Origin of the sequence: Ruegeria spongiae, from assembly GCF_023502395.1 — a bacterium.
Taxonomy (GTDB): Bacteria; Pseudomonadota; Alphaproteobacteria; order Rhodobacterales; family Rhodobacteraceae; genus Ruegeria_C; species Ruegeria_C spongiae.
In genome coordinates this window covers 57,672-114,124 of record NZ_JAMFMB010000013.1, presented here as the reverse complement: position 1 = coordinate 114,124, position 56,453 = coordinate 57,672, and the positions used below count along the sequence as shown (strand labels likewise).

The 56,453-nt window shown below is 58.6% G+C and carries 58 protein-coding genes (2 of these 58 cut by a window edge); 18 read left to right on the top strand and 40 right to left on the bottom strand.

The window, feature by feature from the left end; translation table 11 throughout:
• The 4 genes from M3P21_RS11935 to M3P21_RS11920 all read right to left on the bottom strand — a co-directional run.
• Positions 1–124: the beginning of a hypothetical protein gene (locus M3P21_RS11935; protein ID WP_249710235.1), read on the bottom strand. Its footprint begins 1,274 nt before the window's first position; the window shows 124 of its 1,398 coding nt (coding positions 1–124); the start codon lies at positions 122–124; the stop codon falls past the left edge of the window.
• The gene (locus tag M3P21_RS11930; RefSeq protein WP_249710233.1) at positions 121–837 is read right to left on the bottom strand and encodes a hypothetical protein; all 717 of its coding nucleotides are present in this window, start codon (positions 835–837) and stop codon (positions 121–123) included. Before M3P21_RS11930 ends, M3P21_RS11935 begins: the two co-directional genes overlap by 4 nt.
• A gap of 3 nt (positions 838–840) precedes the next feature.
• Positions 841–1,866, bottom strand: a complete 1,026-nt coding sequence (locus M3P21_RS11925; protein ID WP_249710231.1) for a catalase — start codon at positions 1,864–1,866, stop codon at positions 841–843.
• 274 nt (positions 1,867–2,140) lie between these two features.
• A complete protein-coding gene (locus M3P21_RS11920; RefSeq protein ID WP_249710230.1) occupies positions 2,141–3,190 on the bottom strand; it encodes a patatin-like phospholipase family protein in 1,050 nt (349 codons plus the stop codon).
• 263 nt (positions 3,191–3,453) lie between these two features.
• Here M3P21_RS11920 and M3P21_RS11915 point away from each other — a divergent pair, with 263 nt between their 5' ends.
• From M3P21_RS11915 to M3P21_RS11865, 11 genes are all read left to right on the top strand, one after another.
• Positions 3,454–4,809: a selenium-binding family protein gene (locus tag M3P21_RS11915; protein WP_249710228.1), complete on the top strand. Its 1,356-nt coding sequence runs from the start codon at positions 3,454–3,456 to the stop codon at positions 4,807–4,809.
• A complete protein-coding gene (locus tag M3P21_RS11910; protein WP_249710227.1) occupies positions 4,806–5,171 on the top strand; it encodes a 2Fe-2S iron-sulfur cluster-binding protein in 366 nt (121 codons plus the stop codon). The genes M3P21_RS11915 and M3P21_RS11910 overlap by 4 nt, the downstream gene beginning before the upstream one ends.
• A 3-nt stretch (positions 5,172–5,174) precedes the next feature.
• Entirely contained in the window at positions 5,175–5,639 is a 465-nt protein-coding gene (locus tag M3P21_RS11905; RefSeq protein WP_249710226.1) for a CoA-binding protein, read from the top strand.
• Between the two features lie 56 nt (positions 5,640–5,695).
• Positions 5,696–5,839, top strand: a complete 144-nt coding sequence (locus tag M3P21_RS11900; protein ID WP_249710225.1) for a hypothetical protein — start codon at positions 5,696–5,698, stop codon at positions 5,837–5,839.
• A gap of 45 nt (positions 5,840–5,884) precedes the next feature.
• Positions 5,885–6,112 (top strand): rhodanese-like domain-containing protein, encoded by a 228-nt coding sequence (locus M3P21_RS11895; RefSeq protein ID WP_249710224.1) that lies wholly within the window; start codon positions 5,885–5,887, stop codon positions 6,110–6,112.
• Positions 6,109–6,612, top strand: coding sequence for a molybdopterin dinucleotide binding domain-containing protein (locus tag M3P21_RS11890; RefSeq protein ID WP_249710223.1), 504 nt, complete (start codon positions 6,109–6,111; stop codon positions 6,610–6,612). The genes M3P21_RS11895 and M3P21_RS11890 overlap by 4 nt, the downstream gene beginning before the upstream one ends.
• A gap of 289 nt (positions 6,613–6,901) precedes the next feature.
• A complete protein-coding gene (locus M3P21_RS11885; protein WP_249710222.1) occupies positions 6,902–7,333 on the top strand; it encodes a hypothetical protein in 432 nt (143 codons plus the stop codon).
• Positions 7,330–7,995 carry a MotA/TolQ/ExbB proton channel family protein gene (locus M3P21_RS11880; RefSeq protein ID WP_249710221.1) on the top strand — a complete coding sequence of 222 codons (666 nt, stop codon included), beginning with the start codon at positions 7,330–7,332 and terminating at the stop codon, positions 7,993–7,995. The genes M3P21_RS11885 and M3P21_RS11880 overlap by 4 nt, the downstream gene beginning before the upstream one ends.
• A complete protein-coding gene (locus M3P21_RS11875) occupies positions 7,988–8,353 on the top strand; it encodes an ExbD/TolR family protein (RefSeq protein ID WP_249710219.1) in 366 nt (121 codons plus the stop codon). The genes M3P21_RS11880 and M3P21_RS11875 overlap by 8 nt, the downstream gene beginning before the upstream one ends.
• Before the next feature lie 4 nt (positions 8,354–8,357).
• Positions 8,358–8,735 (top strand): ExbD/TolR family protein, encoded by a 378-nt coding sequence (locus tag M3P21_RS11870; RefSeq protein ID WP_249710217.1) that lies wholly within the window; start codon positions 8,358–8,360, stop codon positions 8,733–8,735.
• Complete coding sequence (locus M3P21_RS11865) at positions 8,732–9,886, top strand: energy transducer TonB (protein WP_249710216.1); 1,155 nt, start codon at positions 8,732–8,734, stop codon at positions 9,884–9,886. The genes M3P21_RS11870 and M3P21_RS11865 overlap by 4 nt, the downstream gene beginning before the upstream one ends.
• Before the next feature lie 119 nt (positions 9,887–10,005).
• On the opposite strand, the gene M3P21_RS11860 is transcribed toward M3P21_RS11865, so the two are convergent.
• From M3P21_RS11860 to nhaC, 5 genes are all read right to left on the bottom strand, one after another.
• Complete coding sequence (locus M3P21_RS11860; RefSeq protein ID WP_249710215.1) at positions 10,006–11,748, bottom strand: Mur ligase family protein; 1,743 nt, start codon at positions 11,746–11,748, stop codon at positions 10,006–10,008.
• A gap of 14 nt (positions 11,749–11,762) precedes the next feature.
• A complete protein-coding gene (cphA, locus tag M3P21_RS11855) occupies positions 11,763–14,564 on the bottom strand; it encodes a cyanophycin synthetase (RefSeq protein ID WP_249710214.1) in 2,802 nt (933 codons plus the stop codon).
• A gap of 35 nt (positions 14,565–14,599) precedes the next feature.
• Positions 14,600–15,475 (bottom strand): cyanophycinase, encoded by an 876-nt coding sequence (locus M3P21_RS11850; RefSeq protein ID WP_249710213.1) that lies wholly within the window; start codon positions 15,473–15,475, stop codon positions 14,600–14,602.
• A 41-nt stretch (positions 15,476–15,516) separates the two neighbouring features.
• On the bottom strand, positions 15,517–15,930 hold the full coding sequence (locus M3P21_RS11845) for an amidohydrolase family protein (RefSeq protein WP_249710212.1): 414 nt from the start codon (positions 15,928–15,930) through the stop codon (positions 15,517–15,519).
• Positions 15,931–16,150: 220 nt separating this feature from the next.
• Positions 16,151–17,590 carry a Na+/H+ antiporter NhaC gene (nhaC, locus tag M3P21_RS11840; RefSeq protein WP_249710211.1) on the bottom strand — a complete coding sequence of 480 codons (1,440 nt, stop codon included), beginning with the start codon at positions 17,588–17,590 and terminating at the stop codon, positions 16,151–16,153.
• 411 nt (positions 17,591–18,001) lie between these two features.
• Between nhaC and M3P21_RS11835 the strand changes: the two genes are divergently transcribed.
• From M3P21_RS11835 to M3P21_RS11825, 3 genes are read left to right on the top strand one after another with little or no spacing between them, the layout of a single operon-like run.
• Entirely contained in the window at positions 18,002–18,421 is a 420-nt protein-coding gene (locus tag M3P21_RS11835) for a hypothetical protein (RefSeq protein WP_249710210.1), read from the top strand.
• 38 nt (positions 18,422–18,459) lie between these two features.
• Positions 18,460–18,948 (top strand): cupredoxin domain-containing protein, encoded by a 489-nt coding sequence (locus tag M3P21_RS11830; RefSeq protein WP_249710209.1) that lies wholly within the window; start codon positions 18,460–18,462, stop codon positions 18,946–18,948.
• Positions 18,945–19,646, top strand: a complete 702-nt coding sequence (locus M3P21_RS11825; protein ID WP_249710208.1) for an RNA polymerase sigma factor — start codon at positions 18,945–18,947, stop codon at positions 19,644–19,646. Before M3P21_RS11830 ends, M3P21_RS11825 begins: the two co-directional genes overlap by 4 nt.
• Before the next feature lie 210 nt (positions 19,647–19,856).
• Here the strand turns inward: M3P21_RS11825 and M3P21_RS11820 are convergent, their stop codons facing one another.
• From M3P21_RS11820 to M3P21_RS11810, 3 genes are read right to left on the bottom strand one after another with little or no spacing between them, the layout of a single operon-like run.
• Positions 19,857–20,669, bottom strand: coding sequence for an iron chelate uptake ABC transporter family permease subunit (locus tag M3P21_RS11820; RefSeq protein WP_249710207.1), 813 nt, complete (start codon positions 20,667–20,669; stop codon positions 19,857–19,859).
• Positions 20,669–21,409 (bottom strand): metal ABC transporter ATP-binding protein, encoded by a 741-nt coding sequence (locus tag M3P21_RS11815; RefSeq protein ID WP_249710206.1) that lies wholly within the window; start codon positions 21,407–21,409, stop codon positions 20,669–20,671. The genes M3P21_RS11820 and M3P21_RS11815 overlap by 1 nt, the downstream gene beginning before the upstream one ends.
• 2 nt (positions 21,410–21,411) lie before the next feature.
• Positions 21,412–21,924, bottom strand: coding sequence for a Fur family transcriptional regulator (locus M3P21_RS11810; RefSeq protein ID WP_249710205.1), 513 nt, complete (start codon positions 21,922–21,924; stop codon positions 21,412–21,414).
• Positions 21,925–21,980: 56 nt separating this feature from the next.
• On the opposite strand from M3P21_RS11810, the gene M3P21_RS11805 reads away from it, so the two are divergent.
• A complete protein-coding gene (locus M3P21_RS11805) occupies positions 21,981–22,925 on the top strand; it encodes a zinc ABC transporter substrate-binding protein (RefSeq protein WP_249710204.1) in 945 nt (314 codons plus the stop codon).
• A 136-nt stretch (positions 22,926–23,061) separates the two neighbouring features.
• Here the strand turns inward: M3P21_RS11805 and M3P21_RS11800 are convergent, their stop codons facing one another.
• The 20 genes from M3P21_RS11800 to M3P21_RS11705 all read right to left on the bottom strand — a co-directional run bounded on the left by M3P21_RS11800 (position 23,062) and on the right by M3P21_RS11705 (position 43,624).
• A complete protein-coding gene (locus M3P21_RS11800; RefSeq protein WP_249710203.1) occupies positions 23,062–23,814 on the bottom strand; it encodes an SDR family NAD(P)-dependent oxidoreductase in 753 nt (250 codons plus the stop codon).
• Positions 23,811–24,728 carry a LysR substrate-binding domain-containing protein gene (locus tag M3P21_RS11795; protein WP_249710202.1) on the bottom strand — a complete coding sequence of 306 codons (918 nt, stop codon included), beginning with the start codon at positions 24,726–24,728 and terminating at the stop codon, positions 23,811–23,813. The genes M3P21_RS11800 and M3P21_RS11795 overlap by 4 nt, the downstream gene beginning before the upstream one ends.
• Before the next feature lie 13 nt (positions 24,729–24,741).
• Positions 24,742–25,944, bottom strand: coding sequence for an NAD(P)/FAD-dependent oxidoreductase (locus tag M3P21_RS11790; RefSeq protein ID WP_249710200.1), 1,203 nt, complete (start codon positions 25,942–25,944; stop codon positions 24,742–24,744).
• Complete coding sequence (locus M3P21_RS11785) at positions 25,944–26,756, bottom strand: NAD-dependent epimerase/dehydratase family protein (protein WP_249710199.1); 813 nt, start codon at positions 26,754–26,756, stop codon at positions 25,944–25,946. The genes M3P21_RS11790 and M3P21_RS11785 overlap by 1 nt, the downstream gene beginning before the upstream one ends.
• Before the next feature lie 10 nt (positions 26,757–26,766).
• Positions 26,767–27,969 (bottom strand): pyridoxal phosphate-dependent aminotransferase, encoded by a 1,203-nt coding sequence (locus tag M3P21_RS11780; protein ID WP_249710198.1) that lies wholly within the window; start codon positions 27,967–27,969, stop codon positions 26,767–26,769.
• Entirely contained in the window at positions 27,966–29,582 is a 1,617-nt protein-coding gene (locus M3P21_RS11775) for a hydantoinase B/oxoprolinase family protein (RefSeq protein WP_249710197.1), read from the bottom strand. Before M3P21_RS11775 ends, M3P21_RS11780 begins: the two co-directional genes overlap by 4 nt.
• Positions 29,583–29,585: 3 nt before the next feature.
• Entirely contained in the window at positions 29,586–31,700 is a 2,115-nt protein-coding gene (locus M3P21_RS11770; protein ID WP_249710196.1) for a hydantoinase/oxoprolinase family protein, read from the bottom strand.
• Positions 31,697–33,367, bottom strand: a complete 1,671-nt coding sequence (locus M3P21_RS11765) for a thiamine pyrophosphate-binding protein (protein WP_249710195.1) — start codon at positions 33,365–33,367, stop codon at positions 31,697–31,699. The genes M3P21_RS11770 and M3P21_RS11765 overlap by 4 nt, the downstream gene beginning before the upstream one ends.
• A gap of 109 nt (positions 33,368–33,476) precedes the next feature.
• Positions 33,477–34,208, bottom strand: coding sequence for an aspartate/glutamate racemase family protein (locus M3P21_RS11760; protein WP_249710194.1), 732 nt, complete (start codon positions 34,206–34,208; stop codon positions 33,477–33,479).
• A 10-nt stretch (positions 34,209–34,218) separates the two neighbouring features.
• A complete protein-coding gene (locus M3P21_RS11755; protein WP_249710192.1) occupies positions 34,219–34,968 on the bottom strand; it encodes an SDR family NAD(P)-dependent oxidoreductase in 750 nt (249 codons plus the stop codon).
• Position 34,969: 1 nt separating this feature from the next.
• Positions 34,970–35,707, bottom strand: coding sequence for an SDR family oxidoreductase (locus tag M3P21_RS11750; protein ID WP_249710191.1), 738 nt, complete (start codon positions 35,705–35,707; stop codon positions 34,970–34,972).
• A complete protein-coding gene (locus M3P21_RS11745) occupies positions 35,704–36,369 on the bottom strand; it encodes an amino acid ABC transporter permease (RefSeq protein WP_249710190.1) in 666 nt (221 codons plus the stop codon). Before M3P21_RS11745 ends, M3P21_RS11750 begins: the two co-directional genes overlap by 4 nt.
• 10 nt (positions 36,370–36,379) lie before the next feature.
• Entirely contained in the window at positions 36,380–37,051 is a 672-nt protein-coding gene (locus M3P21_RS11740; RefSeq protein WP_249710189.1) for an amino acid ABC transporter permease, read from the bottom strand.
• A 4-nt stretch (positions 37,052–37,055) separates the two neighbouring features.
• A complete protein-coding gene (locus tag M3P21_RS11735; RefSeq protein ID WP_249710188.1) occupies positions 37,056–37,811 on the bottom strand; it encodes an amino acid ABC transporter ATP-binding protein in 756 nt (251 codons plus the stop codon).
• Between the two features lie 73 nt (positions 37,812–37,884).
• Entirely contained in the window at positions 37,885–38,706 is an 822-nt protein-coding gene (locus tag M3P21_RS11730; protein ID WP_249710187.1) for a transporter substrate-binding domain-containing protein, read from the bottom strand.
• A 117-nt stretch (positions 38,707–38,823) separates the two neighbouring features.
• Positions 38,824–40,233, bottom strand: coding sequence for an FAD-binding oxidoreductase (locus M3P21_RS11725; protein WP_249710186.1), 1,410 nt, complete (start codon positions 40,231–40,233; stop codon positions 38,824–38,826).
• 3 nt (positions 40,234–40,236) lie between these two features.
• Positions 40,237–41,664 (bottom strand): aldehyde dehydrogenase family protein, encoded by a 1,428-nt coding sequence (locus tag M3P21_RS11720; RefSeq protein WP_249710185.1) that lies wholly within the window; start codon positions 41,662–41,664, stop codon positions 40,237–40,239.
• Between the two features lie 115 nt (positions 41,665–41,779).
• Positions 41,780–41,998 (bottom strand): hypothetical protein, encoded by a 219-nt coding sequence (locus tag M3P21_RS11715; RefSeq protein WP_249710184.1) that lies wholly within the window; start codon positions 41,996–41,998, stop codon positions 41,780–41,782.
• A gap of 536 nt (positions 41,999–42,534) precedes the next feature.
• Positions 42,535–43,374 (bottom strand): SDR family NAD(P)-dependent oxidoreductase, encoded by an 840-nt coding sequence (locus M3P21_RS11710; protein ID WP_249710183.1) that lies wholly within the window; start codon positions 43,372–43,374, stop codon positions 42,535–42,537.
• Between the two features lie 82 nt (positions 43,375–43,456).
• Positions 43,457–43,624 carry a hypothetical protein gene (locus M3P21_RS11705; protein WP_249710181.1) on the bottom strand — a complete coding sequence of 56 codons (168 nt, stop codon included), beginning with the start codon at positions 43,622–43,624 and terminating at the stop codon, positions 43,457–43,459.
• A gap of 192 nt (positions 43,625–43,816) precedes the next feature.
• Between M3P21_RS11705 and M3P21_RS22735 the strand changes: the two genes are divergently transcribed.
• Positions 43,817–44,140: a thiamine pyrophosphate-dependent enzyme gene (locus M3P21_RS22735; RefSeq protein ID WP_373319999.1), complete on the top strand. Its 324-nt coding sequence runs from the start codon at positions 43,817–43,819 to the stop codon at positions 44,138–44,140.
• Here M3P21_RS22735 and M3P21_RS11700 read toward each other — a convergent pair.
• Complete coding sequence (locus M3P21_RS11700) at positions 44,112–44,981, bottom strand: LysR family transcriptional regulator (RefSeq protein ID WP_249710180.1); 870 nt, start codon at positions 44,979–44,981, stop codon at positions 44,112–44,114. The genes M3P21_RS22735 and M3P21_RS11700 overlap by 29 nt on opposite strands.
• A gap of 130 nt (positions 44,982–45,111) precedes the next feature.
• Here M3P21_RS11700 and M3P21_RS11695 point away from each other — a divergent pair, with 130 nt between their 5' ends.
• Positions 45,112–45,972, top strand: a complete 861-nt coding sequence (locus tag M3P21_RS11695; protein WP_249710178.1) for a HalD/BesD family halogenase — start codon at positions 45,112–45,114, stop codon at positions 45,970–45,972.
• Between the two features lie 12 nt (positions 45,973–45,984).
• Positions 45,985–46,533: an isochorismatase family protein gene (locus M3P21_RS11690; RefSeq protein ID WP_249710176.1), complete on the top strand. Its 549-nt coding sequence runs from the start codon at positions 45,985–45,987 to the stop codon at positions 46,531–46,533.
• A gap of 39 nt (positions 46,534–46,572) precedes the next feature.
• Here M3P21_RS11690 and M3P21_RS11685 read toward each other — a convergent pair whose 3' ends face one another.
• From M3P21_RS11685 to M3P21_RS11655, 7 genes are all read right to left on the bottom strand, one after another.
• Positions 46,573–46,779, bottom strand: coding sequence for a hypothetical protein (locus M3P21_RS11685; protein ID WP_249710174.1), 207 nt, complete (start codon positions 46,777–46,779; stop codon positions 46,573–46,575).
• Positions 46,780–47,008: 229 nt separating this feature from the next.
• On the bottom strand, positions 47,009–47,980 hold the full coding sequence (locus M3P21_RS11680; protein WP_249710172.1) for an aminotransferase class IV: 972 nt from the start codon (positions 47,978–47,980) through the stop codon (positions 47,009–47,011).
• A gap of 110 nt (positions 47,981–48,090) precedes the next feature.
• Positions 48,091–49,398 (bottom strand): aminotransferase class III-fold pyridoxal phosphate-dependent enzyme, encoded by a 1,308-nt coding sequence (locus M3P21_RS11675; protein WP_249710171.1) that lies wholly within the window; start codon positions 49,396–49,398, stop codon positions 48,091–48,093.
• Between the two features lie 154 nt (positions 49,399–49,552).
• Positions 49,553–51,151 (bottom strand): ABC transporter substrate-binding protein, encoded by a 1,599-nt coding sequence (locus M3P21_RS11670; protein ID WP_249710170.1) that lies wholly within the window; start codon positions 51,149–51,151, stop codon positions 49,553–49,555.
• Positions 51,152–51,180: 29 nt separating this feature from the next.
• Complete coding sequence (locus tag M3P21_RS11665; protein ID WP_249710169.1) at positions 51,181–53,391, bottom strand: alpha-ketoacid dehydrogenase subunit alpha/beta; 2,211 nt, start codon at positions 53,389–53,391, stop codon at positions 51,181–51,183.
• A gap of 429 nt (positions 53,392–53,820) precedes the next feature.
• Positions 53,821–55,257, bottom strand: coding sequence for an NAD-dependent succinate-semialdehyde dehydrogenase (locus tag M3P21_RS11660; protein WP_249710168.1), 1,437 nt, complete (start codon positions 55,255–55,257; stop codon positions 53,821–53,823).
• Positions 55,258–55,454: 197 nt separating this feature from the next.
• On the bottom strand, positions 55,455–56,453 hold the 3' portion of the coding sequence (locus M3P21_RS11655; protein ID WP_249710167.1) for a CaiB/BaiF CoA transferase family protein. It continues 231 nt past the right edge of the window; 999 of the gene's 1,230 nt are visible here — the last part of the coding sequence; the start codon falls outside the window, past its right edge; its stop codon occupies positions 55,455–55,457.

The window sequence follows — 56,453 nt, the reverse complement described above, 5'->3', positions numbered from 1 at the left end:
CCGCCAGAAACTGCCGTGCCTTTGCCCGGTCAGAGACTTCGAGAACAATGTAGCGCACCAGATTGTTGCGATAACCACGCAGGATGTTGCCCTGCAGTTCTTCGGGATCAAATGCAGCACTCACCAGCCCACTCCCAACTTGTCGCGCACCTGCGCGGCCGAAAACCCGGGATAGCCGCGATAACCGCCGCCCAGTGAAATATTGCGATTGCTATGGAGCTGCAGGATCAATTCGCGCGGCAGCGACATGAGTTCATGAGGGGGCGCGTCAGCTGGTCGATCCGCTTGTGCATCCTGCACATGAAACAAATTGATCGCGTAATCGGGGGCCTGAAACAGATCATGCGCCTTGACCCAGTCGATGAATTCCTCGACGTGATCTTCGCAGGGGTAAAGCGCCTCTCCCCCCTCTACCAGATGCATGAGATCGTCAAAAACACTGCCGATGGTCGCGATGAAATCACGGATGTAATTGCTGAAATCCCCATCATAGACCGAGATCATGCAGACATAGTCTTCGACCAGCAGAAACCGCGCCGAATGGACCGTCCCGACATTGTCGAGACCCGAGAAAATCTCATCCACGTTTTGCGCAAGCGCCATAACCGCCTTGGCGCGACCTATGGGCGATGTATCTTTGAGGGGCATCAAGAGGTTCATCATGCGCTGCACATTGTCACTGGGCTGCGACGACGGCCGCGGCCCCCCCGGCAATTTCGGTTTGGGATCACGCCAGACCCAGTAGGGAACCACCACATATTTGGACAGAAACTGGAACCAGCCCCGTTCGGGCAGGCTGTTTATGTATCTGTTGAGCCATCCGCCATCATCACTCATGCTCTAGCCCTCCGTCCGGCTGAACGGGCAAGGAATGCCCCCTCGCCGGTTGCTTGAAAATTCATAGACTTGCTTGCGGATCTTCAGCACGGGATCTTCGGACGCTCTTATGCCATCGGTCAGGAGCCACGGGTTGAAGCTCAGATCCTCGCAATGTGTCTGCTGATCCTCAGGCACCTCCTTGAGCGTCAGAAGGCCCATCATCACCCGCTTGCGATGCGGCGGCCATTGTTTCGTCGGATCGTCGAAGTCATCGCCTGTTTCACCAATGGTCATCATAAGCGAAAACCGCTCGATGCCGGCTGCAAGCCGTTTCTCAAGATCTTCCTTCAGGTAGATGTCCACTGGTGGTTCCAGCGGGTTTGTGTTGAGGACGCCGGCTATTGGCTGCCAGTTGAACCGAACCCAGCGGTCGGTGCCATCCGGTGCGGTCACGATAAAAGTGTGAACAGCGTGGTAGGACGCCCGAACATAGCTCACCGGCGCCCCGATAATCGATGCCTGGAGGACCGCTGGCTGGGCATAGGCATGTTTGTCGGCAAATTCTGTGGCCCCTTCGTTGGGGCGCGTTTCCTGTCCCGGATAAGGGTCGGGCATCGGCAATTGCAGCTTGAGGAAATCGCAAATCTTTTGCCAAGGGGTTTCGCGATGGCATTCCTTTGGGCGCGCCGCGAGCGCAAACTGCAAAAAAGTATCGGGTGTCGGTGCAAAAAACACCGGCAGCGTCATTGAAATGAGATCGGTGGCCCTGTCATCGCTCAGCTTGAACCGCACTGCCATGCCGCGAACATCCGACCAGCCATCATGCTCTTCAACCAGACCCATGCCGTTGGAAAACCGAACAGCCACATCCAGCGGCTTTTTGGATGGCTGAAAATGCGCGGCGGTACAGTAATTCTTCGCAACCGGCGACGCCTCAAAAACACCAGTGGCACCAACACCAATTGTGTGGACCGGTCGTCGCTCGGTACTGCCGCCTTCGATATCAAGCGCATGAACAATGTCTTCAACAAGTTTAGGATCGTCCATCAATATCCCCAGCGTGCCAGAAAAAGATTAGAAAAAACAGATACTTTGCAAAACGCATGTCGCGCGACCATGTCCGCGAGAATGCAAACCCCTCGCCAACAGACTGCGACCCGCCGCCAAACTGTGTCAAGAATATATTAACAAGAACCTGTCCGGCTCAACGCGCGTTGTCTGGTGAAATCCGTTGGCACTCCGAGTGAAAACACCCGTTCGAAAAGATCTGGATTTGTCCCGGCGACCTCGTTTCGCTCGCCATTGCAACGTTCAGCGAACGTTACCAATTCTTAAGCATGGTCACCGTATGCGCCCATTGCGCACTCTCTTTGCAAGTTTGAAATGCCTCCTCCATCAGGGTGAAACTCTCTGGCTCAACAGTCGCCAGACCAACGACCTTTGAGAGTGGCGGGTTCAGGCGCGCGAGCCGCTCTTTCAGAACCAGATGCGCGATCCAGTACTGGTTTTCGGCTGATGTTGTCAGACCCAGATCAAGCAGCGCACCGGTTGGCATGTCGGAGGTAACGCCAAACCATTTGAGCATCCCCCAATCTTCGGGCCTTTTGAAAGTGGACTCTGAGACCTCGATTGGTTGTTGCCCCGTTCCTATTGATACGGCTTCGATGTCCTCCAGACTTTCTGCCCGTTTCGCAGCAATCGCCACATTGATTCCGTTCAAGACCGGATTGTTTGCAAACATGCCTCCGTCCGCGAAATACCCATAATCAACACCCCCTGCCGTGATGCGATGCGGTGGGAAATAGGTTGGTGCCGCAGAGGTCGCCATGGCGATATCGACCAGCTTGACCGTATGCATGTCCAGCCAGGGCCCGGTGCCGGTGTTATGATTTGTCAGGGTAAAGGGGGCCCAGCCGACCCGCTCGCTCAGATGCAAACAGACAGTCGTCACCGCCAACACAAGATCCTTGGATATAGACCCGATGGTTCGGTCGCCAACAAGCCGTTCTCCGGTCTCCAAAAGACCATCCGCCGAAAATTGCGCCGCCGTGATGCCGGGTCCGCCGCTCCATCCGCATCTTTTCAGAATTTGATCGAACACCTTGCCAGCCAGCGTGCGGTCGTTCTCGCGGAATATCATCTCTGCGTCGTCGCGATATACCGTAAGCAGGTCATCAAGCAGGCTGGACATGTCCTTGCCCTGAGACCTTCCGTCCGCCAACGACACCGCAATCAACCCACCGGTCGAGGTGCCGGCAAAGCCGTCTGCCCGATCCAGAAAACGGGTTTCTTCCTGAAGGCTCTGAAGGATCAAACACGTCAGATATCCCCTGATCCCCCCTCCGTCGCAGGAAACCAGCTTGAATGCCATCTGAGACCCCCGGTTAACCTCATATTACTCAGGGTACGGCTGATCGGGCAGAAATCAAAGATCGGTTTGGAGCGGCTGCGCGCGCCCGGCGAGGTGACGATGCTGGATCAACTCCTGAGCGAGGCTGGCCATGCCACCCGGCTGAATGTCAAAATCGTTGACCCGTAGGGCAACGCATAGGAAATTGGATGGGCAGACAAACAAATTGGATTGGTCATTGCCGAGCTCACAGATGACCTTGTGACCCAAAGAAGGAGATGGCCATGACATCGGACTGCTGCGGACCGGGATATGCGTCGCCGGCAGAAGCGATCAGAGCGCCGCGAGAAAAGCTGCTCTACACGATCGCGATCTACACCGGGACAGGCATTCAAAAGCCGGATTACCTGGCGACCGTGGATGTGGACCCGGAAAGCCCGACATACAGCCAGGTGATCCATCGGCTCGAGATGCCGGGCATCGGCGACGAGTTGCATCATATGGGGTGGAACGCCTGTTCGTCCTGTTTCGATGACGGGTCCATGTCCCGCAAATACCTGATCCTGCCGGGTGTGCGGTCAAACAACCTGCATATCGTGGATACCGCCTCCGACCCACGTGCCCCGCGCCTGCACAAGGTAATCGACGGGGCAGAGATCAGGGCCAAGGCCGATCTCAGCGGCCCGCATACGGTGCATTGCCTGGGATCCGAAATCATCATCTCGTTTCTCGGCGACGCCAAAGGCGAGGCACCGGGCGGCTATCTTCATCTGAACAAGGATTTCGAGATCGTCGGGCGTTGGGAAAACTCGATGGGTGCGATCAAATTCGGTTATGACTTCTGGTACCAGCCGCGCCACAACGTCATGGTCAGTTCCGAATGGGCGGCCCCCAACACCTTCATGCCGGGGTTTGATCTGGAAGAGGTTGGCCATCTGAAATACGGGCGCGAATTGCATTTCTGGGATTTCGAGAAACGCGAACCGATTGAAAGCATGTATCTGGGCGAGGATGGCCTCATCCCACTTGAGGTCAAGTTTCATCATGACCCCGACAGCACGCATGGGTTCTGCGGCGCGGCGCTCAGTTCCAACGTCATTCATTGGTGGAAGGACGGTGCGGACAAATGGCAGTGGGAGAAGATTATCGACGTGGAAAACGAGCCGCATCCCGATTGGCCGATCCCTGTCCCTGGCGTGATGTCGGCGATCCTGGTGTCGATGGATGACAAATACCTCTATCTCAATAACTGGCTTCATGGCGACATGCGCCAGTATGACATCAGTGATCCGCACAATCCGGTTCTGACAGGACAGGTCTGGATGGGCGGGCTTCTGGGACGTGCTCCGGTGGTCAATGGCGTGACCATCGCCGGTGGGCCACAGATGTTCCAGCTTTCGCTCGACGGCCGGCGGCTCTATGTCACAACCTCGCTGTTTTCCACCTGGGACAACCAGTTCTATCCTGAAATTCGCGAACGCGGCGGGGTCATGGTGATGATCGACTGCGATCCCGAGAACGGCGGCATGACGCTCAATCCCGATTTCATCGTCGATTTTGGCAAGGAACCGAACGGGCCAAGCCGCTGCCACGAGGCGCGCTATCCCGGTGGAGACTGCACAAGCGATATCTGGCTATGACCACCCGTGTTGTAACTTTGGCCAACCGCAACAACGCCAGCTATGAGGTTGATGCCCGCCGCCCCCTGCTGGAGGCGCTGCGCGACCACGGCATCGATCTGCCTTATGGCTGCAAATACGGCGGCTGCATCACCTGTGCGGCGAAGCTGACCGCAGGACAGGTGGATCAGCGGCGGCAGGTGGCGCTCAACAACCGTCAGGTCAATGACGGCTATGTCATTCTGTGCGTTGCGCGGCCCGTCACCGACATCACGCTTGAGATCGGCGTCGAATGCCACGACAAGCTGTATCGCAACCCTTTCCTCGATCCCCTGAAGCCGCACGAGCTGAAAGCGGATATTGCCACACCGGAGGAACATTGAACCATGCCCGCCACCGCATTGGACGATCTCTATGACTATGACCCGGCCTATCTGGCCGACATCCTGAAATCGGTCAAAACCATCGCCATGGTGGGCGCCAGCGCCGACAAGACCAAATTCAGCTATGGCGTGCTGCGGGTGTTGCACGAAACCGGATACGACATGATCCCGGTCAATCCGAACCCGAAACTCACCGATATTCGCGGCATCAAGGTCTATCATGCGCTCGAGGACATCGACCGACCCGTCGACATGGTCGAGGTTTTTCGCCCGAAAGAGGAGTTTTACGGGTTCGCGGAACAGGCCATCGCCATAGGCGCCAAAGTGCTTTGGGGCCAGATCGGCGTTTATGACGACCGCGCCGCAGCAATGGCCGAAGAGGCCGGGCTGAAAGTCGTCATGAACCGCTGTCCCAAGATCGAATTGTTCAGACCGTTCTGGAAGCCAAGGCTCGATCTCCAGATTTGACATGACGGCTGATTGCCGCCTGTTGTGTCACCGCGCTGCGCCAACAAGAAACTCCAATGGCCCTGCCGATCACCCGCTCTTCAAAGGACATCGTCAAGGCCGCGCTGGCTGCGGCCCCCGCCATCAGTGTCGAAGACGCACTTGCCCTTGTGATCAGCGGTGCACATGTCTTTGTCGATCTGTGCGACGGTACTGATTAGGCCAATTCCGGTACCATTCCGGGCACTGCAACCTCCGCTCGCGGCATGATGGAATTCCACATCAATCCTGAAAGCCCGGCTCACATGCCGGCGTTCAATAAGGACAAGACCTACATCTTCTACTGCGCCTCCGGTGGCCGCTCGGCATTGGCCGCGCTGGTGGCAACAGCGATAGGCCTTGCCCCGGTCGCAATCCTTGCAGGCTGTATCGCTGCCTGGATAAAAGCAGGCTGGTCCTTGGCTGTCGAGCTTTCCGAGCGGGACCAACCATGAAACACCATGATCGCAACCTTCTTGCAAGCGCCCATTGGAGAACTTATCGGCTAGAGGCCCAACACGGTCGGGTCGTGGGTCTTCGCGCCTTCGAGGAAGGCCCCGGCCCCGCCCCCTTTGGCCACTACATTGCCGATGTGCTTGGCGACCTTGCTTCGAACCCGCTGGATACGCCGCCCGGAAAGATCGAAATCTACTCCGAGACCATCGCGTTTTTTGACTATGAAGAGTGTCCCGATCATCCCGCGTGGATGGAGCCGGTCGAGTGGCTGGGCCGCGCCGGGCCAGTTCAGTTGCACATGATCTTCAACCAGCCGCATAACAAGCTGCACAGCCAGCTTGACCACGGACCAGTCAGCCGCGCGGATCGTCCCAATGGAAGCGAGCCGGTGACGATGCATCCCGAAGATGCCGCCGCCCGCAACCAGTGCGACGGACAGAACGTGCGCCTTCACAACGCGCGTGGTGCCTGTCTTGCCGAAAGGCTGTATTACTCTTAGTCGAAGGCGTTCCTCGAAGTTGGGAAGAGTCGGCGGGCGGGCGACACCGCCCCAACGGCTTCTCCCAAAGGATGGAGGGAAGTCGGGTCTCAGGTCAGCTGCGCAAGAGGAGGCACCGAAAACACCGCGACGAGACGGTCCAGGCAACAAGGTCCAACTTTGGGCTCTGCCCAAATCACAAAAGCTTCAACGACCCTTTGATGTGATTACTGTGTCAGGTAAGAGAAGGGTACAGCCCGAAAAACACCGCGGGCGGTCTGATTCAGCGCAAGAAATAGGGTACCGGTCAATGTTATTTCTTCGCATCGCTCTCGTTCTGTCGGCAAGCGTGTTTCCTCTAGCAGTGCTTGCACAATCTGCCGACGGTCCTGCCTCAAGACTTTCAGTGGAATTGAACGCTGTGCAGGACGTTGGGGAGGCGTGCCGGTTATCGTTCTTGGTAGAAAACCTCACCGGAACGACCATTGATGAAGCGGTACTTGAGACCGTGATTTTCGACACGGCAGGCGGTGTTGTAACCCTTTCGCTTTTTGATTTTCGTGACCTGCCGGTGGGCCGTCCGCGTGTACGCCAGTTTGACCTTCCCGGGATGGCTTGCAACGCTGTTGGCCGCGCGCTGATCAATGGCTCAAGTTCTTGCATTGTGAACGGAGCCGAGAGTGGTGTCTGCCAGGAGGCTCTGTCGCTAAGTAGTCGAGTAGATGTGGAGTTGCTTGGATGAACGTGCTGAATTCGCTTCGTGAAATTCTTGCCCTGGGTGGGCCTGTTGTCGCTGTCCTGATCTTCATGTCCGTGCTGACCGTGGCGGTTACACTCTACAAGCTGTGGCAGTTTGCAGCCTGTGGTGTGGGGCGGCACCGGGTGTTGTCGCAGGCCCTTCAGGATTGGGATACCGGAGATCGAAGCTCGGCTCGTGAGCGCCTCTCAAAGAGCAGCAGCTATTTGGCTCCGATCGTCGCAGCGGCGATGGACGCGCCGGACACGCCAAATTTGGACAACCGTTTGGATGCTGAAGCTGGACTGGCGCTCGCCGGGCTTGAGCGTGGTTTCCGTCTTTTGGATACGGTCGCGCAGCTCGCACCACTCCTTGGTTTGTTCGGGACGGTTTTGGGGATGATTGACGCATTCCAAAGCCTTCAGACCGCAGGCGCCTCGGTCGATCCGTCACTGCTCGCGGGCGGGATCTGGGTCGCATTGGTGACGACTGCCGTGGGCCTCGCCGTCGCAATGCCAACCTCGATGGTTTTGTCCTGGTTCGAAAGCCGCACTGCGCGAGAGAGGGTTTTTGCCGACAAGGCGCTGCGGACCGTTTTGGTGCCGGGCCAGCCCATTCACGAAACGGTGGGTGTCAATCAGCCGATGGCTGCGCATGGGCATGCGTAACACAGCCCCCTTTGTCCGACGCCCGATGTCGATGACGCCGCTTATAGACGTCATTTTTCTTCTTTTGCTCTTCTTCATGCTGTCCTCGACCTTTTCGAGGTTTGCAGAGATCGAGCTGAGCAGTGCAACTGCGAGCGCATCAGCACCGGACAAGCCATCTGAGAGGATATTTGTTCAGATTGGTTCCGATCGACTAACGCTAAACGGAGTTCCGGCAACGTTGGACGAGCTGTCTGCGCAAATCGAAACGGGGCAGGTTCTGGTGAATCTGGATTCGGATACGTCGGCACAGCGGCTTGTCGATCTGTTGGTCCGGTTGCGGGGACGCGAAGGCTTGACCGTGACGGTGCTGGAGTAAGGTCATGATCCGCGCCACCCACCCAAGCCGCAAACGCGACTCGACAATTCCCTTGATCAACGTCGTTTTCCTGATGCTGATCTTTTTTCTGATCGCCGGGACCGTCGCGCCGCCAATCGACCCTGATCTGGAGCTCGTGGATACCTCTGAACTGGAAGGACGTGAACCACCCGACGCGCTTGTACTCAATCGGGAAGGCGCGTTGAGCTTTCGCGGCGTTCCGACCGACCCAGAGACTTACATGGCGAGCCATGACACCGGCCCCGTAAGGATCGTGCCGGACCGCGATGCTTCCGGCCCCCGGTTGATGGAAGTCACCGGAGCACTCCGCAGGCTGGGTGCGCCCTCGGTATTCCTTGTGACAGAACAGGCTCTCGAATGATCCGGAGGTCTGCAGTCGTCGCCTTAGTGGCCGTCCTTTTGTCGATTGTAATGCACCTTTGTTTTCTCAGCCTTACCGCGGCTGATCTGGAAGAACCGCTGACAGGGGACAGCCCGGTCGATGTGGTTGAGCTGGGGAATGCTTTTGAAGAATTTGCGGATGCCGCACCAGAGCCGGTTCAACCGGAACCCGCAGAGGTTCCCGAGCCTCCGGTTGAAGACACGGTGGAAGTAGACCGGGCCGAAGTTCCTGTCAGCGAGGCGCTTGTGGCCTCTGCCGATCCGCAGAGAGCTACCTCGCCCGACATCGGGTCATCTGCGGCACCGCAACCAGATCCGCCCGAAGCAGAAGTGACGGAGCCTGTGGATCCTTCGAATGCTGACGCTGGTTCGAGTGTGGATACCGCCGTTGCACCGGTTGAACCCGATACAACAATTGAAACGCCGCAGGAAGCCCCTGCAGCGAGGAATGAAGTTGCCGAAACACCCGACGCAGAAGCTTCCGCGACCCCGGAGCCGCGTCTGTTGGCCGCCGTACCAGCACCCGACTCTGCTGTGGTCCCGGTCGTTCCGCCAGAGCGTGAGGTGCTTAGACCAGAAACCCCGGAAACCATTGTCCAACCTTCGGCGGATGGTTCGGAAACCGCGACCGTAGAAAGTGAAACAGAAGAGTCCGCGCTGGCCGTGGCCGTTTCGAAACGCCCGCGTCTTCCGGAGCGCAAACTTGCTGACCAACCACGGGGCGCATTCGACGGGTTCAGTAATTTTGATAACCTGCGCAATCCCGAACAAATTATGGACTCACCGCTGACCCTTTATCGAAGAGAAGCTATTGACCCCTTCGCCAGAAGCGGTAACCAGAACAGGTCCGGCGGACGCGGACCGGGAAATTCCAACGTCACCAACTATGCAGGCCAGGTTCTGGTCCATTTGAACCGCGCCCCGGTTGTCTATGTTCCGGTACGTGGGTTTGCGCAGGTGTTTTTTGAGATCAATCCAGATGGTTCCTTGGCATGGGTGGATATCGTGGATAGCTCAGGCTCACCCGAAATCGAACGCGCTGCCAAAGAACAAGTTCGAAAAGCTGTTCCATTCCCTCCCCCGCCAGGAGGCTCAAGTCGCAAGTTTTCGTTTTATTATCAGAACAGCTGATCCGGGAAGGTTACTTGGTCAGAGTAAACGACCAACAATCATGTGAGTTGCCCAAAGAAGTCGCCTCGAAGCCCTACGATCCGGAGGACCGCTGGACACCTCTGTCACGCGCAACAATATCAGTTTTGACTTTCCAAGAGTTCAAAAACCGCATCACGTTCGGACAGCACCAACAGCAACGCTAAGTCGTCGGGCTGTAATTGATCCAGGATCATACGCGCCGCTTCTGTGGGCGAGCCAGCGTAGAGCACACTATCCGCAGCCAGACCAGCATCCATCGCTGCACGCCTGATAAGGGCCGGGATTTCCCCCGCTTTGCGTCCGCGCAGATAGCTCTCCATTTCAACAGCAACCACCACGTCCGGATTGAACTCAAGCGCAGTCAAGGTGACGTCATGTATATCCTGGTCAGATCGGTCGCCCGCATGGCTGAGCATGATGAACCGCCGTTTGGCCGGTATCGCGGACATCGCATCGCAGACGGCGGCAATCGAATGCGGGTTATGGGCAAAATCCACAAAAACGCGTGCGCCGTTATACGCGAATTCGTTGCAGCGACCCGGGTTGTCCTTGGCGTCTGGTTTGAAACCGGCCAGACCCGCGCGGATGACGTCATCGTTCAGGTCCATTGCCTTGCCGACACAGAGGGCAGCCAATGCGTTTGAAACGTTGTATCTGGCAGCCCCGTTCATGGTGATCGGTACATCGCGCACGGATGTTACCGGATGCTCTGCCGTGCCGTCGAAAAATACCATCGTACCCTCGCGCAGATAGGCGCAGGGTGCGCCCTGCGCCCGGGCAACGGTGATTTCTGCGGCGCCCGGGTCCAGCGAGAACCACCAGATCGTCGCGTCGGCACGCTCACCTTCGGCGACAACAAAGGGGTCATCTGCGTTCAGAACCAGCACGCCTTCTTCGGACAAGGTTCTGCGAACCGCGAATTTGGCCTGAGCCAGATCGGGAACGGTGTTCACACCGTATTGCCCCAGATGATCGTTGGCGACATTGGTCACCACGGCAACCCTTGCCCGACGCGTTGGCAGGCCGCGCCGCAGAATGCCTCCGCGTGCCACTTCCAGAACGGCAATCTCCAGCCGGGGGTCGCGCAGCAGCATCCTGGCCCCGCCCGGACCCGAGTAGTCGCCGCGGTCGAGAATGTCGTCTCCGACCCGAACAAAATCGGTCGAGGTCAGCCCCGCCGTCTTTCCCGCCGCTCTGGCGATTGCCGCGCAGAGCCGGGTTGTGGTGGTCTTGCCGTTGGTTCCGGTGACAAAGGCGATGGGCACGTCATGGAGCACCTTCCAATCCACCTGCTCCGGGGATGGCAAGGCATCGACCGGCCAAACCCGGCTGCCCGTGCCATGGCCGATCGAGATCTCATCATCATCACACAGGATATCAACGCCGTGGCCATGCGCGGCAGCGATCAAAGCGATCAGAGCCGGGTTCGCCTCTTTCGCCATCACCGTTTTGACGTCCGCGATCATGGTGTCGAAATCGCCCGGGGTTTGCCCGAGCAACTCTGCGGCGCAAAAATGCCACGCGGTCTGCGCGGCAAATATCGAGGAATAAAGCTGGTCCATCGGAGCCGAGATGGCGAGGTTCACGCCGCCTTGAAACTGGCGAAAGATGCAGCCCTCGGATTGCCAGCCCAACGCATCCAGAACCTTTCTTGCGTGATGCATCCACAATTGTGCAATCAGATCGGGCTCTACCACCTCAAAAAACACGTCGATCACCGCGCCCGGACGGTCCCATAACAACCCCGGTCCCGTCAGGCGGCGGGCGTCATCGACACGAATGTGGTCCGCGCTTGCACTGACAATCGTCAGCGCTGTCTCAAGCTCTTCGATACGATCCATCGGCGATCCTCCGATCAATCGGCGTCTTCGTCTATCTCGCGCGCAAGGCGCACACCGCGCTCATCCCGGATGAGCGATTGGTCGGAATCGAACATCTCTTCGAAGTCCGGCGCGGCCGCAGGTCTTGGGCTTTGTGCCTCGGCCTCGGCCTCGTTTTCGCCCGCGTTGTGATAGACGATCTGTTTCCAACAACGCGCGCTGTCATCGCCAAAGATCACCAGCAGGTCGCCTGCGGCGGCCATCTCCAGCCCGGCGTTCACCGCTTCGACCTCGTTGGGGATGACGGTGATGGCGCTGTCCTCGACGCCGTTGCGCGTCAGTTCCGCCCTGATCATCTGCGGCACTTCGTCATGGCCGCGCCCGCGGCGTCGATCGTCTGCCTTGCAGATGTAATGATCGAAATGCCCGGCAAGGATACCCGCGCTTTCCAGAATATCCTCATCCCGCCGGTCACCAGGCATCGCGGCCACGGCAATCCGGCGCCGTTTTACGTCCAGCCGGTCGACAAGGTCGGTCACCACGCCGATGGCGGCGGGGTTATGCGCGTAATCAAGGATCACTTTGAACGGGTGTTCGTCATAGACATTCATCCGGCCCGGAGCCTGGAAATAGCTGGTGTCGAAGGTCCGCAGCCCATGGCGGATATTGTCCAGATCGACGCCGAAACTATAGGCCATGGCAGCTGCAAACATTGCGTTCTGGACGTTGAAGATCGCCTTGCCTTCCAACCCCGCCGGGATCAGATGCGACCAGAGCACAGGCATATGCAGGCCATTGTCGTAAATGGTCAGCATGTCGCCATTCATGCCGCTTTCCAGCACGATGGCCTTGCCGCCTGCCTTGATGTGCTCTTTCACCAGACTGTGCCCGGGATTGGTGGTGACGTAGAAGATCGCATTGACGTCGGCGTAATCCGCCATCTTGAGACAGTTGATGTCGTCCGCGTTCAAAACCGCCGTCTCTGTCGCGCTTTCCACCACCACACGTTTGACGACGGCCAGTTCCTCGACCGTGTTGATCCCGCGCAACCCAAGATGATCGGCAGAGACATTCAGACAGGCCGCCACATTCGATCTCTGGTAGCCGAGGCCGGACCGAACCAGCCCGCCCCGCGCCGTTTCCATGACGGCGAAGTCCACCATCGGATCGCGCAGAACGATCTGTGCGGATTTCGGGCCGGTCATGTCGCCCTTGACACTCAGCTTGCCATCCACATAAACGCCGTCGGTCGACGTCATGCCGACGGTTTTGCCGCTGCCTTTCATGATATGGCCCAGCATCCGGGAGGTCGTGGTTTTGCCATTGGTGCCGGTGATTGCCGCGATTGGAATGCGCGCCTCTTCCCCGACCGGGAACAGCATGTCCATCACCTTGCCCGAAACGTCGCGCGACTGGCCCTCTGATGGGGCCACATGCATACGGAAGCCGGGCGCGGCGTTCACCTCGACAATAGCGCCGCCGATGTCCTTGTAGGATTTGGTGATGTCATCGATCAGGAAATCGACCCCGCCCACGTCCAGCCCAACGGCCATGATCGCGCGCTCTGCCATGTCGCGGTTGTCGGGATGGACCACATCGGTCATGTCGATCGATGTGCCGCCCGTCGACAGGTTGGCGGTCGAACGCAGGTAAAAGATCTCGCCCTCGGTCAGGACGGTTTCGGCGTCATACCCGGCCTCGGAAAGCAAGCGGTTTGCCTGATTGTCCAGCTCCAGCCGGGTCAGCACCTTTTCGTGACCAATCCCGCGGCGCGGGTCGAGGTTCACGATATCGACCAATTCGGTGATGGTGCTTTTGCCGTCGCCGACCACATGCCCGGGCACCCGTTTTGCCACGGCCTCGAGTTTGTTGTTGATCACCAGCATCCGGTGATCGAACCCGGTGACAAAGCTTTCCACCAGAATGGCACGGCTTTTTGAATGTTCCTTGGCCTCGTGAAAGCCTGCCTCGACCTCTTCGTCGGTATTGAGGTTGATCGACACACCGCGCCCGTGGTTGGCATCCAGCGGCTTAACCACAACCGGATGACCGATGCGACGGGCGGCGCGGATGGCCTCGCGACCACTATAAACCATGTTTTGCTGGGGTACCGGCAGCCCGAGATCATTCAGCAGATTATGGGTATCTTCCTTGTCGCAGGAAATCTCGACCGCGATATGTTTGGTTTCAGAGGTGATCGTCGCCTGAATCCGCTTTTGGTAATTGCCATGCCCAAACTGGACCAGCGAGTATTCATTGAGCCTGATCCAGGGGATATCCCGTTCTTCGGCGGCCTTGACCAAAGACCCGGTCGAGGGGCCAAATTCCTTGCGCTGCGCGCGCAGCACAAAGCTGCGCAGTTCTTCTTCCCAGTTGAAGTCCGGGTCGAACTCATAGTCCGAGTGGTTTTTCAGGTCCTGCGGCAGCAGATGCATCAGCAACCGCAATGCCAGTTTACCTGCATCCAGACCAACGTCGCGCTGCCGGTACTGGTAGACCATGTTGTATTGCCCTGGCTCACCGGTGGACCGGGTTCGCCCGAAGGTCACATCAGTGCCCGCAACGCCCTGAATTTCCAGCGCGCAATGTTCCATCACATGGCCCAGCCAGGTGCCTTCGTCTTCGCGCAGGCGGCGGATGAACCCGCCGGGTTCGCGATAGGAACAACCGTGTTCTGACAGGCCGGGCAATGCCGCGATCAAGCCGTCGATGAATTCGTTCCCGATTTTTGCCGAGGGCCAGTCTTCCAGAAATCCCAAATCAATGACATGTCGTATGACCGGAAAGCTCGCCCAGACGTTCGGGCCGACATAGACATTGGTTGAGACGATTTTCATAGGCTTCCCCGTTCAAGAATTATTATACTCCCCGATCACCCGATGTTGCCGCCGCTTGGAACTGGCAGGGTGCAGAACGCCGCATGCTCATCGGGTGGATAGGCTTGACGTGCCGTCAGGTCATAACGGCATCCTTCACCCAAAACGTCAAGGCGCAGGCCCAGCAGGCTGATCGCCTCGCCGCGGCTTGCATCCCACATGGACGAATGAGTCAGGTGACTGGCATCGACTACGGTGACCGTGCCGCTGCCCACAACCTCGACAACATTGTCGGGGCCAATGAAGGCGGCGGTGTCTTCGTCGATCCCCAGACCGATCAGAAAAGGGTTGAACGAAGAAGCGGTTAGCAACCGCCCCAGCCGGTTACGCTGAGTGAAATGCTGGTCGATAATCACCGCATTGGTCAGGCCCATTCCGGGCGCCAAAGTGATGTTTCCTTCTGCGGGGGCGGCATTGCTGCTGCCCCCGGCGACCATGTGTTCGGACATGATCGAGGCCCCCGCAGACGTACCGGCAACGGGGATGCCAGCCGCGTTCCGGCGGCGAATCTTTTGCGCAACAAGGGTCCCGCCAAGAATGGCCGAGAGGCGGAGCTGATTGCCACCCGTCATGAATATCCCGGTGGCACGGTCCAGCATGTCGGCAAATTCGGGGTTGTCGCAATCGGCGCGGCGCGAGATGGGCAGGAACTCGACCGTACCGGCCCCCAGATCAGAGAAGATGCGGTGATAGTCGGGGCCGGTTTCCTCTAGCATAGAAGCTGTTGGAATCACGACGATATCTGCGTCTTGCCCGCCGGAGAGTTCCAGAAACCTCCGGTGGATCTGCATCTCTTTGACCCGATCTTCGCCACCGCCGATCGGAATGATGAATCCGCGATCCGTGTCTTCTTGTGCTGGTGCTGGGCACATGGCTGTTCTCTGTCCTTCGTTCGTCCCGGCAATTCGCAGGATTACGCCGTGGCTTCGTACATGCCCCGGCGCACTGTCTGATGATCCCGCAGGTGCCAATTGCCGCGAGCCATAACATCCCGAACGTCCAGATCGCCATCCAAAATCACCAAATCGGCATCCATACCCACGGCCAGACGGCCTTTGTGGTGTAGCTTCAGCAGGTCGGCGACATTGTGCGTCAAGGGTGCAAGCGCCTCATCAAGGGGGACACCCACCCCGAACCGTGTCAGCCTGCCTTCTCTGTCGAAGGCGGGCAGACACCCGCCACCATCAGAGCTGATCGTGAAACGGTCGGCCTGACATCCGGCTTCGCGAAACCGCAGATAGGCGATTTTCTTGCCAGCGATCAGAATTGAGTCCGGTCCAAGCGGGTCGGGCGCATAGACCTCTGCGTTGGTCAGAAGTGTTAGCACGCGGCAAACCCTTTGAGGATTCCATTGCTTTCGTAAAAGCTTGTCACGCGGTTTGCAAACTCCGCCCTTGCTGAACGGGTTCTGAAAGGCAAAAGCCCCCTACCCCGACGAGCAAGTCTTGCCGGTTTCATCGACTTGGCGACCACCAGGATGGGCTCGGCTCCACAGCGGCGCATTTTGTCGCCGTTTTTGCTCCGCATGGTCTCGCTCAAGGAATTGCTCAGTTAGCTTTCGCTGCTTCTTGACCTGCCGACTCCTGATGCTGTTCCTGGTCCGATCGCCAGATTGTCCAACCCATAAATCCAAAGAGCATTGTCACCAGCGGCGACAGCCAACAAAAGAACGCAAATGGCAGATAAGCCAGCGTCGCGACGCCCAAGGTGGCGGCCTGATACGCGCCGCCCGAATTCCAGGGGACCAGGTTGGCGGTGACCGTCGCGGAATCTTCGACGGCCCGTGACAGGTTTTCGGGGGCCAATCCACGTTCACGATAAGCTTGCGCGTACGTGCGGGCACCCATCACAATAGCCATATACTGATCGCATAGAACCATATTGGCGCCAATGCCGGTCAGTACTGTTGACGCGATAAGCGATCCATCTGATTTCACCATCGTGAGAACCTTGTCAGCGATGGCCTTGAGTTGATTGGTTCGCTCCATCACGCCGCCGAACATCATCGCCACGATCACCAGGCTGATCGTGTACATCATCGAATCCATGCCACCCCGGCTCAGGAGCGTATCAACGTCCGGGTTGCCGGTGTCAGCGGAATACCCACCGAAAGCCGCATTCACCAGAGCTTCGTAATTTGCGCCCTGCAATCCAACCGCCAAAATGACGGCAGCCACCACTCCCAAAGTAATTCCGGGGATTGCGGGCATGCGCCGATAAGACACAACAAGCACGACGACGGGAGGCAGGATCATCGCCAGGTTAATAGTGAAATTCTCTTTCAAAACGGCAAGCATCGTCTCGACACGCGCCAGATCGCCGTCGCCTCCGCTGTATTGCAGGCCAATGATGATTTCGATCACCAGTGTCAGTGCAAAGGCAACGCCCGTCGTATAGGTCATATGCTTGATATGTGTGAACAGGTCGGTTCCCGCCAATGCGGGGGCCATATTGGTGGTGTCGGAAAGAGGCGACATCTTGTCCCCGAAATAGGCACCCGACAATACCGCGCCAGCCACAAGCGGAAGCGGAAAGTTCAGTCCAGCGCCAACCCCCATGAGCGCCACACCAATGGTACCCGTTGTCCCCCAACTGCTGCCTGTGGCCAGTGAGGCGAGCGCACAGATGATCACAGTTGCCGGCAGAAAGATTGAAGGGGACAGAATCTTGAGCCCATAGAAAATCAGCGTCGGCACCACCCCCGCCAATATCCAGATCCCGATAAGGACACCTACTATGATCAGGATAATGGTCGCCGGAAGGGCATTTGTAATGCCCCTCACCATGCCGTTCTGTATATTCTGCCAACTGAATCCGCAGCGCAGTGCTACCAGCGACGCGACAATGACCCCCAGCAGCATGGGAACATGCGGATCAAGCCCATAGACAACTATCGAAATGCTGATGCCTACAATAAGTGAGACAAGAGACAGTATTGCCTCCCAAAAATGTGGTGCGCGAGCGCCATCGGGTATGTCGGTCTTCATTATGTGTCTCCCTGGCAGTCCGGCCCTTTCAAATGTGAGACGCCTAGACCGGTGGTGGCGGTGAATTCTTGCAGAAATACGCGTGAGTTCTCGAAGTATACCCTGCAATCCCGAGCGTACGAATGATAGGTCCAACAGACCTTGTTGCAGTAAAGCCGGTCAGGGCCATCCCTGTCGAGAAATGAAGCGATGCTCTCCAACGGTTTGAGCGAAGCGTATTCCGGGGCAACCGCAAAGGGATCGGTGTTACAAAATTTTAAGATGTCGTTGGCGCCTGGCACCCGGGGTCTCCGCACCCTGTCGGTCAGTAAAAAAACAATGAAATGCGGGAACCTTTCTGTCTGTGCCGCATCCAAGGGAACAGGTGTGCATCAGGACGCACCTGTCGCAAACCTTGGAAAGGACATAGTCATGCTGAGAAACTCCTTGCTTGTTGCAGGCGTTATCGCCGCCACGACGACAATTGCCAGTGCTCATGATGAAGAGGCACTGATGAACGCGCCCGCAGGTGATCCTTATGTGAAAGTGAGCGATGTTCTGCCCCTGCCCGAGTTCATTCCCGGTCTGGGAACTCTCTTTGTAGACCCCGCCACACTGCCGGCCGGTCCGTTTCTTGCTTACGACCACGACGGTCTGCTTTCAGCCACCATTTATATGACCCCGCTTGAAGAATTGCAGAACGGCGTCTCGTATGACGGGCTCGACATCGGGTCGCACACCGTCAGCTCGACCGACATTTACTTCAATGCCGGTCACCCCGGCGTGGAAAAGCCGCATGCTCATGTAGTTTTGTTTCATGATGAGAAAGCAAAGGAACGGCTTGCCAAATGAACTGCACGCGACGGGATGCCATGAGGCTCGGGGGTGGCGTGATCGCCACCCTCGCGGGGTCGCTATCTGCACGTGCTCAAGCGATCACAGAAATCGAGATGCGCGGCACGCCGCGTGGAGAGCGGATCTGGTTTGATCCCCTTGGCCTCGCGGTGGTGCCGGGCACAACCATCCGTTTCACCAATCGTGATCCCGGAAACAGCCACACGGCAACCGCCTATCACCCGGCGATATATGGTCGCAAACGGCGCATTCCCTTGGCAGCAAGGCCTTGGGACAGCGATTTTCTGCTGCCGGATGAGCGTTTTGAAGTCACCCTGACCGCGCCGGGCGTGTATGATTACTATTGTCTGCCACACGAAATGGCGGCGATGGTCGGTCGCATTGTGGTGGGAACCCCCGCCGGTGCGGGCTGGGAAGGACGTTCCAAGGATACAAGCGATGTGTCCGACCAGGTCCTGGCAATTTTGCCGCCGGCAGAGAGGATCATCGCTGCAGGTACCGTTAGTTGGGAGGGACGGTCGTGAAAGAACGGACGAATCTCAGACATCAGGTTCAAACGGAAGCCGCCAAGTCTGAAGCTGACCTTGTGACCGCCGCTCGTGGCGGCAGCGAACAGGCCGTTCGGGAACTTATCCGCCGCCTGAATCCCCGTCTGTTCCGGGTTGCCCGGGGCATCGTCGACAGCGATGCCGAGGCCGAAGAGGCGCTGCAGGAGGCCTATCTTTCCGCGTTCAGCAAACTTGAGAGCTTTCGTGAGCGCGCAAGATTTTCCACCTGGATCACGCGGATCGTCATCAACACGTCACGCATGCAACGAAGGCGGGGGCGCTCTGACGAAGAATACAACACAGTTGACGAAATCCGTGTGCCCAATGTCCTCGTATTCCCGGGCCAGATTTCCGAGCTTCCCGAAGCGACGCTCGGTCGGGCGCAGCTACGCGAATTGCTTGAGACAGCCGTTTCCGATCTGCCGCCCGAGATGCGGCTGCCGTTCCTGCTGCGCGAGGCGGAGGGAATGAGTGTCCTTGCCATCGCGACGGAACTTCAGATCAACCCGATCACCGTAAAGACGCGCCTGTTTCGCGCCCGCCGCCGGTTGCGGTCAACCATCGAGCAACAGATCCGCGGCGGATTCGATGCGATCTTCCCATTTGGTGGCAAACGATGCGCCAACATGGCCAGTTGCGTCATAGATCGGCTGCAGGCAAACGGTGGGCTCTGACGAAATTTAGACCAGGTCGGCAAGCAGGAAACTGGTGAGACGGCCCGTTATGGCTATTTGCCAAACCGTCAATCGCCGCAGCTCGGTTTCGTCGGACCGGACATTCGCCGCACTTGCAAAATCAAGGTGCGAGTGACCGCAGATTGAACGGATAACGCATCCTTCCATTCCATCGAATGGATCGCACCATTAAACCTTGGGATCAAAAACCTAGAACAGGATGAACCTGGCCCCATGTCGAGATCGCCATCCGATGAAGCTGAGGCAGGCAAACAAAATGGCAGCAACGCAGACGATGGATGGACCTGCCGGGGTGTCAAAAACATATGCTGATCTCAATCCGGCGACAGCGGAAAATGCGCCGATCACCGCTGCTATCAAGGCCATCGATTCCGGTGATCGCGCCAAACTGCGCGCGGCAGCGGCCGGAATGATCAGCATCGCAGCGATCAGCAGAACGCCCACGACCTTGATCGCCACTGCCACAGTCACCGCGAGGGCTAGGGTCAGGATCAACTGCTCGCGCTTGGGATCAAAGCCGCTGGCATAGGCCAGTTCTTCGTTCAGGGTTGCCGTCAGCAGTTGAGACCAGCGCCAGGCGATCAGAGCGACGACAAGTGCTGCACCACCCCAGATCACCGCCAGATCAGCGCGCGACACGGCCAGAATGTCGCCAAAGAGATAAGCCATCAGATCTATCCGAACACCGGATAGGAACGAGACGGCGACAAGACCAAATGCCAGAGCCGAATGCGCCAAAACCCCCAGCAATGTATCCATCGCATACCCGCGACCGGCCAATAGCGTAACAGTCAGGGCCATGACCAGTGCAACGGCCAAAGCACCGGCAAAGATTGACATCTGAAAGGTCAGTGAGAGTGCGACGCCGAGGATCGCCGCGTGGGCAGTTGCATCGCCAAAATACGCCATGCGGCGCCACACGACGAAACATCCCAGCGGAGCTGCGGCGAATGCCACGCCAACACCTGCGAGCGTTGCCCGCGTCATAAAATCATCAAGCATTATTGCGCCGCTTCCTTGGGGTCTTCACTATGGTCATGGTGGTGGTCATGATGATGCCGATATAGGGCCAGCGCGCCGCCCGTGCCGGTTCCAAACAGGGCCCGATATTCCGGTGCCGAGGCGACGACCGCAGGAGAGCCTTCGCAACAGACGTGTCCGTTGAGGCAAATGACCCTGTCTGACGCGCTCATGACAACGTGCAATTCGTGGCTGATCATCAATATGGCGCACCCTGTTTCGCGGCGCACCGCCTCGATCTGCTGGTAGAAGGCCGCTGATCCTCTCTGGTCCAGGCCCTGCGTCGCCTCGTCCAGCAGCAAAACGTCCGGCCGGTCAATCAGGGCTCGGGCCAACAGAACCCTCTGGAACTGCCCACCGGAGAGTTGCGACATCTGGCGCTTGAGCAGATCAGGTACCCCGGCGGAGTCGAGCGCATCCACGCAATGTTGCTGCGAGACACGGTTTGTCAGACGCATGAAACGCTCGACAGAAATCGGCAATGTAGGATCGATATGCAGCTTTTGCGGGACATAGCCGATCTTTAGACCCGGTTTTTTTACAACGCGCCCAGCCACGGGCCTGGTCGCGCCAATGATCGCGCGAAGCAAACTGGTTTTGCCGGAACCGTTAGGTCCGACGATCGTTACGATCTCACCGGGTTCAATGGTCATGTCTACACGATGCAGAACGGTATTGGCGCCATAGCGGACGCTGAGACCTTCGACAGAAACAAGGGACATCTTTAAGCCTTCTTGGTGCAATCGGGGCAGACGCCTTCGGCTTCTACAACCGTGCGCTCAATCTCAAATCCCACCGCGCGGGCAGCGGCGCCAAACGCCCCCTTGGCCGGGGCAGATTGCGCCTCGGCCACCGCGTCACATTTCCGGCAGATCATGAAGGCAGGCGAATGCGTGGCACCGGGATGCGAGCAGGCAACGAACGCATTCAGACGCTCGATCTTATGCACGAACCCATTCTCGACCAGAAAATCAAGCGCTCGGTACGCCACCGGTGGCTGGGATCCGAACCCTTCTTCACGCAAGCGGTCAAGTATTGCATAGGCCCCAAGCGCTCGGTGTTCCTGAAGGAGCATCTCCAAAACCTTGCGCCGAACCGGCGTCAGACGCAGCCCTTCTTCCCTGCATCGCTCCTCGGTTGTTGCCAAAGCTGTCTCAACACAGGTCTCGTGGTCATGTTTCTGGAACCCGATCAGCGCCGTGTCATCGGCGGGTATGGGTCGCGTGTCACTTGTCATGTTATTCCATATCATGTATGCCGCCCGTAACGTTATACAATCACATAGAGAGACCGATGTCCAGAAAGCTCCTTCCAGTTTCGATCACCGCTGCGTTAGTGGGTGGAACGGCAATGGCAGATGTTCCGAATGTCGCGGTAGATATCGCGCCAGTGCATTCGTTGGTGGCGCGTGTCATGGATGGCGTTGGGACACCTGATTTGATTGTGCCTCCGGGCGCGTCCCCCCATGAGTACAATCTGCGCCCGTCCGAAGCGGCAGCGCTGCAGGAAGCAGACCTTGTATTCTGGCTTGGCGAAGACCTGACACCCTGGATGGAAGGTGCGGTTGGAACCCTCGCTGATGGCGCGACAGTCACAGCCCTAATGGAGTCTGACGGCACCGTCCTTCTGAATTTCCGCGAGAGTGTTGTGTTCGAAGCGCATAGCCACAGCAATGAGGACGATCATGGAGACAATAACCATGACGTGCACGATGATCATGGTCATGGCGGTCACGACCCACACGCATGGCTGTCACCTGAAAATGCAAACACCTGGCTGACTCTTATCGCAGCCCAGCTGTCTTCTGCTGATCCGGACAATGCTGGTGTTTACCTTGCGAACGCGGCGGCAGCACGTGAAGAGATCGATGCGCTTTCAGCGGATGTGGCCGTCACACTTGAACCGGTTCGCGGCGGTAACTTCATTGTGTTCCACGACGCATATCAATATTTCGAGGACGCATTTGACTTCCCCGCTTCGGGCGCGATTTCAATCGGAGACGCGTCCGACCCCAGCCCTGCACGCATTGCAGAAATTCGGGCTCGTATTAAGAGTGAGGGCATTGACTGTGTTTTGGCTGAACCGCAATTCAACCAGGGAATAGTCGACACTATTCTGGACGGAACCGAAGCCAATACCGGCATGATCGATCCACTTGGGTCTGAACTGGAACCTGGATCGGCTCTGTACCCGCAAGTCATCCGAAACATGGCCAAAACACTGGCCGAGTGCCTTTGACCCACGCGATCAGCCCGGTCAAAGATGAAGCTTTGACAGGGCTGTTCCCGGGCATCCTCGGCAAAGCGCCAGAGCAGATCCGGGAAAACGATCCTGGCGGCAAGGTCGTTTGCTGCAAAGCAGGCCTAAACCACCTTCAGATCAAGCCGCCATTTACGTGCAGCGTCTGTCCACTGATGTAGGATGCTTCAGCGCTTATCAAGAAACATATGCAGTTCGCTATGTCCTGTGGCGACCCAAGACGTTTCAACGGGATGCGGCCTTCGATCTCGTGTAATGCAGCTTCATCCAGACCGTCGCTCGTGCCAGCATCTTTCCGGATGTATCCGGGCACAACGCAGTTCACCGTAATGCCGTCTTTGGCCAATCCCAAAGACAGGCTGCGCACGGCAGTTTCAACAGCGCCTTTCGAGGCTGCGGATGCCGGGAACTGCGGCATGTCAGTACGGAACACATGCGCGGTGAAACTGCTGAGTGCGACGACGCGCGGACAGGACGAAGATTGCAACAGCGGATGGCAGGCCTGAACCAGTTCAAACAGGCTCTGGGTATTTCCGCGAAAGGCATAGGCGATGTCTTCTGGCGTCATGGCGTCCAGAGCTACCAGCAAGGGAAAACCCGCATTGGCGACAAGCGCATCCAGATCTCCGAACCGGTTTTTGTGAGCCGCGACGATTTCGTGACCGGTTCCGGGTTCCGCAAGATCACCGATCACCGTTTCCACTTCGGCACCTTTGTTGCGCGCCTGGTTCGCCACGTCCTCCAGGCGTTTGGCAGACCGACGTGTATGCAACGTCAGACATGCGCCTGTTTGGGCCAGCTTAAGGGCTGTGGCAGCCCCGATGCCGGATGCGGCGCCCGTGACAATTGCGGATATACCTCTGGTCATTGACTGGTGTCCTCCCATGTCTGGTCGGCCACCCAGTTGCAGAAATTTCCTACTGCGCTGACGCGCCGATGCGCGCGTGGCAGCACCAGAAAGAACCCCGGCACCTGGTCCGGCGGCATGCCGAGCAACAGACCTTCGCCCAGTGGCGCGACCAGATCGCCCGCCCGAATGTCGTGATGAGCGTCAACACGGGAAATCAACCCGACACCCATTCCAGATAATGTAGCCCGCCGCATCGTGGCCGCATCGTGAAATGCCAATTCCGACGAAGCGCCAGGTGCTTTGACATTCAGAAAGCCCAGAATATCCGTCCACAGAGTATTCTGCAAAACCGGGTGCAGGAGGCGCTGCTTGGCCAGATCCTCTGGCGTCCTTATCTGCGTCGCGAGTTCTGGCGTGCAACAGATGACCTTGTGATCCTTGATCAGCAGTTCCGTCTCAAGATCGCCCCAGCCGCCATAGCCCCATTGCACCGCGACATCGATATCGTCACGTTTGAAATCCGGCGTTTCAACCATTGTCGTCAGACGCAGATCGGATTGGGGCACGGATTCGCGAAAGCTTTCGAGCCGGGGCAATAGGTAGCGCGTTGCAAAATAGGGCGAAACGTTCAGGGTGATCCGGTCCTGATACTTCTTGGTTGTTACGCGACGCACGCCTTCGGCCAATTCCTCGAACCCGGCCTCGACATACCGGGCCAGCAGCACGGCGGCCTCGGTTGGCTCAATCGACCGCCCGCGCCGTTCGAACAGCGAGACCTGCAACGTGTCTTCCAGCAGTTTGATCTGCTGGCTGACAGCCTGAGGCGTCACAAGCAATTCATCTGCCGCGCCCCGGATCGATCCGTGGCGCGCCGCTGCATGAAACGCCTTGATAGCGTTCAGCGGAGGAAGTCTGAAACGGTTGGTGCTCATCGATCTCCGAAGGTCAGATCACTGCCTTTTCCAGGAACGGTTCGTTGCGGACGATCCTATCATAACCAATTTCGCTGAGGTCAAGAGTTCGAAACGCGCCGTAGGTGATCCATTCGGATATGCCGCGGCCAACGGCAGGGGACTGCTGCAAACCATGGCCAGAAAATCCGTTGGCAAAGAGGAAATTCTTCACCTCATTATGCGGCCCTGCGATCACGTTGTGATCCAGCGTGTTGAACGCATAATGCCCGGCCCAGAAGTTGATCAGCTTGATCGCCTCAAACGCCTCGGAGCGTTCCGCAAGGTCCATCCAGATGCGTTCAAACTCTTCGTGCCGAGGTTCGAAATCGTCCCAGTCAACTGCCGGGTCATCGGCAGGCGCGGTGCCGGACAGGAAGTATTTGCCTTCCGGGCGGCAGAACGTCCCCGACGGGTCGATCATAAGCGGCAAGCGCCCGTTGTTGACCGTGGCCGTGCCTTCGGGGGTCTTTGCACAGTCAAAGACAAAGAGAGAGCGTTTGCGAGGCTCAACCGGCACGTTCAGCCCGGCCATGGCGGCGGTCTGCGCCGCGCGTGGGCCGGACGCGTTGACCAGGGTACCGCAGGTGATGGTCTGACCGGATTTCAGCACGACACCGGTAATCCGATCGCCGTCACGATTGATACCTACCACTTCGTCGATCAGGTAATCGGCGCCCTGCGCGCGGGCCTTCTTGCGGAACCCGTTCATCAAACCGGTGTTCGAGAACCATCCCTCACCCGACTGGCCATAGCTGGCCAGTTGCAAATCATCGACGCGCAGATGCGGAAAGGCCGCTTTGATCTGGTCGGGTTCCCACAGCACGACATCCGCGCCCAGGGATTTCTGCACCTCATGGTTTTCGCGCAGAATCTGCACCTGCTCGCCGGTCGACGCCAGAAACAGGTAACCCCCTTCGTGGAAGCTGAGATCGGGCTTGTCCCCATCGACTTCCATCGTGTCGGCAAATTCACGGATGAACTTCGTGCCGAACTGGCCGATCTGCACATTGATCGGGTTCGAGAACTGGTTGCGGATGGCGCTGGAACTCAGCGAGGTTGACGCCTGCGCGAAAGTGGGGTCGCGCTCGATGATCAGAACCGAGCCGTCGAAATCCGGGTTGGCAGTCAGAAAATAGGCGACCGCCGAGCCGATCACCGCTCCGCCGATGATCACCACATCATAGCTGTCACGCATCACTTGCCCTCATCATCAGGATGACCCAATTCGCAGAACCAGCCGCCAAGAAACCTGACACCCGGCGCGTTTGGATCAGGTATGTCCGTCTTCGCTTCCATCGCGTCCCGGAAGTGTTCGGTGTTGTCTTTCGGGCGATAACCAATGTGGCCCGCTTTGCTGTCGTCCACCACTTTGAGACGATTGTTCGATATGCCGAACCCGATCGTATGTCCGACGCGCGGCGCGGTCAGGCCCTGTTCAACATAGCGGACGCAATCCGAAAACGAGAGCCAGCTCCACAGCATCCGCCGGTCCGCCGGTTCCGGGAAGGACGAGAAGATGCGCAGGCACAGGCTTTCGATGCCAAACTTGTCCCAATACAGGCGGGACAGGCTTTCGACAAAGTTCTTCGACACGCCGTACAGGCTGTCGGGCCGTACCGGACTGTCGGCGTCGATATGCGCCTCGACCTCGTGATAGCCGATGGCGTGAACCGAAGAGGCGTAGATCACGCGCTTCACACCGTTTTTCCGCGCGCCCTCATAGATGTGATAAGACCCGCGGATGTTGCTGTCGAGGATGGTCTCGAAGTCGACCTCCAGCGGCGCGCCGCCGAAATGCACGATGGCGTCAACGTCCTTGGTCAGCGCCATGACGGCGTCATAATCACCCAGTTCACAGACCACGGCCTCTTCATTGGGTTGCACATCCCCAATCTCGACCCGGTCCGAAATACGGATATGTTTGGCCAGCGGTGCCAGACCTTTGCGCAGCTCAGAGCCCAGACGGCCTGCGGCCCCGGTGATCAGGATACGGTTGAATTGAGTCATATCGGGTTCCTCAGCGCAGACGCGCAACAGCGTCGCGGATACGGGTGATGGCGGCGCTCAGCACCTCATCGGACGTGGCGGTGGACAGGCGAAAAAAGGGCGACAGGCCGTAGGCGCCGCCGGGTACAGCGGCCACGCGAGCCTCGTCCAGCAGGAACTTGGTCACAGCCGTGTCGTCCGCAAGGATTGTGCCATTGGGCGTGGTGCGCCCGATCAGAGCGGTGCAGTCGATATAGGCATAAAACGCTCCCTGCGGTGCGTCCAGCGCCAGTTCTGGAATGGCGTTGATGCCCGCAACGACCAGATCGCGGCGACGTTCGAAGGCCGCGCGAAAGCGCGCCACCTCGTCTTGCGGGCCGTTCAGCGCGGCCACCGTCGCCGCCTGCGCAATCGAGCAGGCATTGGTGGTGGATTGGCTCTGTACGGTGGTCATGCCCTTGATCAGGGCGGCGGGACCAGCCCCGTAGCCGATGCGCCAGCCCGTCATGGCATAGGCTTTGGAGACGCCGTTCACGATCAGCGTGCGATCGCGCAATTCCGGGCAGGCTTGTCCGAACGAGACGAATTCCAGCCCGTCAAACAGGATATGCTCGTAGATCTCATCCGACAGGATCAGCAGGTTGGGATGATCACCCAGAACCTGCCCCAGCGCCTTCAGCTCGGCATCGGAATAGACCGCGCCCGACGGGTTGCCCGGCATGTTCAGGAACAGCCATTTGGATTTCGGCGTAATCGCGGCCGCCAGCGCCTCGGGTGTCAGCTTGAACCCATCCGCCCGCGAACATTCGACGACAACGGGCTTGCCGCCCAGCATCAGCGCCATGTCCGGGTAGGACACGAAATAGGGCGCGGCGAGGATCACCTCATCACCCTCTTCCAGTGTCGCCATCAGAGCGTTGAAGATGATCTGCTTGGCCCCGTTGGCCACGACGATCTCATCGGCGGCAAAGTCCAGACCGTTCTCGCGCTTGAACTTGCCTGCCACCGCAGCCTTGGTCGCGGGCGCACCGCCGGTCGCGGTATAGCGGGTGTCGCCCTCGATCGCCGCCTTGTGCGCGGCCTCGATGATATGGGCGGGGGTGTTGAAGTCCGGCTCTCCAAGACCCAGATCAGCTACGTCCACGCCCTGTGCCGCCAGGGCCTTGGCGGCCTGGCTGACCGCCATTGACGGCGACGGTTTCACCTGCGCCATGCGTTTTGCAAGCATTGTCATTTCTCTTCCGTTACGTATCCGGCCAACCGGTCGGTGGCCTGTGCTTCTGGCGCGCGTTCTTCTGCCGGGCCGAACCCGCCGCCGCCGGGGGCCTTCAGGATCAGGCGTTTACCCGCAGGGACGTGTTGCCACCCTTTCGGGCGCAGCTGGGTGCCGTCGCACAGCTCGACAACGCCGGGCGCACCATTTTCACCGCCATCCCGGCCACGCGCCGGGTGGTTGACCCGGTCGAACATGGCGGAAAAGTCGAATTCGTGACCCTCGGCAGGTGCAATTTCGATGATCTGGCCCAGACCACCGCGCAGCTTGCCTGCACCACCGCTGTCGGGGCGCAATTCCTTGCGCCAGACAACAATGGGGCCGGTGTGTTCGGTGGCTTCGATCGGCATTGTATGCACGCCCGATGGGAATGCTGTCGCGCCCAAACCATCCAGTTCAGGCCGCGCACCGGTGCCGCCAGAGTTGAACATCAGAACTTCGGAGTTGCGACCCTGACCGCCCGCTTCGGGGCGGACCGAAATGTGAATATTCCACAGCGCCGCCGCGCCTTCGGCCATGATCTGCCCGGGAAGGGCTTTGGCCAGCGCCCCAAGAACCAGATCAGGCACCATATGGCCCATGACATGGCGGAGGGAGACGGGCGCTGGCCGCTCTGCGTTCAGGATGTTGGTGGGAGACGTTACCGTAAACGGTTCCAGAGACGCAGAGTTGTTCGGGATATCGGGCGCCACGACGCATTTCACGGCGTAGCAGGCGTAAGCCTTGGAATAGATCAGCGGGCAGTTGATGCCCCATTTGCTTTGCCCGTCGGTGCCGTTGAAATCGACATTCACTTCTCCGTCCTTGACCGAGAGCGTCGTCGCCAGATTGACCGGCACGTCATAGCCATCAACGGTCATCTCGTTCTGCCAGCTTCCCTTCGGCAGCGCAGCGATCCGTTCCAGCGTTGCGGCCCGCGAGCGGGAGAAGATGAATTCGCCCAGACCACTCAGGTCGTCCATCCCGGTTTCGGTCATCATGTCGACCAGACGGCGATGGCCGACCTCGTTACAGGCCGCCAGCGAATAGAAATCACCGACCACCTGATTGGACTCGCGCACGTTGTTGCGCAGAATGTTGATCAGGTCCCGGTTCACCTTGCCGCGTTCGGCGAATTTCATGATCGGGATCAGGATGCCTTCTTCGTAAACGGACTTGCCATCCGCCCCGAAGCCGCGCCCGCCGACGTCAACCACATGCGCGGTACAGGCAAAAAACGCCACCAGTTTGCCATCCTTGAATGACGGCGCGACCATGGTGATGTCATGCAGGTGACCTGTGCCCTTCCACGGGTCGTTGGTTACGTAACAATCGCCCTCATACATCTCATCGCGCGGAATTTCGGCGAGGAAATGCAATACGGCCTCGGCCATGGTGTTCACATGCCCCGGCGTGCCGGTCACGGCCTGCGCCAGCATCAGACCCTCGGGTGAGAACACACCGGCCGACAGGTCTCCCGCCTCACGAACCGAGGTCGAAAAGGCGGTGCGCAGGAGTGTCAGCGCCTGTTCCTCGACGACCGAGATCAGGCGGTTCCACATCACCTGCATGCGGATTTCGGAAAGTCCGGCCATGGATCAGGCTCCTTTTTGTGCGCGACCGTCAAGTGCGGTTTTGCGGATCATGAGAATGGTTCCGTCGCCCTGCAGCACGGCGTCAAAGGGCGAGGTCACGACGGTCGAGGTTTCGCGCTCGACGATCACCGCCGGGCCTTCGACCCGATCGCCTGCGGACAGGGTATCGCGTTCGATGATGCGGCTGTCTTGCAAGCCGTCACTGCTGGGGTCGAAAACCGGACGCACATCGGCACCATTGGTGATCTGTCCGGCCATCAGCAGGTCCTGCCGTTCGGGCGCGGGGCGGATATCGCTGGCTTTCATCGACCAGGTGACAATCTCGATCTCCAACCCGCTCAACCCATCGATCGCGCGGCCAAAGAAGCGCGTATAGTTCTCGCGGAAACGGTCGCGGATCAGGTCGATATCATCGCTGGTCAGGGTGCGGTCGGGGATGGCCACCGGGATTTCCCAGCCCTGACCCTGATAGCGCATGAAGCCGACGATCTCGCGCTTGATCTCACCATCGGTACCGGCGCGGACAAACCGCTCGGCGGTCTCGCGCAGCTCGGTCAGCATGGTGTTTACGCCGTCCACGTCGAACTCGGACAGGCGCACGAGGCGCGAGGCCAGCGCCTCGTACCCGAAGGGCGCCTTGAGGAAACCAATGGCCGATCCAACGCCTGCGCCCGGCGGGATCAGGCATTGATCCACCCCCAGTTTCTCGCAAAGCCGCGCGGCGTGCAGCGGTGCCGCCCCACCAAAGGCGATCATCACGTTGTCCGAGATGTTCTTGCCATTCTCAACCGCGTGAACCCGCGCGGCGTTGGCCATGTTCTCGTCAACAACTTCGACAATGCCAAAGGCGGCTTCCAGAGGGTCCAGCGACAGCTTGTCACCAACATCCTTGCCAATCGCCTTGCTTGAGGCGTCCTTGGACAGGCGGATCGCGCCACCGGCAAAATTGTCGGGATCAATCTTGCCCAGCATCAGATCCGCATCGGTAATTGCAGGCCGATCCCCACCGCACTGATAACAGGCGGGGCCGGGCTCGGAAGCGGCGCTTTCCGGGCCGGTCTGGATCCGCCCCATCGCATCGACCCAGGCGATAGAGCCACCACCGGCACCGATCTCGATCATCTCGATCACCGGGATCGAGATTGGCATGCCCGAGCCCTTGCAAAAGCGGTAGGTGCGCGCGACCTCGAAGGTGCGGGCCGTCTGGGGTTGGAAATCCTCGATCAGGCAGATCTTGGCGGTGGTCCCGCCCATGTCATAGCTGACCACCTTTTCGAGGCCGAACCGGGCCGCCACATCGGCGGCAAATATCGCACCGCCAGCCGGGCCGGATTCGACCAGCCGCACCGGGAATTCAATCGCGGTTTCGACCGAAATCAAACCACCGCCGGAATGGATCATGAAGACCGGGCAATGTGCACCCTGCGCCAGCAGGCGGGATTGCAGGCGGGTCAGATAATCCTCCATCTGCGGCCGCACATAGGCATTGGCGCAGACGGTGTTGAACCGCTCGAACTCGCGCATCTGGGGGGACACTTCGGCACTGATCGAGATCGGCAGGCCGGGCAGTTTTGCCGCCAGAATTTCGCGCGCGCGCTCTTCATGGGTGGGGTTCTGGTAGGAATGGATGAAACCGATCGCCACCGCGCCAAATCCACCGTCACGGATTTCATCGGCCAGCGCCTCGAGCCGCGCCTCGTCCAGCGGCTGCAACTCTCTGCCCTGTGCATCGATGCGCCCTGCCACCGGGAACCGGTCCTGACGTGGAATCAGAGGCGTGGGCAGCTTGAGGTTCAGATCATATTGCTCGAACCGGTTCTCGGTCCGCATTTCGATCACGTCCCGGAACCCTTCGGTGGTGACCAGGGCAGTCTTGGCCCCGCGACGTTCGATCAAGGCATTTGTGGCCAGCGTGGTGCCGTGAATGACGATGTCGAGATCGCCGAACCCGATCCCGGCCTGTTCCGTCACGATGGCGATCCCGTCGAGGATCGCCTGTTCCGGCGCAGTATAGTTGGTCAGAACCTTGGTCGAGTGGATCTCGCCACGGACGTCCAGCGCGATGTCGGTGAAGGTGCCGCCAATATCGGCGCCCAGGCGGATATCTTGTGTCGTCATGCCACAGCTCCTTTCGCAGCATCCCGCATCTGACTGAGGGTCTGGCGCGGTGTCAGCGCCTCTGGGGAGATATTGAGCTCCAACACCGCGCCGGTATCCGATGCCATCGCGCGTTCAAACGCGGCCTCGAATTCCTCGGTCTTTTCCACCCGTTCGGCGTGATAGCCATAGGATTTGGCAAGTGTCACAAAATCGGGGTTCTCAAGCGTCGTGCCCGAGATACGTTCGGGATAGGTCTTTTCCTGATGCATGCGGATGGTGCCGTAGATGCCGTTGTTCAGGATCAGCACGATGGGCTGCGCGCCCGCCTGCATGGCGGTGCCGAGTTCCTGACAATTCATCTGGAAATCACCGTCACCGGCAAAACAGACCACGGTACGTTCAGGGTGCGCGACCTTGGCGGCGACGGCGGCAGGCAGACCATAGCCCATCGCACCCGATTGCGGCGCGAGCAGGCGCTGGCCGGGGCCGAATTTGAAGAATTTGTTGGGCCAGACAGTGAAGTTGCCCGCCCCGTTGGTCAGCACAGTATCCGCTGGCAGGCGGTCGCGGAGGTAGGCCGTCACCTTGCCCATGTCGACCGGGCTGGGCAGATCAGGAAGATCAAACGCGGCCTCAAAGGCAGAACGTGCCTCACTACGCCAGTCGGCCCAATCGCCACTGACCGTGTTTTCCGCCAAAGCTTTGGCAAAGGCGTTGTTTCCGGCCTGAACAGCCAGATCGGGGATATAGACCTTGCCCAGTTCGCGATCCGAGGCATGCACATGGATCAGCTTCTGCGCTGGTTTGGGAACCTCCAGCAGGGTGTAGCCATCCGTTGTCATCTCGCCAAAGCGGACGCCGATGGCAAGGATCAGATCCGAGTCCTTGATCAGCTTCTTGGTCGCAGGCGTCATGCCCACCCCTGCATCGCCCACATAGGTGGCAGAGTGGTTGTCATAGAGATCCTGAAACCGGAATGCGGCCAGAACCGGCAGGTCCGAGGCTTCGGCGAACCGTTGCAGCGCCGCGCTGCCCTCGGCTTTCCAGCCGCCGCCACCCATCAGGATGAGCGGGCGCTTGGCCTCGGCCAGGGACGAAAGAACCGTCCGCATCGCGTCTGGCGAGGGGGCGGCCTCTTCGACGGGCATCGGGCCGGTAAGGGCGGGAACGGAGGTCATGTCGGTCAGCATGTCTTCGGGCAGGGCGACAACCACCGGTCCGGGACGGCCCGTGGTGGCTGTGGTCCAGACCCGCGCGATGATCTCGGGGATGCGATCAACGTCGTCGATCTCGGTGGCCCATTTGGCGACGGTGCCAAAATAGGCGCGGTAGTCGATTTCCTGAAACGCCTCGCGGCCTTTCATGTCCGTGCCCACCTGACCCACGAACAGGATCATCGGGGCGCTGTCCTGCATCGCCGTATGCACACCGATCGAGGCATTGGTCGCACCGGGACCGCGCGTGACAAAACAAATGCCCGGAGTTCCTGTCAGCTTGCCGTAGGCCGCCGCCATGAAGCCCGCACCGCCCTCGTTGCGGCACAGGGTGAAATCCAGCGCACCCCGGGTGTCATGCAGGGCGTCCAGTACCGCCAGATAGCTTTCGCCCGGAACGCCGAAACTGTGCCGTGCCCCAAGGGCCTGCAGGCATTCGACAATCAATTTTCCGCCATTTCGTTCAGTCATTTCGGACCTGTCACTTTAAGGTTTCTAGGGCCTAGCCTAGCGCTGCCTGACCAAGCGCGTCGGTGCAGAAATTCTTGGAACCGCAAAGAATTTCTGCACCCAGCCCGCATCAGATTACGCCGTAGTAAGGTTTGCGTGCCAGCGTTTCGTGTACGTAGTTGATCATGGTGATGAAATCGAAGACCGGCAGCCCCGTCGCCGCCTGAACCGCATGCGCATAAGGCGGCAGATCGCTGCACTCCAGCAGGATGGCGCCCAGATCATCATGATCGGCTTGAAGCTGTTCGGCCACTTCGACCACGCCTTTGCGGATGCCGTCATCATCCAGCTCGCCGATATTGGCGATGATGCCCTGCATGAAAGCTTCTTTGCTTTCCATGCCGCCGATGGCCAGCGGGATATCCTCGGAAATGCCGGTCCCCGAGTAGTGCGCGGGTTTCAGGCAGGTCGAATCCGCGGTGATGATACCCACGCGCTTGCCGGTGATCTGGTGCACGAACGGCACCTGCAGCAAACTGGACGCAAAGACCGGGATATCGACCGCGGCAGCAATTTCTTTCTGAAACAAGGCCATGAAACCGCAAGCGCCGGTAATCGCCTTGACCCCTTCGTCCTGCAGCTTGCGTGCGGCCGCGATGAAGGGCTCGATCAGTGTCGGGTCAGCCTGATAGAGCAGCCTGTCAGCCGTGGCGCCTTCGACCACGGCGTAACGCACGGGGAAGTCATAGGTGGTGGCATTGGCAACATTGCCGGGCAAAAACGGGTAATAGCAATCGAGCACCAGAATACCGATTGTCTCACCGGCCCAGCTCTGGCTTTTCAGGCGTGATTTGTAGATCATCGTCAGCCCCTTATGCGTAAATGTAACCGCCCGAGACGATGATGTTCTCGCCGGTCATATAGGTGTTCTTTGGCCCACCGGCCATCAGGATCCATTCGGCCATCTCGCGCGGCTCGCCGCCGCGACCCAGCGGGCTGGCGGCCGCCAATTCGCCCAGGAACCCGGCCTCACGCGCTTTATCGGTGGCCATGCCTGCAGGCGCAACCGAATTCACCAGTATATTGTCCGGCGCGACCTCATGCGCAAAGCTCTTGGTCAGGCTGACCACGGCTGCTTTGGTTGCGGCATAATGGGCGTTCTGCGGATGGGCCTTGAACGCGTCCACCGACGTGATGTTGACGATCCGGCCCTTGACCACGTCATCGCTTTCCTGTGCCCGGAACTGCTTGATCGCCGCCACACATATGTGAAACGTGCCCTTGATGTTGACCGCGTTCGAGGCGTCCCAATCCGCATCGGTGATCTCAAGCATCGGTTTGCGCGGATAGATCGCGGCCGAGTTGATCACGGTATCCACCTGGCCCAAGGTTTCGGCCACCTGCGCAAAGGCCGCATGGGCGGCATCCGCTGTACGGATATCTCCGGCGGCCGAGGCAGTTTTGAGACCGGCAGCGCGGGCAGAGGCCAGCGCCGCGTCGGCGGCATCGCCATCGACATCGATAATGCCAACCCCGGTGGCGCCGCTTGCCACCGCCATATCGGCCAGCAAAAGGCCCAGTCCCGCACCGCCGCCCACGATCACAACAGACAATCCGTCCATCTCAGTCTTCCTTCTGAGCAAACCCACCGCCCCCAACGAACTGGGCCGTGGGCAAAATATCAAAGCGGGTCACATCCACATGCGCGGGCATTTGCAGCACCGACAGCAGCATTTTGGCCACGTCGTCGGGCTGGACAGCGTCAAAGGCCGCGTACATGTCGGCGCGGGCACGGTCGGTCAGCACCTTTTCATAGAGGTTGGTCTCGACCCGGCCCGCCACGATTTCGGTCACACGCACGCCGGACCCTGCAATGTCGCAGCGCAATGCAGCGGCGAAGCTGGAGATCGCAGCCTTTGAGGCCCCGTAAACCGCCATATTCGGAAACGGCGCCTGACCGGCGGTTGATCCGGTGAAAAACACATGTCCCCGCCTGCGTGCCATCATCCCGGGCAGGATCAGGCGGGTGGTGGCAAGGGCCGCGCTCAGGTTGACTTCAAGCGTGGTGTCGATGTCCGACTGGTCCATCTGGTCGAACCCGGTGACAGGCGGGATAACACCGGCATTGTTGACCAACACGTCGATCTCTTCGCCTTCCAGCGCGGTGGCCAGCGCCTCGCGGTCGGTCAGATCCAGTGCCAGAGGCTGCACACCGGCGGTCGCCTGCATCTTCTCAAGCGTCGTGGCGCTGCGCCCCAGAGCGATGACCTGATAACCCGCGCCAGCCAGCGCAAAGGTGATGGCTTTGCCGATGCCGCTGGTTGCCCCTGTGACCAGCGCGGTTTGCGCTGGCCCGCTCATGCTTTTACAACTTTCAGCAGACGCCCTTCGACCATGCTGACCGCACGGGTCAGCGGAAAGCCGATGCAGAAGTAGATGATGGCAACAGCTGACAGGATCTCGATCGGGCGGGCCACGTTATTGGCGATGTTCTGGCCGACATACATCAGGTCCGCCATGCCCACGGCCGAAACCAGCGCGCTTTCCTTGAACAGCGACACCACGTTCGACAGCAGGTTCGGGACCGCCCGCAGCACCGCCTGCGGCAGGATCACAAAGATCGTGCGCACACCATTGGGCAGACCCAACGCGGTACAGGCATCAAACTGGCTGGCCTCGATGGATTTCAGTGCGGCGCGAAAGCTTTCTGAGGTGATGGCGCCGCTATAAAGCGACAAGGCGATGACTGCCGAGGTGAAACCGCTCATATCAACGCCCAGAAACAGCGGCAGGCAGAAGAAGATCCAGAACAGCTGCACCAGAACCGGCGTCCCGCGAAAGAACTCCACATACAGGGTGGAAATCCAGTAGATGAACAGGTTCTTCGATGTGCGCCCCATGCTGAGGATGAAACCCCAGATCAGGCCCAGCACCACCGCCAGCCCCACGAATTGCAACGTGGTCAGCAGCCCGCGCCACAGGACACCGGAATATTCCAGGAGGAATGAGAAATCGAGTTCCATAGTTTCCTCCTTACGATGCCAGCAGACGCTTGGTGCGCCGCTCGACAAGGGTTACAGCCTGCGACACCGGGAAAGACACGGCGAAATAGATCAGCGCAACGGTGGTCAGGGTCTCGATGGGACGGAAGGTTTGCGTCGCGATATAGCGGCCTTCGTACATCAAATCCTGCACCGAGATCAGCGCCACCAGCGCCGATTGCTGGAAGATACCGATGCCGTTGGTGATCAGAACGGGCAGCGCAAGGATCAGCGCTTGCGGCAGGATCACATAAATGATCCGCTGCAGGACGTTGAGGCCCAACGCGGTGCTGGCATCCGTATGAGCGTGCGGAATGGCCTGGATCGCGGCGCGATAAGCCTCGGCGTTGAACGCGGCCAGGTTCAAACCCAGCGCGAGCATGCCCATGAATTCAGCGCTCCACCACACATTGAACAGGATCGGAACGCAGAAGAAGAACCAGACCAGCTGGATCAGCGCCGGAGTGCAGCGGAAGAACTCGATATAGGCCGTCAGCGGCCAGACGATCATCCTGATCTTGGACAGCATGCCGATGGCGACGATAAAGCCCAGCACCAGACCGATGATATTGGCCCATAAGGTCAGTTGCAGCGTGACCATCAGCCCGTCCATCAGCTGTGGCAGGGCTTTCTTGACGTAGAACCAGTTGAATTCGTAGTTCATCGGTTCACCCCTCGATATGCAGCACGTTGCGCAGGAAGTCGCGGGTGCGGTCTTGCTGAGGGTTGCCGAACAGATCCTTCGGCGGTGCGGCCTCGATCACTTTGCCGCGTTCCTGAAACACCACCTGCGTGGCGATATTGCGGGCGAAATGCATGTCGTGGGTCACGATCATCATCGGCATTCCGGCCTCGGCCAGTTCCATCATGGTGTTCTCGACCTCGACAACCAGTTCGGGGTCCAGCGCCGAGGTTACCTCGTCGAACAGCATCAGCTTGGGATCCAGCATCAGCGCGCGGGCAATCGCCACACGCTGTTTCTGACCGCCCGAAAGCTGGCTGGGATAGAAATTCGCGCGATCGGCCAGACCGAACCGTTCCAGCAGGCCCAACGCCTTGTCGCGCGCTTCGGATTTCTTTATTCCACGCGAGCGCACGGGAGCCAGGCACAGATTGCCCAGAACACTGAGATGCGGGAACAGGGTATAGTGTTGGAACACCATCCCCACCTCTTTCTGCACCTGCCGGTTCAGCTTCATCTTGCCGTTGGGTGCACCGTCGATATAGTCGTCATCGCCCAGACGGATGGTGCCGCCTGCGATGTCCTCAAGACCCATCATGCAGCGCAAAAGGGTCGATTTTCCGCATCCTGAAGGCCCGATCAGAACCAGCCGATCAGTGCTGCCCATATTCAGATCAAACCCTTCGAAGATCGAAAGCGTTCCGTAGCGTTTGATCAATCCGTCAATCTCGACAAAGGCCATGACGCCCTCCCATCTGTTCGTCCCGGCTTGGATATGCCGCCCCGACAGTGCGGGGCGGCACGGAAAGCCGGACTTATTCGGCAGTCATTTTGTCTACGGCAGCTTGGTATAGGCGCTGAACGTTGCCGGTTGCGACTTGCTCTTCGAGGTAGATGTCCAGCACCTGAATGTCCTCCAGCGGAACCGACTTGCGCAGGCCAAAGGCGATACCCTGCTTGGCAATGGCCGGGTCGGGCAGGGTTTGCGCGGCCCAGTCGGGGTTCTGCAGGATCGTGATGCGATGGATGTCGCTGTCGGTCGCGAACACGTCGGCCCGCTTGGCGATGATGGCCAGACGGCCTTCGTTGGCGCCGTCCAGACGGATGATCTTGGCGTTCTTGATCTGCGGCGTGATCGAAAGGTCGCCAGCGGCGCCCTGCATCACGGCAATCGTGATACCTTCCTTGTCGAAATCGGGCAGCGAGGTCATATCAGCCGTAATCTTCGGGTTGCGGGTGTCATAGAGCAGACCGATCTCGTAGCTCCAGATCGGGATCGAATAGTTCACGGCCAGCGCGCGCTGCGGCTTGCGGTTCAGGGCCGAAGAGATGTCCCACTTACCCGCCTGAAGACCGGCAACCATGTTGCCCCAGGTGGTTTCGACCGGCTCAATTGTGACGTCGATCGACTCGGCAAAACCGTTCATCACATCCAGAAAGTAGCCGGACCACTCTCCGGTCTTGGGGTCACGCACCAGCAGCGGCGGAGCCTCGGCGACACCCACGCGCAGGGTGCCGCGTTCCTGCACATCGGTCCATAGGTCCTCACGCTCCTGCGCGACGGCGCTCTGCGTGAGGGCTGCCGCAGACAGGGCGGTCACTGCGGCAAAGGATTTCATTTTCGACATAAACGACATTCTTGTTCTCCCGTTGGTCTCAAGACCCGGCATGCGCCAGTGCACATACGCGGAATACAAAGACTGTGACCCACCGCCCCCGCGCCGATACATCAAGAAATCCGGTGCTTTGGTAAGTTATTCTTGCGGGTTTTCTGCCGGGAGTATCACCCCGGGGTTGAGCAGGTTCTCAGGGTCAAGCGCCCTCTTTACCGCAGCCATCAGATCGCGTTCTTCCGGGCTACGCAATTGTTGTGCAAAGGTTGTTTTTGATCTTCCCAACCCGTGCTCTGCCGCGAAACTGCCTCCGGCCTGTTCAGCCGAACGGTAAAGACAATACGAAAGCGCCGCTTTGTTGTCGCCAAAATCCGGCATACCGGCGGGGGGTGACAGGTTGAAATGAATGTTTCCGTCGCCCAGATGCCCGAACGGGTTGAGCCGCACGCCCGGCAGGATCACCTCCAGCTCGGCCTCCATTGCGTCGATGAACTGGCTCAGCCCGGCAACCGGAACCGAGATGTCATGCTTGACCTGCGCGCCTTCCAGCCGCTGACCTTCGGGCATTTCTTCGCGCAGGTGCCACATCGCAGCGCGTTGGGTATCATTGGCGGCAACGGCACCGTCGACAATCAGGCCGGTCTCAAACGCGGCCCCCAGCGCCTCTTCCAGCATGCTCGACAGATCAATCCCGCGCGCTGACGTCGACAATTCCACCAGCACATAGGCGCGCGTGCGTTCGGACAGCGGATAATCCAGCCCCGACACGTTGCGCAGCAACATCTCAAGCCCGGACTCGCAGAAAAATTCAAGTGCCGAGATGAACTCGCCCAGATCCCGCCGCAGCCCTGCGCCAAGACGCACAAGGGTTTCAAAATCCTCGACCGCCAGCAGCGCGGTCGCGCGTGATACCGGTGCGGGATAAAGGCGCAGGGCGGCGCGCGTCACGACACCCAGCGTCCCCTCGGAACCGCAGAACAGGCGGCGCAGCTGATAGCCCGCGTTATCCTTGAGCAGCGGGCGCAACCCGTTCCAGATACGCCCATCGGGCGTAACCACCTCGAGCCCCAGAACCAGATCCTGCATCATGCCATATCGCAGCGCGTGGCTGCCGCCCGCGTTGGTGGCAATCAACCCGCCAATCTGCGCGCTGCCTTCTGCCCCCAGATGCATGGGAAAGATCAGATCATGCGCTTCCACTATCTGATGAACCGAGGCCAGCACCGCCCCGGCCTCGACCGTGACGGAAAAGGCCAGCGGATCGACCGGTTCAATCTTGTTCATGCGCGACAGCGAGAGAATGACATGTCCCGGCGCCCCTGGCACGGCGCCTGCGCACAGGCTCGTGTTGCCACCCTGCGGTGTGACGGGCACACCAGCGGCATGTGCCAGCCGCATGACCCCGGCGACTTCTGCTGTGCTTTGCGGGCGGGCAACCCCCAAAGGCGCGTGCGACTGCAGTTTCAACCAATCGGTCTGATAGGACCCGGTGTCCTCGGTCAGCCAGCCCTTTGGCCCAAGCAGAGCGGCAAGATCCTGTTCCAGCGCCATGGTTCAGCCCGCAAACGTATAGGCGGTCTTGACCGAGGTGTAGAAGTCCACCGCATAGCGCCCTTGTTCACGCGAGCCGACAGACGAGCTTTTGCGACCCCCGAACGGAACATGGTAATCCACGCCCGCCGTGGGCAGGTTCACCATCACCATCCCCGCTTCCGACCGTCGCTTGAAGTCACGCGCATAGCGGAGCGAGCTGGTGCAGATGCCAGAGCTCAGCCCGAATTTGGTATCATTCGCCAAAGCCACCGCGTGATCGAAATCGCTGGCCTTGATGATGCTGGCGCAGGGGCCAAAAATCTCTTCCCGGCTGGTTCGCATATCATTGGTCGCATTCACAAACATCGCCGGTGCCTGAAAGTATCCCGGGCGGTCCAGCTGTGCGCCGCCGATCACCTCGGCACCTTCCGTGCGCGCCAGATCGACATAACCCAGGTTGCCGCGCAGCTGGCTTTCCGATGCCACCGGTCCGATTTGCGTTGCCGCGTCCAGCGGGTCACCCAACACAAGCTTGCGCATGGCGGATTGCATGCGGTCCACAAAGGCGTCGTGAACACCTTCCTCAACGATCAGACGAGAGGACGCGGTGCAGCGCTGCCCCGTCGAGAAGAACGCGCCGTTGATGCACGCGCCGATGGCCACGTCCAGATCGGCATCCGCCATCACCACCATCGGGTTCTTGCCGCCCATTTCCATCTGCAGCTTCTTGCCCTGGCGGGCACAGCCTTCGGCGATGCGCTGGCCGACGCCCTCCGACCCCGTAAACGAGATCGCGGCCACTTGCGGGTGTTCGACCAGCGCGTTGCCGATTACCGAACCCGGACCCATCACCAGGTTGAATACGCCTGGCGGGCACCCCGATTCGTGCAGGATTTCGGCCAGGATATGGGCCGATGCAGGCGTTTGCTCGGCAGGTTTCATGACCACGGTATTGCCAAAGGCCACGGCCGGTGCAGCTTTCCAGGCTGGAATGGCAATGGGGAAGTTCCAGGGGGTAATCAGGCCGATCACTCCCAGAGGTTCACGCGTCACTTCCACATCGACCCCATCGCGAATTGATGCAATGGCATCGCCGGTCAGCCGAACAGCTTCGCCTGCGTAGAATTTGAACAATTGCCCGGCCCGCACCGCCTCTCCGGTTGCTTCGGCCAGAGTCTTGCCCTCTTCACGGGCAAGAATGCGCCCGATCTCGGCGCTGCGGTTCAGGATGGTGCTGCCTGCGCGATCAAGAATATCCGCGCGATACTGGGGCGACGCCGCCGCCCAACCCGGAAACGACTGCGTGGCGGCCTGTACCGCGTCATCGACCGCACCAGCATCGCCACGTGCGAACATCCCGACCAAATCATCTGGATTCGCCGGGCTCCGGTTGTCAATTTCCGCCTGTGCGGCGACCCATTCCCCGCCAATGAGGTTCAAATTGGTCATATGCAGCTCCTGACGTCGATTTCCGGCGAACTATGTGGCAATAGGCGCGTCTGCATATTCAAGAAATTCTGACGACAGGAAAAATTTTCTTCTCCAGCCCAAGTGCTATGATTACTCAGAACTCATTTTTTTGGTATCGCTGCAAATTTTTGCGTACGGCGAACTTTATCAGCGAACGCATCAGAGTTATTCGAGCTTGGTCGGCAAGTTGTTTAAAAAGACAATGTCCCGGCTTGAATTGACCCTTGTGGATCAGGTGCGCCACTTCGCCTCCATCAAGCGTCGCTATTGTTGAAGCGAAGCGTTGAATCCGCCCATGTGCCGAACGCGCCATCTGGCAAATCTGTGTTCTTGCTTGATCATGCTACTCAGAAACTTGGACCTGATCGTTTGCAATTTGACCGGGGCAGCCAAACAGTTTCAGGATCGTGTTCACGTTCAGAATACCCGCTGCAGTGTCGTGGCGCTCCCGTGACGTATCTGTCCCATAATGCGTTCTTCCATTCCATCGAATGGACCGCATCATCATACCGTGGGATCGAACATCTCGCAGGCGTCGGACATTTTCTGGGCGTAACGTGGCGCCGACATATAGCCGGTCGCCAAATCCTATCCGTCTCAACGTCCACTGACTCGGTAGTTGCCATTGGTTCCGAGTACAGCATTCGTTACAATAGGCTCTTTCAAGACCTCGGATGCGGTGCAGCCTTTATGCCCGCTGGAGGAGCGCCGATCGTTGCTCACGGCCCATAGTCGGCATTCACCTTACTCGCTTCGCAGCGGTGCAGTGACCCTAGAGCGGTCATTTGATTTCGAACCGAACACCGCTGCAGCGCGCAGCTTCTCCGAAGACGCTGCTGCGCGTTTTAGCTAGCTGTCTCGGGCAATATAGGCTGCAAAAGAGTCAGCGTAGTCCGGGTGCCAGCGGCTGAGCGGGGGGCGGTTTTCGATGATGTCGCCGGCGGCCCATGCAATGCGATTTTCGTCCAGCCTACGGGGTACGTCATTGTCGGGGCAAAGAATGTAGAAATCGCCACGATTCACGCTTTCTATGAAGAAATCGGCCGTTTGTTCTGCGGTCCATGCGGCTGCGGGCTTTTCGGTCGCGCCGATCATTGCCGTATGAACAAAGCCCGGCACCAAAAGATGTGCCGTAATGTGGCTACCTTCAGTGTTTCGTAGCTCGTGCGCGAGTGCTTCGGTGAATACTTTTAGGCCCGCCTTGGACATGTTGTAGGCCGGGTTTCCGGGCGGTGTTGTGATGCCCTGCTTGGACCCGGTATTGATAACTGCGCCTGGGCGACCCCGTTCGATCATGCCCGGCGCGAACACTTGCGTCCCGTGGATGGCTCCCCAAAGATTGACGCCCAGTATCTTCTCCCAGACATTGAGTGCGGTCAGGCACGACGTGCGGCCACCGACACCTGCATTGTTCATCAGGATATCCGCACCTCCGAAACGTGTAGTCACCTCTTTTTCAAGAGCTTCGACTTGCACGCGGTCTGAGACATCTGTGGCGGCCGTCATCACGTCCGCAGCGCCTGCGGCGCGCAGGGTCTCTTCCGCTGCGGCCAGCTTGTCTGTGTCGCGGTCTACAGCGACAACCTTCATGCCCATTCCAGCAAATATGGCTGCGGCGGCGAGGCCAATGCCTGAAGCGCCACCTGTCACGACAGCTACGGAACCAGATTGAAATGCGGGGTGCGTCATATTGATTATCCCTTTTCAGGATGCCAGAGTTAAAGGCGTTACGGCGGTGGCTGACCGTTTCCAATCAAGTCAGCCAATTTGTTCATGCGGTTTTCTTGGCAGCCACGTTCAGCTTCAGCATGTCTGCCATACCAAAGTTTGTGAAGAGCGCTTCGGTGTTGGTTGCTGCCGTGGGAGCGCCTGCCAATTCACTGTAACCGCAATTGTGGTCGGTCGCGGATGGTGAAAGCAGATTGCCATGGAAGTCCATCGGGAATCTGCCTGATATCCCGAGCGGAAAGATGACATTGGTAAATGTTGGATTGGCACTGTCGGCCTAAATCTCCGAGAACGCGATTGTGTGTGATGAAACAGCAACTTCCGGGTTTCATGTCATTCCGCCTATGGCAACAGCCTGACCGCCTGAAGGCTTGGCAGGCACCGGAGGGCGATCGGCCTGTGTTTGCCTTGTGCCACCGACGCCGCCATCGTTTGCCCCGACCGCGAAGTCATCGCTCTGATCGGCGATGGTTCGGCAAGGTGTACTTTGCAATCCTTGTGGACGATGACCCCCAAAAATCTCGTTGTCACAGTCATCGTCTTTGCCAACAGGGGCCATCAGACACTTCGCGAGGAACTTGCAATTGTAGGGATCGAGAAATACGGTCAGAACGCGCACTTCGCCCAAAGAAGCTGCCGTTTGGACCATGAAACGAAATGTTCGGTTCTAGAAATTTGCAGCATCGGTGCTCAAAAACTCAGAACTGTTGTCGAAGCCAGGAATTGAACGCTTCGGCTTGTGGTCGGTGCACTATGTGATGCTCAGTCCGAACCAGATAGTGTGACTGCCCCAAAGCCGCCGCATCGCCGACGATCCGAATATTCTGTCCGGCATTAATCGCCCCTAGCGCAAAGCGCTCAATGATTACGGCACAACCCAAACCAGCAGCAACCATCTCGATCGCAGCAGTAGAAGTGTCGGTAACCAGGCGCGCACTGAGGCTTGCCGGTTTGAGAGAAAAGGCGGCTAGGTAGCGCGCCCAGTGGTCGTCGAAGCCCAAGATGTGAATTGAGGGGTGCAGGAGCAGGTCCTTGGGTCCATTTATCCCTCCATCGTATGCCGCACGGAAAATCGGGACAATCGCTTCATCCGAAAGCAACTCGAGATCCGATCTTGCATACTCTTTGGAAGCCAAAACGATATCCACGTCGACCGGGTGTTGATCAGATGGATTTTTCCAGATTGAGGTTATCAGTTTGACGCTGGTATCCGGATGATCACGCAAGAAGCTTTCCAATCTCGGAGTTAGCCACATAATGAGCGCCATAGAGGCACGTACTGTGATCGTGCTGGCCTCTTGGGGACCAAACAGGCCGGTGGTCGACATCTCGATCGTGATCAGGGCTTCGCGGACAGTCAGCAGATAAGCTTGACCCACATCGGTTAGTTGCAGGCTTTTGGGGCGGCGCTCGAACAGCTTCTCGCCAAGCTGGGCCTCCAGCGCCTTGATATGCTGACTTACGGCCGTCTGGGTCAGGCCGATCTCGTGGCTCGCCGACGTGAAACTCAGTAGCCGTGCGGCCGCTTCAAAACTACGCAGCCAGTTCAGGTTCAAGTTATGGCGCATGACATACTCATAAGCTTTTTATGTTCATGATCGTGTTTTGTTTCGTTTTATCTGGCTGCAGAGCCTCTGCATAGTACCGGGTAAGGTCACTGTTCCCTCTGGCCGATCGAGATTTTCAAAGGAGATCATCATGGCCGACACCAGCCAAACCCAACGGGACGTCGTTTTGGATCTTGTTGACCTCGACCGTTACCCGATAGCCGATCTGGACAATAATCCGGGTGCGGAATTTTTGGCCGAATGCCAGAGCAGCATCGACAGCAATGGCTGGTGCAACCTGGAAGGATTCCTGCAGTCCGATGCTTTGGCTCGGTTAAACACAGAGGCGAATGCGCTGTTGCCAACCGCCGAGGTCCTGAATGTGAAGCGGAACATCTATCAGGGTGCGGTTGACCCGTCGCTGCCCAAAGACGATGCGCGCCGGAAAGAGTTCATCCATAGCGCTGTGCAGCTTGCCGATGATCAGATACCCGCCGAGACCGCGCTCAAACAGCTCTATAAATCTGAAATCTTGACGGAATTTGTGCGACGGGTGCAGATGAAGGAACAACTCTACCGCTGTGCAGATGAATTCCAGGCGCTCAATGTCGTCGCCTTGCAACCGGGAAGCTGGCACGCCTGGCATTACGATACGACCGAGTGCACGGTGACCTTGCTTCTGCAGGCCGCCGAAACTGGAGGCGAGTTCACCTTCCTTCCAAATTCCCGGACGGACGAAGAGGAAGACCGGGAGGCTGTGGACCGGCTATTGGGAGGTGATATGTCCCTGGCACAGACATTCTCGCGAGGGGCTGGCACGTTTACCCTGTTCCGCGGCGGATACTCATTGCACGGCGTGACAGAGGTAGAAGGCAACCATCCGCGTATTTCCGCCATTATGACCTATGACGAACAACCCGGCAGGGTGATTGGGGACGAGATCAATATTCGTATATATGGCAAGCGGGTGGAACAGATACTGGCCAATCGCAAGACCGGCGCGATTGCATAAGGATGGGTGAAGATGAAAACCGCACTACTGGTGATTGATGTTCAGATGGCGTTGGCGCACGAGGATGCTTCGGGCGTGGATCGCTCCTGTCCAGAAGCGGAGAGCAATATTGCCCTGCTGCTGGAAAAGTTTCGAAGCAACAACAGCACGGTCGTGCATGTTCATCATCACGGCACGAGCCCTGACGATCCGTTCCATCCGGATGCTCCGGGCGCCGTAGTTCAACCCGTCGCTGCCCCGGCACAGGGTGAACCCGTTGTCATCAAGACCGGTAGCAGCGGGTTTGTGGGAACACCATTGCAGACCATTCTGCAAAATGCGGGCGTCGAACGGGTCGTCCTTTGCGGAGCAACCGCAAATCATTGCGTGGAATCGACCACTCGCAGTGCGGCTGATCTTGGATTTCAACCCATCTATGCCGCTGATGCAGTCTGGACTTACGGCATTGCCGGGCCGGACGGAAAATCCCATAGTGCAAGCTTGGTTCACTCAGTCAGTATGGCGACGCTTGAGGGCGAGATAGCTGCCGTTAAATTCACGAAAGACGTTCTGGCCATGTAAAGACTGCCAAGTTCGAATTACATTTCCTGCGTTGCGGTGTCACTCACTGGCGGTTTCAATATTCCAAGCCCGAACCAACTGTGGCAGCGCTTCGTTCCAATCCTGTACGCCGGTGCTTTCGGCCCAGACCCTATATTGGCGGATTAGGTAGTTTTCCAACGCCGGATTGCGATCCGCAGTATCGGTCAGCTCAGTTTTGTCGGACTCAATGTCACAAAGCGGCTTGGCACGGGCCGGCATCGCCACCAAGCACCCCGGTAACTTGGCAAAGAACTCAAGGGATGACCTCTGCGTGGTCCTTTCCAAAAAACAGCGTGATCCGTGTGATTTGCTCCGCGCACCTGAAAAACGTTTCTCGCCAGATCCTGGCCAATCATGCAATTTCTACCATAGGCGCCTTCATTCGGGTCGTTGCAAGACCACCGTGACAGGTCGAAACCAGCGGAGCGTCTACGACTTCCTAACCCGTCTCAGGTCATCGCGGTCGTCGATACTCGATTGCAAAACTCAGCTCTGGGTCGTAGTGGGTGTCCCAATACCCCTTCCACAATGCCTTTGTAACAGTGCCGGCCTCACCGTTTCCAACTGGATTTCCATCAATCCGCGTAACCGGCATGACGCCACCTGCGGTTGTCACGAAAAAACATTCGTCGCAGGTGTAAGCAAGCTCGACCGGGACATCGTCCAATGTCCAGGCAAAGCCAAGCCGATCCGATATTTCGAGAACTGTTTTTCGAGTGACTCCTTCCAGAACCCCTTTGCGCGCCGTAAACAAATGCTGGTCCTTCACGAACACAACATTGAACCCTGACCCCTCGGTGATGTTGCCATCGCCATCCGTCAGCATCGGGTACATGGCCCCCCGATCGCGTGCCTCCAGAAGTCCACGGGTGAAATCGCCCCATTGCAGGTTCTTGATTGTGGGGTCGATGGCGCCGGCAGGAATCCGGCGGACATTGCGGGTCACGATGGCGTGGCCGCCGGTCCGCTGCAACTCTTCGCCCATGACCCAGACATACGGCATGACCATGAGATAGCAGCAGTTCTTGCAATCTTCCGGCGCGCTTTGCCGGATGAACTGCAGACCTCTGGTCAAGATCATCTGGACATAGGCATCCCTGATGCCGCTCATCGCGACCATTTCGATCAGTTTGGCGCGCATGTCCTTTCGGGACAGGGGGTTTCGCATCCGCAGTTTTGCAATGCTGGCCTCAAACCGGTCAAGGTGGTCATCCAGACGAAAAAAGCGGCCATCCCAGACAGCGGGCACGTCATAGGTCAGGTCGGAGTGCAAGAAACCCTGATCCAATATGGGTATGCGGGCGTCATGCAGCGGTGCAAACTCACCATCGACCCAGGCGACTCCCCGAGCGTAGGGATTGTCGCTTTGTGCCAGGGCAGCAGTGCGTTTGTTGTATTCGGTGAAGATGTAGTCGGTAAAGCTCATGTCGGGACTTTCTCGGTCTGTTTGGTGATAGGCAAAACATGCAGCGATGGCGGCGACACGCTCGGCAAAAGCTGTAACCCCAGGCCAATCACGCGTGGGTTCATGACGATCTAGGCAAGCTTCTGCTTTTGCCCGAGGCCGAGAAGAGGCTTTCGCTTGTTCAGCTTCTCTGTAACCCGGTCTGGGATGGCGGGAATATTGCCTCGAGTATCCTTGAGTTCGGCGAACACCTTTTCTGATGTTTCCAACACCCCGTCGATCGCCTCATCTGTCATGCCCGCATTCATGAACATGTTGTGGTATGGGCTGAACAACACACCGTTCTGTGCCAACAGCTGGCAGAATCGATAGGCAATGCGGAAATCGGGATCCTCCCTGAACAGGATTTGCGGCATCGTCACTGGTCCCGTCTGGCTCAGTTCAAATCCAAACGCGCGCGCGCGATCCTCCAGCCCGGCTCGCAGGCGGCGCCCATAGGCCATTATCTGCTTGAAATAACTGCCTTCGCGCACTTGCCGAAGAGTCTCGATTGCCGCGGCCATCGGCACGGCCGAAAACCAGAAGGAACCGGTTACATAAATGCTACTGGCTGCCTGTTTCACCTCATCGGTGCCCAGAACAGCGGAAATGGGCTGGCCATTGCCCAGCATTTTGCCCCAGCAGCTGATATCAGGTTGAACGCCATGTTCGGACCATGCGCTGCCGACAGATAACCGGAAGCCGGTACGCACTTCATCCAGGATCAGCACCGCCTCCTTTTCATCGCAACTCTTGCGGATCAATTGCGCCATCTCCTGCGGGAAAAAGTGCTGATCGCCAAATACCTCGTGCCGATAGGGCGTCACGATTACACCAGCCAAATCATCGCCCGCCTGGCGCACCGCGTCGGTGAAACTGTCCATGTCGGTGACGTCGAAATAGATCAGATTCATGCGGTCCGCTGGCTGCACACCTTCCATGCTGGGCGTCGACCAGGGCAGGCAACCATGATAGATTCCGCGCCCCACCACGATTTTCGAGCGGCCCGTCTTTGCCCGCGCAATCGTTGTTGCGATTGAGGTCGCATCGGTCCCGTTCTTGCAGAACATTGCCCAGTTGGCATGGTCGATCATATCAACCATGGCTTCGGCCAGATCCACCATAAGCGGCGACGGACCTGACATTGTATCACAGTGCTCCAATTGGTTCCGTATGGCGTCTTGCACCTGCGCGTTTCCGTAGCCCAGCAAGTTCGGCCCATACGCCGAAAGGCAATCAAAATATTTGTTGCCGTCTGCATCCCACAGGTAAGTGCCTTTGGACTTGGTGTAATACTGCGGCACACCATCCGGCATCAGGTAGGTTGACATGTGGCCATACACACCGCCCGGAACAACTTGCTCGGCGCGCTCGATCAGACGTTTGTCATTGCGAAGCATGTCTTCCCCTCCAATGCGCTCAGTTGCGCCAAATATTGAATAGGTAATCGCCTGTCGGACCGCACCCAATTGCGAAAACCTGGAAGCCTGGGCTATCGCAGGTAGTGCCCCCTTTGGCGGGCAAGAGGGGCCTTTCGGCCCCTCATTTTCGGTTTCAGTTGGTGATTTCAGCCAGTGGCAGATTGCAGCACGCGCTATAACGCACGCCTTCAACACCGTTGCGATAGGCCAGGATCAGGTCCGGGCTGACCATGGGGACGATAATCTTGTCGTTTGCCATATGCGCCCCGGCCTCGTGCCAGAGTTTTTCGGCGGCATCCGGTGATTCAGCCTGCAGCGCCCGGGCAAGAAGATCCGGGATTGCAGCGTTGATGACGGACGGGTTGTTATCTGCGCCCGCCCGATTGGCCCAGACAGACCCCTCTCCAAGACCGAAATAGTCGACATATTGCGAGCTGCCATAAAAATCAGGGGCAAAGTAGACGGCGGTTAGCGGAATATGGTCGCCGCCAACCTGCTCACCCCATGTGGGGAAGGGAACCGGTGACAGATCAACCTCGATGTTTACCTTTTTGAGGTCCTGCTGAATCTTCTGCATCATCAGCGAGAAGTCGATGCCATAGACGTTTGTGTCAGGATAGACAGAATCCAGCCGGAAACCATCCTGAAGCCCTGCCGCAGCAAGCAATTCCTTGGCTTTCTCCGGGTCATAGGCGGGAATCTCATGCCCGGAGCTTCCCGGGAAGCCAAGCGGAATCGGGGTCGCGATTGGGCGCCCGGCACCTCCCAGCGTGAAGTCGATCAGACTTTCCCTGTCGATCGCATAAGAAATGGCCTCACGTACGTCCTGGGTCAGATCAACCTCCAATCCCTTGGCGCCCGGAGACAGCGCAACATAGACAAAGTTGAATGACGGGACAGTTTCAATCGTGACATCCGCACCCTGAAGCGATTTTGCGGTTTCAGGGTCGATTTGCATCGCAATGTCAGCAGCGCCTGATTGCAGCATCTGTGCCTGAGAGACCGCATCTTTCACCTGCATGAAAACCACCTCGGGAACGCCCGGCGCGTCACCCCAATAGTTCTCGTTCCGGGCCAGGCGCAGTTCCGAGTTCGGCTCGTATCGGCTGAGCACAAATGGGCCGCTGCCAGCGGAATTGGCAAGGAACCAGGCCTCTGCCGTGTCTTTGTCGGCGGCGGTCTCATCGGCAACGGCGCCATTGGCCTCTGCCACATCGCTGTTAATCACCCCCAAGAAACCCGCCGCCAACTGGTTGACGAACTCGGAATTCGGTGAGGACAGCTTAATCACAACCGTTTGCTCATCCGGCGTTTCGATGGTCTCGATCGCTTCTACAAGAAAAGCACCGTTTGCTTTGATGTTGCTGAGACGCTCGAAGGACCATTTGACGTCTTTGGCTTCGACCGGGGAGCCATCGGAAAACTTGGCCGCAGGATTCAGTTTGAAGGTGAACAGCGTCTGCTTGTCCGCAATCTCCCAGCTTTCGGCCAGAAGCGGCTGGATCTGGTTGTCCTTGTCCAGGGTCGCAAGCTGTTCGTAGACCGATGTCAGGTAGATCTGGCAGGTGTCGCACCAGGCACGCGCCGGGTCCAGCGCGTTCAGATCCATGTCGCGTGCGATAATAAGCGGTTGCTCATCCGCCTGCGCCGCAGGCGCGCAAAGGCTTGCCAGCGTGGCGGCAAGGGCCATGGACATCATGTTTCTGCGCCACGGTGTTGGAACGATTTTCATTTTCCTCTCCTCCTTCAGGAAACGGGCTGTTACGCCACGATTTTGGTTTTGCCTGCAATTCGAACCAGCGCGTCGCTGACGTCCGAGACCTGCGCCAGCGCCGCGCGGTTGAGCACGGCGGACACGGTGGGTGCGGCGCGGCCGCCGGTCACCCGAATGATCTCGTGGTCCAGATAGTCGAAGAAACGATCCTGAATCTCGGCGACCCAGGACGGCGCCAATGACAGGCTGCGCGCGGTTTGTTCAGCCGTGACAACGCGCCCGGTCTTTTCGATCGACGCACCGATCAGATCCCAATCCAGCCCGTGCACGTCAATGTTGCGCAGGTCAATGATCTCGGCATCAATTCCGGTTTCCTCAGCGGCCTTCTGCGCGTGCTCCACAGCGACCCCGTAGGCCAGGACAGTGCAAGCCGTGCCGGGCCGGACGATCCGTGCCTGGCCGAACGGGATCAGGTAATCCCGGTCCCCCTTCGGCACGTCATATTTGCGCTGATAGAAATCCGTGTGTTCGATAATCACCACAGGGTCGTCGCAGGTCAGCGCGGCATTCATCATTCCGATATAATCAAACCCATTGGAGGGCGAGAAAATGCGCCATCCCGGCAGCAGGTTAAAAAACGCCGACGGGTCGCTGGAATGCTGCGACCCGTAACCGGTCTGCGGCGAGATTCTCACCCGCATGACCAGAGGCACCGGAAAGCCGGACCCGAACATATGGCGCACTTTGGCAATGGCGTTTGCGATCTGATCTGCGGCGGTAAAGCAGAAATCTCCGAACATGATTTCGACAACCGGGCGCAGCCCGTTCAACGCAGCCCCCATGGCCACGCCGGAAAAACCGTTTTCCGCAATAGGCATCGGAAGCACCCGCTCGGGCCAGTTGGTGAGCGCATCGCGAGTCATGCCGCTGACGCCGCCGCTCAGCCGGTGAACGTCTTCGCCCAGGACAATAATGCGCGGGTCCCGCTGCATCGCCGAGGCCAATGTTTCCGAGGCCGCAACCACAAACCGTTTTTGCTCGACCGCGCCGTTCAACATGTCGTCGCGGGTCAGAAACCGCTTGCCCCTCAGTTCCGACAGATCGCCCACGATCCCCTCATCCTTGCTGCCGGGATCAGGCCAGAGATGTTGCGGAATTCTGAGGGCGTTTCCACCGGGGTCTGGCTCGGTCAGGCGTTCGGCGGCAGCTTTGACTCTGGCGGACAACAGCTCGTCCAGGTGTTGCAACTGCGCTGCGTCCAATACGCCCAGCTTCTTCAGCCGTGCCTCTGCGGTGGCAATCGGATCGCGGCTGCGCCACTCGGCCTCTTCCTCTTCGCTGCGATAGCCAAAGGCGCTGCCCGGCATGTCGCCATACTGATGGAAATGCCGATAGCACAGCGCTTCGATGACCACGGGACCGCCATCTTCGCGGATGATGCGGCGCGCCTCGACCATGGCCTTGTGCACAGCGACAACATCCATTGCGTCCACTTCGATCGACGGGATGCCGAACATGGCTCCGCGCGACGACAATCGGGTTTCCCGTGTGATGTCGCTCAGGTGGGTGGACACGCCATAGAGGTTGTTTTCGATAAAGAAAATCGTCGGAACACTCTGCACAGCCGCGATGTTCATGGCCTCGTAGGTCGCGCCGTTTTGCGCCGCGCCATCGCCAAAGAAGGCAATCGAGATACGGTCTCGTTTCAGCATCTTGTCGGCCAGCGCATAGCCCACCGCATGGGGTGGGTTGCCGCCGACGATGGCGGATGTGCCGCCGATCCCGGACGCCTCGTCGCGCATGTGCATCGACCCGCCCCGGCCACCGCAATAGCCCGGTTCCAGCCCCATGATTTCGGCCATGAAGCGATACAGCACATCGTCCATGTCACCAGTGAAATCATCCGCCAACAGGTCCAGCCCCTGCGGTGTGACAGCCGCGAGCAGTTTCATCAGAACCTGGTGATGCGCGCGGTGGGTGCCGTTGATCTTATCCTCCGGCATCAGAATCGACATCGCCCCGACGGCCCCGGCCTCCTGACCGATGCTGGCATGGGCCGGACCGTGGATCAGGCCCGATTTCGACAGCTCCAGCAAACGTTCCTCGAAGCGGCGGATCAGCAGCATCTGCCAGTACCAGCGGATCAGGTCTTCTTTCGCTTCACCCTTCCAATCACGCTCCGAGCCCTCGATCCGGTACCAGGCCGCAGAGGGGGTAAGCTGCTTTGTTTTTCCAGGCTTGGAAGTGGGGGCCGCCATTCTGCGTTGTCTCCGTCCTTGATCGGGTTTTGTTTTGTGGAATTTAATTCCATTTATAATTTATGTCACACTAAGCTGCCTCCGCAAAGCCGCGCAACAAAATTTTTCAAGATTCTGAAGAGGTCGACTTGACCCGAAGCTGCAAAAGTGGCCGGCAGCAGGAACATTTGAAGAACTTTCTGAGACTCGTCCCGTTACTGTGCCGGTATGACTTGATACGCGGCGCGACGGTCCGGGCTTTCCCCGAGGTGCGAGAATCGATGCTGTGACCCGGGCGCGGCAAATCATCCCCGTTTGAACAGCAACCTGCTATTTGGCACCTGCGTCGCCAGAGGACACAGGCGTCGCAGGTGCCAAGCCCGATGGTTGCTGGCGCAGACCTCTAGGGAGAATGACCACGCTGCCCTTGCACTCAACACGCATCGAGTTTCAGTGCAGATGGGTCACGAAACGGGTATTCAGATAACTGTCCAACGCTTCAGAGCCGCCCTCGGTTCCATGACCGGAATCCCTGATGCCGCCGAAGGGAACCTCTGGCAGCGCGAATCCCGCATGGTTAATGGCGGTCATTCCCGCCTCAACCTCGCGCCCAAGCCGCGCCGCCGTATTGCTGTCGCGCGTGAAGCCATAGGCGGCAAGGCCATAGGGCAGCCGGTTCGCCTCGGAAATCGCGGCATCCAGATTCTTGACGGGATTGATAACTGCGACCGGGCCAAAGGGTTCCTCGTTCATGATCCGGGCGGTCTGCGCAACATGGGTCAGCACTGTCGGTTGGAAAAACCAGCCCTGATTGCTGGCCCTTTTGCCCCCGGTGCGCAATTTCGCACCGCTTTCGACCGCGTCCTCAACCAACGCATCCATGGCCGCAAGACGGCGTTCATTGGCCAGCGGTCCCATTTCAACGTCCGCATCCAGCCCATTTCCCAGTTTGATCGCCTCAGCCTGCTCCACGAACCGGTTTGTAAAATCATCCGCCAGATCCTCGTGCACCAGAAAGCGGGTTGGTGAAATACAGACCTGGCCCGCGTTTCGGAACTTTGCCGGAACGATGACCGATAAGGCCTGATCCAGATCGGCATCCGCCGCGACGATGACGGGTGCATGGCCACCCAACTCCATTGTGGCGCGTTTCATATGGCGCCCGGCAAGTTCAGCAAGATGTTTTCCAACCGGGGTAGACCCGGTAAAGCTGATCTTGCAGATCACCGGATGCGGGATCAGATATTCCGAGATTTGCGCAGGTTCGCCAAAGACAAGACCCACAACCCCATCCGGCAGACCGGCATCGGCAAACGCCTGGATCAGCGCGGCAGGCGCGGCCGGGGTTTCCTCGGGCGCTTTGACGATGACGGAACAGCCCGCTGCCAGACCCGCAGACAATTTCCGAACGGCCTGATTTATCGGAAAGTTCCATGGCGTGAAAGCAGCGACCGGCCCGACCGGGAGCTTGAGCGTCATTTGCGTTGTATTTGGATTGCGCGCCGGAATGATCTGCCCATAGGCGCGCTGGCCTTCGCCCGCAAACCAGTCGATGATGTCGGCTGCCGCCAAAGTTTCCAGTCGCGATTGCGCGAGTGGCTTGCCCTGTTCCAGCGTCATGATGCGGGCAATGCTGTCGACCCGGTCGCGCAGCAACCCAGCAGCCTTTCGCAGAACTGCGGCGCGCTCGTAGGGGGAAATATCCCGCCAAATGCGAAAACCGTTATCCGCTGCGGCCAGCGCCTCGTCCAGATCCGCAATACCGGCATGTGACACGGTACCAATCTTTTGCTGCGTGGCCGGGTTCAGCACATCAATGACCCGGCCGTCACGGGCAGGCTGCCACCTGCCATTCAGGAAAAGCTGCGTTGAGGGATATTCAGGCATCGGATCTCTCCTTTCGAAACTTCTTGTGCCGAACCGATTGCAAAACCGGTTCTGCGACACTTCGCTGGGCTCTCTCTTGCGGCCTCTTGCGGGCACCATTCACACCCCTTGCAAAACAAACGGATCATTTGGCCAACCACAGGAAGTGTGGCCCCCATCGTCAAAACAAGCTGGTTTCATGGTTGAGACTTTTCGGTCTAGGCGACCTCTGGGTCTTTTGGGCACTTCACCACACCCCTCGCAATCAGATCGTCGATCTGGGTGGGCGTCATGTTCAACACATCCTGAAGAACGGATTTGGTATCCTCACCCAAGAGCGGTGGCGGCTTGGGGCGGTATCCCTCCTGCGCCTTGATCCCATGGGCCGGGCCGATCAGGCGGACCGGGCCCAAAGTGGGATGCTCGAGTTCCTGGATCGTGCCCCTCTCCCGAACGCCGGGGCTGTTGAGCGCCTCTGCCACGTTCTTCACGTGACCGGCAGGAACACTATGCGCGATACACAGATCCACCCAATGCTTACACGTATTGTGTTTCAGGATGCCTGTCAGGATTTCCAGCAGATGTTCGCGGTTTACGGCGCGATCATGGGATGTCTTGAAACGGGGATCGTCTGTCAGGTCCGGGCGATCAATCACATCCCTGCAGAATCTGACAAACATGCGATCGTTGCCAACGGCCAAAGCGAAGATACCATCAGAGGTATCAAATATCTGGTATGGAACAACGGTCGGATGGGCATTGCCGAAGCGGACCGGCTCGACCCCGGCATTGAGATGCCCGGTGCCGACATTGATCAGCATGTTCAAAGACGACTCGAGAAGGGACAGGTCAATGAACTGACCATCCCCGGTGCTTTTGCGTTGATACAGCGCCGCCAGAATGGATTGTGTGGCAATCATGCCAGCGACAACATCGGTAAAGGCAACGCCCAGGCGTGTGGGGGGGCCGTCCTTTTCACCGGTAATCGACATCATTCCGGATTCGGCCTGCATCACAAAATCATATCCTGGACGCTGACTTTGCGACCCAACTTGCCCGTATCCCGAGATTGCGCAGTAAACAACGTCTGGATTTATCTTGCGAATATCCTCGTATCCCAAGCCAAGCCGACCCGCGGTGCCAGCGCGAAAGTTCTCGACCACCACATCCGCTTGCCGCGCAAGGTCAAGAACGATCCGCAATCCATCGGGGTCTTT

Coding starts and splice junctions, on each gene's coding strand:
- M3P21_RS11765 (WP_249710195.1), bottom strand. CDS start 33,367: ATGACTGAACGAAATGGCGGAAAATTGATTGTCGAATGCCTGCAGGCC.
- M3P21_RS11775 (WP_249710197.1), bottom strand. CDS start 29,582: ATGGCCGGACTTTCCGAAATCCGCATGCAGGTGATGTGGAACCGCCTG.
- M3P21_RS11890 (WP_249710223.1), top strand. CDS start 6,109: ATGAAACACCATGATCGCAACCTTCTTGCAAGCGCCCATTGGAGAACT.
- M3P21_RS11670 (WP_249710170.1), bottom strand. CDS start 51,151: ATGAAAATCGTTCCAACACCGTGGCGCAGAAACATGATGTCCATGGCC.
- cphA (WP_249710214.1), bottom strand. CDS start 14,564: ATGAAAATCGTCTCAACCAATGTCTATGTCGGCCCGAACGTCTGGGCG.
- M3P21_RS11750 (WP_249710191.1), bottom strand. CDS start 35,707: ATGAGCGGGCCAGCGCAAACCGCGCTGGTCACAGGGGCAACCAGCGGC.
- M3P21_RS11700 (WP_249710180.1), bottom strand. CDS start 44,981: ATGCGCCATAACTTGAACCTGAACTGGCTGCGTAGTTTTGAAGCGGCC.
- M3P21_RS11705 (WP_249710181.1), bottom strand. CDS start 43,624: ATGGACTTCCATGGCAATCTGCTTTCACCATCCGCGACCGACCACAAT.
- M3P21_RS11735 (WP_249710188.1), bottom strand. CDS start 37,811: ATGGCCTTTGTCGAGATTGACGGATTGATCAAACGCTACGGAACGCTT.
- M3P21_RS11930 (WP_249710233.1), bottom strand. CDS start 837: ATGAGTGATGATGGCGGATGGCTCAACAGATACATAAACAGCCTGCCC.
- M3P21_RS11895 (WP_249710224.1), top strand. CDS start 5,885: ATGATGGAATTCCACATCAATCCTGAAAGCCCGGCTCACATGCCGGCG.
- M3P21_RS11760 (WP_249710194.1), bottom strand. CDS start 34,208: ATGATCTACAAATCACGCCTGAAAAGCCAGAGCTGGGCCGGTGAGACA.
- M3P21_RS11920 (WP_249710230.1), bottom strand. CDS start 3,190: ATGGCATTCAAGCTGGTTTCCTGCGACGGAGGGGGGATCAGGGGATAT.
- M3P21_RS11680 (WP_249710172.1), bottom strand. CDS start 47,980: ATGAGCTTTACCGACTACATCTTCACCGAATACAACAAACGCACTGCT.
- M3P21_RS11710 (WP_249710183.1), bottom strand. CDS start 43,374: ATGACGCACCCCGCATTTCAATCTGGTTCCGTAGCTGTCGTGACAGGT.
- M3P21_RS11815 (WP_249710206.1), bottom strand. CDS start 21,409: ATGTCCCTTGTTTCTGTCGAAGGTCTCAGCGTCCGCTATGGCGCCAAT.
- M3P21_RS11675 (WP_249710171.1), bottom strand. CDS start 49,398: ATGCTTCGCAATGACAAACGTCTGATCGAGCGCGCCGAGCAAGTTGTT.
- M3P21_RS11720 (WP_249710185.1), bottom strand. CDS start 41,664: ATGACCAATTTGAACCTCATTGGCGGGGAATGGGTCGCCGCACAGGCG.
- M3P21_RS11740 (WP_249710189.1), bottom strand. CDS start 37,051: ATGAACTACGAATTCAACTGGTTCTACGTCAAGAAAGCCCTGCCACAG.
- M3P21_RS11875 (WP_249710219.1), top strand. CDS start 7,988: ATGCGTAACACAGCCCCCTTTGTCCGACGCCCGATGTCGATGACGCCG.
- M3P21_RS11850 (WP_249710213.1), bottom strand. CDS start 15,475: ATGTGCCCAGCACCAGCACAAGAAGACACGGATCGCGGATTCATCATT.
- M3P21_RS11780 (WP_249710198.1), bottom strand. CDS start 27,969: ATGACAATGCTTGCAAAACGCATGGCGCAGGTGAAACCGTCGCCGTCA.
- M3P21_RS11905 (WP_249710226.1), top strand. CDS start 5,175: ATGCCCGCCACCGCATTGGACGATCTCTATGACTATGACCCGGCCTAT.
- M3P21_RS11900 (WP_249710225.1), top strand. CDS start 5,696: ATGGCCCTGCCGATCACCCGCTCTTCAAAGGACATCGTCAAGGCCGCG.
- M3P21_RS11910 (WP_249710227.1), top strand. CDS start 4,806: ATGACCACCCGTGTTGTAACTTTGGCCAACCGCAACAACGCCAGCTAT.
- M3P21_RS11835 (WP_249710210.1), top strand. CDS start 18,002: ATGCTGAGAAACTCCTTGCTTGTTGCAGGCGTTATCGCCGCCACGACG.
- M3P21_RS11865 (WP_249710216.1), top strand. CDS start 8,732: ATGATCCGGAGGTCTGCAGTCGTCGCCTTAGTGGCCGTCCTTTTGTCG.
- M3P21_RS11860 (WP_249710215.1), bottom strand. CDS start 11,748: ATGGATCGTATCGAAGAGCTTGAGACAGCGCTGACGATTGTCAGTGCA.
- M3P21_RS11805 (WP_249710204.1), top strand. CDS start 21,981: ATGTCCAGAAAGCTCCTTCCAGTTTCGATCACCGCTGCGTTAGTGGGT.
- M3P21_RS11745 (WP_249710190.1), bottom strand. CDS start 36,369: ATGGAACTCGATTTCTCATTCCTCCTGGAATATTCCGGTGTCCTGTGG.
- M3P21_RS11880 (WP_249710221.1), top strand. CDS start 7,330: ATGAACGTGCTGAATTCGCTTCGTGAAATTCTTGCCCTGGGTGGGCCT.
- M3P21_RS11800 (WP_249710203.1), bottom strand. CDS start 23,814: ATGACCAGAGGTATATCCGCAATTGTCACGGGCGCCGCATCCGGCATC.
- M3P21_RS11755 (WP_249710192.1), bottom strand. CDS start 34,968: ATGGACGGATTGTCTGTTGTGATCGTGGGCGGCGGTGCGGGACTGGGC.
- nhaC (WP_249710211.1), bottom strand. CDS start 17,590: ATGAAGACCGACATACCCGATGGCGCTCGCGCACCACATTTTTGGGAG.
- M3P21_RS11660 (WP_249710168.1), bottom strand. CDS start 55,257: ATGCCTGAATATCCCTCAACGCAGCTTTTCCTGAATGGCAGGTGGCAG.
- M3P21_RS11915 (WP_249710228.1), top strand. CDS start 3,454: ATGACATCGGACTGCTGCGGACCGGGATATGCGTCGCCGGCAGAAGCG.
- M3P21_RS11730 (WP_249710187.1), bottom strand. CDS start 38,706: ATGTCGTTTATGTCGAAAATGAAATCCTTTGCCGCAGTGACCGCCCTG.
- M3P21_RS11820 (WP_249710207.1), bottom strand. CDS start 20,669: ATGCTTGATGATTTTATGACGCGGGCAACGCTCGCAGGTGTTGGCGTG.
- M3P21_RS11870 (WP_249710217.1), top strand. CDS start 8,358: ATGATCCGCGCCACCCACCCAAGCCGCAAACGCGACTCGACAATTCCC.
- M3P21_RS11725 (WP_249710186.1), bottom strand. CDS start 40,233: ATGGCGCTGGAACAGGATCTTGCCGCTCTGCTTGGGCCAAAGGGCTGG.
- M3P21_RS11790 (WP_249710200.1), bottom strand. CDS start 25,944: ATGCGTGACAGCTATGATGTGGTGATCATCGGCGGAGCGGTGATCGGC.
- M3P21_RS11665 (WP_249710169.1), bottom strand. CDS start 53,391: ATGGCGGCCCCCACTTCCAAGCCTGGAAAAACAAAGCAGCTTACCCCC.
- M3P21_RS11785 (WP_249710199.1), bottom strand. CDS start 26,756: ATGACTCAATTCAACCGTATCCTGATCACCGGGGCCGCAGGCCGTCTG.
- M3P21_RS11795 (WP_249710202.1), bottom strand. CDS start 24,728: ATGAGCACCAACCGTTTCAGACTTCCTCCGCTGAACGCTATCAAGGCG.
- M3P21_RS11810 (WP_249710205.1), bottom strand. CDS start 21,924: ATGACAAGTGACACGCGACCCATACCCGCCGATGACACGGCGCTGATC.
- M3P21_RS11770 (WP_249710196.1), bottom strand. CDS start 31,700: ATGACGACACAAGATATCCGCCTGGGCGCCGATATTGGCGGCACCTTC.
- M3P21_RS11925 (WP_249710231.1), bottom strand. CDS start 1,866: ATGGACGATCCTAAACTTGTTGAAGACATTGTTCATGCGCTTGATATC.
- M3P21_RS11715 (WP_249710184.1), bottom strand. CDS start 41,998: ATGGCGCGTTCGGCACATGGGCGGATTCAACGCTTCGCTTCAACAATA.
- M3P21_RS11695 (WP_249710178.1), top strand. CDS start 45,112: ATGGCCGACACCAGCCAAACCCAACGGGACGTCGTTTTGGATCTTGTT.
- M3P21_RS11690 (WP_249710176.1), top strand. CDS start 45,985: ATGAAAACCGCACTACTGGTGATTGATGTTCAGATGGCGTTGGCGCAC.
- M3P21_RS11885 (WP_249710222.1), top strand. CDS start 6,902: ATGTTATTTCTTCGCATCGCTCTCGTTCTGTCGGCAAGCGTGTTTCCT.